Annotated in this window: 48 protein-coding genes, 5 tRNA genes and 1 pseudogene (1 of these 54 cut by a window edge); 41 read left to right on the forward strand and 13 right to left on the reverse strand. The window is 64.4% G+C overall.

Annotated features, from left to right (window positions below; genetic code table 11):
* A partial coding sequence (locus AC1DUN_RS22250) for a tetratricopeptide repeat protein (RefSeq protein WP_477715897.1) occupies positions 1–664 on the reverse strand: 664 nt, incomplete at its 3' end.
* 321 nt (positions 665–985) lie between these two features.
* Here AC1DUN_RS22250 and cysS point away from each other — a divergent pair.
* The 12 genes and pseudogenes from cysS (at position 986) to AC1DUN_RS22310 (ending at position 10,508) form a co-directional block, all read left to right on the forward strand.
* The gene (gene cysS / locus AC1DUN_RS22255) at positions 986–2,362 is read left to right on the forward strand and encodes a cysteine--tRNA ligase (RefSeq protein ID WP_477715898.1); all 1,377 of its coding nucleotides are present in this window, start codon (positions 986–988) and stop codon (positions 2,360–2,362) included.
* A 61-nt stretch (positions 2,363–2,423) separates the two neighbouring features.
* The gene (locus AC1DUN_RS22260; protein ID WP_007870432.1) at positions 2,424–3,149 is read left to right on the forward strand and encodes a DNA-3-methyladenine glycosylase family protein; all 726 of its coding nucleotides are present in this window, start codon (positions 2,424–2,426) and stop codon (positions 3,147–3,149) included.
* A gap of 10 nt (positions 3,150–3,159) precedes the next feature.
* The gene (locus AC1DUN_RS22265; RefSeq protein ID WP_007870434.1) at positions 3,160–4,137 is read left to right on the forward strand and encodes an acetyl-CoA carboxylase carboxyltransferase subunit alpha; all 978 of its coding nucleotides are present in this window, start codon (positions 3,160–3,162) and stop codon (positions 4,135–4,137) included.
* Positions 4,138–4,167: 30 nt separating this feature from the next.
* On the forward strand, positions 4,168–5,136 hold the full coding sequence (gene tilS, locus AC1DUN_RS22270; RefSeq protein WP_477715899.1) for a tRNA lysidine(34) synthetase TilS: 969 nt from the start codon (positions 4,168–4,170) through the stop codon (positions 5,134–5,136).
* A gap of 131 nt (positions 5,137–5,267) precedes the next feature.
* Positions 5,268–6,536: an aspartate kinase gene (locus tag AC1DUN_RS22275; protein ID WP_007870438.1), complete on the forward strand. Its 1,269-nt coding sequence runs from the start codon at positions 5,268–5,270 to the stop codon at positions 6,534–6,536.
* A gap of 35 nt (positions 6,537–6,571) precedes the next feature.
* Positions 6,572–6,664, forward strand: a tRNA-Ser gene (locus tag AC1DUN_RS22280).
* A gap of 397 nt (positions 6,665–7,061) precedes the next feature.
* Positions 7,062–7,658 (forward strand): hypothetical protein, encoded by a 597-nt coding sequence (locus AC1DUN_RS22285; RefSeq protein WP_477715900.1) that lies wholly within the window; start codon positions 7,062–7,064, stop codon positions 7,656–7,658.
* A 12-nt stretch (positions 7,659–7,670) separates the two neighbouring features.
* On the forward strand, positions 7,671–7,937 hold the full coding sequence (locus AC1DUN_RS22290; RefSeq protein ID WP_477715901.1) for a hypothetical protein: 267 nt from the start codon (positions 7,671–7,673) through the stop codon (positions 7,935–7,937).
* A gap of 277 nt (positions 7,938–8,214) precedes the next feature.
* Positions 8,215–8,574 (forward strand): annotated as a pseudogene (locus AC1DUN_RS22295) (recombinase family protein); the annotation flags it as partial.
* Complete coding sequence (locus AC1DUN_RS22300) at positions 8,560–8,763, forward strand: helix-turn-helix domain-containing protein (protein ID WP_477715955.1); 204 nt, start codon at positions 8,560–8,562, stop codon at positions 8,761–8,763. The pseudogene AC1DUN_RS22295 and the gene AC1DUN_RS22300, both read left to right, overlap by 15 nt.
* Positions 8,764–8,801: 38 nt before the next feature.
* A complete protein-coding gene (locus tag AC1DUN_RS22305) occupies positions 8,802–9,644 on the forward strand; it encodes a DUF3800 domain-containing protein (RefSeq protein WP_477715902.1) in 843 nt (280 codons plus the stop codon).
* A gap of 336 nt (positions 9,645–9,980) precedes the next feature.
* Positions 9,981–10,508, forward strand: a complete 528-nt coding sequence (locus tag AC1DUN_RS22310) for a hypothetical protein (RefSeq protein ID WP_477715903.1) — start codon at positions 9,981–9,983, stop codon at positions 10,506–10,508.
* A gap of 57 nt (positions 10,509–10,565) precedes the next feature.
* On the opposite strand, the gene AC1DUN_RS22315 is transcribed toward AC1DUN_RS22310, so the two are convergent.
* A complete protein-coding gene (locus AC1DUN_RS22315) occupies positions 10,566–11,966 on the reverse strand; it encodes an ATP-binding protein (protein WP_477715904.1) in 1,401 nt (466 codons plus the stop codon).
* A 382-nt stretch (positions 11,967–12,348) separates the two neighbouring features.
* A complete protein-coding gene (gene bla / locus AC1DUN_RS22320) occupies positions 12,349–13,248 on the reverse strand; it encodes a class A beta-lactamase (protein ID WP_477715905.1) in 900 nt (299 codons plus the stop codon).
* 111 nt (positions 13,249–13,359) lie between these two features.
* On the opposite strand from bla, the gene AC1DUN_RS22325 reads away from it, so the two are divergent.
* Positions 13,360–14,223 carry a LysR substrate-binding domain-containing protein gene (locus AC1DUN_RS22325; RefSeq protein WP_477715906.1) on the forward strand — a complete coding sequence of 288 codons (864 nt, stop codon included), beginning with the start codon at positions 13,360–13,362 and terminating at the stop codon, positions 14,221–14,223.
* A gap of 21 nt (positions 14,224–14,244) precedes the next feature.
* Here AC1DUN_RS22325 and AC1DUN_RS22330 read toward each other — a convergent pair whose 3' ends face one another.
* Complete coding sequence (locus AC1DUN_RS22330; RefSeq protein ID WP_074575365.1) at positions 14,245–14,640, reverse strand: response regulator; 396 nt, start codon at positions 14,638–14,640, stop codon at positions 14,245–14,247.
* A gap of 207 nt (positions 14,641–14,847) precedes the next feature.
* On the opposite strand from AC1DUN_RS22330, the gene AC1DUN_RS22335 reads away from it, so the two are divergent.
* Complete coding sequence (locus tag AC1DUN_RS22335) at positions 14,848–15,747, forward strand: LysR family transcriptional regulator (RefSeq protein ID WP_477664637.1); 900 nt, start codon at positions 14,848–14,850, stop codon at positions 15,745–15,747.
* Between the two features lie 9 nt (positions 15,748–15,756).
* Here AC1DUN_RS22335 and AC1DUN_RS22340 read toward each other — a convergent pair whose 3' ends face one another.
* Positions 15,757–16,968, reverse strand: a complete 1,212-nt coding sequence (locus tag AC1DUN_RS22340; protein WP_477715907.1) for a D-amino acid dehydrogenase — start codon at positions 16,966–16,968, stop codon at positions 15,757–15,759.
* Positions 16,969–17,225: 257 nt separating this feature from the next.
* Between AC1DUN_RS22340 and AC1DUN_RS22345 the strand changes: the two genes are divergently transcribed.
* Together AC1DUN_RS22345 and AC1DUN_RS22350 are read left to right on the forward strand one after the other, a co-directional pair.
* Complete coding sequence (locus AC1DUN_RS22345; protein WP_477715908.1) at positions 17,226–18,119, forward strand: transporter substrate-binding domain-containing protein; 894 nt, start codon at positions 17,226–17,228, stop codon at positions 18,117–18,119.
* A gap of 188 nt (positions 18,120–18,307) precedes the next feature.
* Positions 18,308–19,045, forward strand: a complete 738-nt coding sequence (locus AC1DUN_RS22350) for an aspartate/glutamate racemase family protein (RefSeq protein ID WP_477715909.1) — start codon at positions 18,308–18,310, stop codon at positions 19,043–19,045.
* A 7-nt stretch (positions 19,046–19,052) separates the two neighbouring features.
* Here the strand turns inward: AC1DUN_RS22350 and AC1DUN_RS22355 are convergent, their stop codons facing one another.
* From AC1DUN_RS22355 to AC1DUN_RS22365, 3 genes are read right to left on the reverse strand one after another with little or no spacing between them, the layout of a single operon-like run.
* Positions 19,053–19,454: an RNA-binding S4 domain-containing protein gene (locus AC1DUN_RS22355; RefSeq protein ID WP_477715910.1), complete on the reverse strand. Its 402-nt coding sequence runs from the start codon at positions 19,452–19,454 to the stop codon at positions 19,053–19,055.
* 52 nt (positions 19,455–19,506) lie between these two features.
* Entirely contained in the window at positions 19,507–20,973 is a 1,467-nt protein-coding gene (locus AC1DUN_RS22360) for a sensor histidine kinase (RefSeq protein WP_477715911.1), read from the reverse strand.
* Positions 20,970–21,674 (reverse strand): response regulator transcription factor, encoded by a 705-nt coding sequence (locus AC1DUN_RS22365; RefSeq protein WP_477715912.1) that lies wholly within the window; start codon positions 21,672–21,674, stop codon positions 20,970–20,972. Before AC1DUN_RS22365 ends, AC1DUN_RS22360 begins: the two co-directional genes overlap by 4 nt.
* 153 nt (positions 21,675–21,827) lie before the next feature.
* Here AC1DUN_RS22365 and AC1DUN_RS22370 point away from each other — a divergent pair, with 153 nt between their 5' ends.
* The 5 genes from AC1DUN_RS22370 (at position 21,828) to AC1DUN_RS22390 (ending at position 27,143) form a co-directional block, all read left to right on the forward strand.
* Complete coding sequence (locus AC1DUN_RS22370) at positions 21,828–22,787, forward strand: Bug family tripartite tricarboxylate transporter substrate binding protein (protein ID WP_413328371.1); 960 nt, start codon at positions 21,828–21,830, stop codon at positions 22,785–22,787.
* Positions 22,788–22,935: 148 nt separating this feature from the next.
* Positions 22,936–23,460, forward strand: coding sequence for a tripartite tricarboxylate transporter TctB family protein (locus tag AC1DUN_RS22375; protein ID WP_477715913.1), 525 nt, complete (start codon positions 22,936–22,938; stop codon positions 23,458–23,460).
* 1 nt (position 23,461) lies between these two features.
* The gene (locus AC1DUN_RS22380) at positions 23,462–24,964 is read left to right on the forward strand and encodes a tripartite tricarboxylate transporter permease (protein WP_477715914.1); all 1,503 of its coding nucleotides are present in this window, start codon (positions 23,462–23,464) and stop codon (positions 24,962–24,964) included.
* Positions 24,965–24,988: 24 nt separating this feature from the next.
* Positions 24,989–26,017, forward strand: a complete 1,029-nt coding sequence (locus AC1DUN_RS22385) for a tripartite tricarboxylate transporter substrate binding protein (protein WP_477715915.1) — start codon at positions 24,989–24,991, stop codon at positions 26,015–26,017.
* A gap of 151 nt (positions 26,018–26,168) precedes the next feature.
* The gene (locus AC1DUN_RS22390) at positions 26,169–27,143 is read left to right on the forward strand and encodes a Bug family tripartite tricarboxylate transporter substrate binding protein (protein ID WP_477715916.1); all 975 of its coding nucleotides are present in this window, start codon (positions 26,169–26,171) and stop codon (positions 27,141–27,143) included.
* Positions 27,144–27,164: 21 nt separating this feature from the next.
* On the opposite strand, the gene hemH is transcribed toward AC1DUN_RS22390, so the two are convergent.
* Positions 27,165–28,298: a ferrochelatase gene (gene hemH / locus AC1DUN_RS22395; RefSeq protein ID WP_477715917.1), complete on the reverse strand. Its 1,134-nt coding sequence runs from the start codon at positions 28,296–28,298 to the stop codon at positions 27,165–27,167.
* A gap of 33 nt (positions 28,299–28,331) precedes the next feature.
* Between hemH and AC1DUN_RS22400 the strand changes: the two genes are divergently transcribed.
* Together AC1DUN_RS22400 and AC1DUN_RS22405 are read left to right on the forward strand one after the other, a co-directional pair.
* A complete protein-coding gene (locus AC1DUN_RS22400; protein WP_477715918.1) occupies positions 28,332–29,027 on the forward strand; it encodes an HAD family hydrolase in 696 nt (231 codons plus the stop codon).
* A 40-nt stretch (positions 29,028–29,067) separates the two neighbouring features.
* Positions 29,068–29,700, forward strand: a complete 633-nt coding sequence (locus AC1DUN_RS22405; RefSeq protein ID WP_477715919.1) for a glutathione S-transferase family protein — start codon at positions 29,068–29,070, stop codon at positions 29,698–29,700.
* A 10-nt stretch (positions 29,701–29,710) separates the two neighbouring features.
* On the opposite strand, the gene hpnE is transcribed toward AC1DUN_RS22405, so the two are convergent.
* The 3 genes from hpnE to hpnC are packed head-to-tail and all read right to left on the reverse strand — an operon-like array spanning position 29,711 to position 32,743.
* A complete protein-coding gene (gene hpnE, locus AC1DUN_RS22410) occupies positions 29,711–30,991 on the reverse strand; it encodes a hydroxysqualene dehydroxylase HpnE (RefSeq protein ID WP_477715920.1) in 1,281 nt (426 codons plus the stop codon).
* Between the two features lie 2 nt (positions 30,992–30,993).
* Entirely contained in the window at positions 30,994–31,836 is an 843-nt protein-coding gene (gene hpnD, locus AC1DUN_RS22415; RefSeq protein WP_477715921.1) for a presqualene diphosphate synthase HpnD, read from the reverse strand.
* 43 nt (positions 31,837–31,879) lie between these two features.
* On the reverse strand, positions 31,880–32,743 hold the full coding sequence (gene hpnC / locus AC1DUN_RS22420) for a squalene synthase HpnC (RefSeq protein WP_477715922.1): 864 nt from the start codon (positions 32,741–32,743) through the stop codon (positions 31,880–31,882).
* A 123-nt stretch (positions 32,744–32,866) separates the two neighbouring features.
* On the opposite strand from hpnC, the gene AC1DUN_RS22425 reads away from it, so the two are divergent.
* The 11 genes from AC1DUN_RS22425 to AC1DUN_RS22475 all read left to right on the forward strand — a co-directional run bounded on the left by AC1DUN_RS22425 (position 32,867) and on the right by AC1DUN_RS22475 (position 44,898).
* A complete protein-coding gene (locus tag AC1DUN_RS22425) occupies positions 32,867–34,027 on the forward strand; it encodes an efflux RND transporter periplasmic adaptor subunit (RefSeq protein ID WP_477715923.1) in 1,161 nt (386 codons plus the stop codon).
* A gap of 7 nt (positions 34,028–34,034) precedes the next feature.
* Positions 34,035–37,280, forward strand: a complete 3,246-nt coding sequence (locus AC1DUN_RS22430; protein WP_477715924.1) for an efflux RND transporter permease subunit — start codon at positions 34,035–34,037, stop codon at positions 37,278–37,280.
* Between the two features lie 117 nt (positions 37,281–37,397).
* Positions 37,398–37,484 (forward strand) — tRNA-Leu (locus AC1DUN_RS22435).
* A 115-nt stretch (positions 37,485–37,599) separates the two neighbouring features.
* On the forward strand, positions 37,600–38,910 hold the full coding sequence (tig, locus tag AC1DUN_RS22440; protein ID WP_413328385.1) for a trigger factor: 1,311 nt from the start codon (positions 37,600–37,602) through the stop codon (positions 38,908–38,910).
* Between the two features lie 158 nt (positions 38,911–39,068).
* Complete coding sequence (clpP, locus tag AC1DUN_RS22445) at positions 39,069–39,725, forward strand: ATP-dependent Clp endopeptidase proteolytic subunit ClpP (protein WP_305790502.1); 657 nt, start codon at positions 39,069–39,071, stop codon at positions 39,723–39,725.
* Positions 39,726–39,875: 150 nt separating this feature from the next.
* On the forward strand, positions 39,876–41,141 hold the full coding sequence (gene clpX / locus AC1DUN_RS22450; protein ID WP_477715925.1) for an ATP-dependent Clp protease ATP-binding subunit ClpX: 1,266 nt from the start codon (positions 39,876–39,878) through the stop codon (positions 41,139–41,141).
* Positions 41,142–41,257: 116 nt separating this feature from the next.
* Positions 41,258–43,687: an endopeptidase La gene (gene lon, locus AC1DUN_RS22455; protein WP_413328387.1), complete on the forward strand. Its 2,430-nt coding sequence runs from the start codon at positions 41,258–41,260 to the stop codon at positions 43,685–43,687.
* A 70-nt stretch (positions 43,688–43,757) separates the two neighbouring features.
* Positions 43,758–43,833, forward strand: a tRNA-Gly gene (locus AC1DUN_RS22460).
* 98 nt (positions 43,834–43,931) lie between these two features.
* Positions 43,932–44,005 (forward strand) — tRNA-Cys (locus tag AC1DUN_RS22465).
* 104 nt (positions 44,006–44,109) lie between these two features.
* A tRNA-Leu gene (locus AC1DUN_RS22470) sits at positions 44,110–44,202 on the forward strand.
* 63 nt (positions 44,203–44,265) lie between these two features.
* Positions 44,266–44,898 carry a DUF6806 family protein gene (locus AC1DUN_RS22475; RefSeq protein ID WP_007870593.1) on the forward strand — a complete coding sequence of 211 codons (633 nt, stop codon included), beginning with the start codon at positions 44,266–44,268 and terminating at the stop codon, positions 44,896–44,898.
* Here the strand turns inward: AC1DUN_RS22475 and AC1DUN_RS22480 are convergent.
* Entirely contained in the window at positions 44,895–45,587 is a 693-nt protein-coding gene (locus tag AC1DUN_RS22480; protein WP_477715926.1) for a TetR family transcriptional regulator, read from the reverse strand. The genes AC1DUN_RS22475 and AC1DUN_RS22480 overlap by 4 nt on opposite strands.
* 171 nt (positions 45,588–45,758) lie before the next feature.
* Between AC1DUN_RS22480 and AC1DUN_RS22485 the strand changes: the two genes are divergently transcribed.
* From AC1DUN_RS22485 to AC1DUN_RS22515, 7 genes are all read left to right on the forward strand, one after another.
* Complete coding sequence (locus tag AC1DUN_RS22485; RefSeq protein WP_477715927.1) at positions 45,759–47,039, forward strand: efflux RND transporter periplasmic adaptor subunit; 1,281 nt, start codon at positions 45,759–45,761, stop codon at positions 47,037–47,039.
* A 12-nt stretch (positions 47,040–47,051) separates the two neighbouring features.
* Positions 47,052–50,231, forward strand: a complete 3,180-nt coding sequence (locus AC1DUN_RS22490) for an efflux RND transporter permease subunit (RefSeq protein ID WP_477664558.1) — start codon at positions 47,052–47,054, stop codon at positions 50,229–50,231.
* On the forward strand, positions 50,224–51,726 hold the full coding sequence (locus AC1DUN_RS22495) for an efflux transporter outer membrane subunit (RefSeq protein ID WP_477715928.1): 1,503 nt from the start codon (positions 50,224–50,226) through the stop codon (positions 51,724–51,726). Before AC1DUN_RS22490 ends, AC1DUN_RS22495 begins: the two co-directional genes overlap by 8 nt.
* Positions 51,727–52,067: 341 nt before the next feature.
* Entirely contained in the window at positions 52,068–53,681 is a 1,614-nt protein-coding gene (locus AC1DUN_RS22500; protein ID WP_477715929.1) for a peptide ABC transporter substrate-binding protein, read from the forward strand.
* Positions 53,682–53,847: 166 nt separating this feature from the next.
* Positions 53,848–54,768 (forward strand): oligopeptide ABC transporter permease OppB, encoded by a 921-nt coding sequence (gene oppB, locus AC1DUN_RS22505; protein WP_477664555.1) that lies wholly within the window; start codon positions 53,848–53,850, stop codon positions 54,766–54,768.
* 11 nt (positions 54,769–54,779) lie between these two features.
* Positions 54,780–55,709, forward strand: coding sequence for an ABC transporter permease subunit (locus AC1DUN_RS22510; protein WP_477715930.1), 930 nt, complete (start codon positions 54,780–54,782; stop codon positions 55,707–55,709).
* 8 nt (positions 55,710–55,717) lie between these two features.
* A protein-coding gene (locus AC1DUN_RS22515; protein ID WP_477715931.1) for an oligopeptide/dipeptide ABC transporter ATP-binding protein crosses the window boundary here: on the forward strand, positions 55,718–56,482 show its 5' portion. The gene runs 240 nt beyond the window's last position; 765 of the gene's 1,005 nt are visible here — the first part of the coding sequence; its start codon is at positions 55,718–55,720; the stop codon falls past the right edge of the window.

Consider the following 56,482-nt stretch of genomic DNA (forward strand, 5'->3'; position numbering starts at 1 on the left):
GAGCGGCCGCAGGCGCGGGTGTGGGCTTGGCGGCCGGTGCCGGGGCTGCTGCCGGCGCGGCGGCCGTGACCTGGCCGGAAGCCTGGGCGCCGGCGGCGGGCTTGGCGGCGGCTTGCGGCTGGGCCTTGGCGTCGGCCGAGAACAGGTTGCGGATCAGGGCCAGCTTGGGCGGAACGGCCGCATTGCCGCCATCCAGCTGCAGTGCCTTGCTGTAGGCCTGGCTGGCCAGGCGGGCATAGACGTCGCCCAGGTTTTCATGCGCGGTGGCGTAGCTGGGGTTGGTGCGTATGGCCATTTCCAGCGCGGCGCGGGCCTTGTCGAACTGGCTCTGGCCGGCGTACAGCACGGCCATGTTGTTGTAGGGCTCGGGCAGCTCGGGGTAGTCTTCGGTGATCTTGGTGAAGGTGGCGATGGCTTCGTTGGCCTTGCCGGTCTCGGTCTGGATCACGCCCTTGAAGAAACGCATCTGCGGGTCGCGCGGCTTGCTGGCGAGGTATTGGTCGACCTTGGCCATCGCCTCGGCGAACTGGCCGGCGCGCATCAGGCGGCTGACATCGGCGTAGTCGTCGGCATGGGCCGCGGACATCGACAGGGCGGCGGCAGCCACCAGCAGGCGCAGGACGGCTGACAGGGGTTTGCGTTTAAAAAAGTTTTGCGTGGGCATAAGAACTTCTCGCTATTGTTTTGGGTCCCCTGGGGCTGTTTGAGGGCCGTGGGTCGAAAGTTGCCATAAACAGCCCGGCTTTTCAGGTGGCCAGAGGGGCCGCTGAATGTTGTCCATCGGGCTGGATATACTGGCCGATTGTAGCTGAGGGGGTATAGTCCATGGCCGCCCGGATTCCGTACTTTTCCGTTTTGTCGCAGGTTTTTGCGCGTATGCCAACCGGCCCTTGTCCGCCCCTGGTGTCCGTGAGATAAACCTTTCTGTTCCCCCTGTCCAATTGATAGTCGGTTTTCGACCGATGTCTCCCGCCGCCCCAATTTCATGAGCCTTCGCATTTACAACACGCTGTCGCGTGCCGTGGAAGAATTTTCCCCCCTGGAGCCCGGCCATGTTCGCATGTATGTGTGCGGCATGACGATTTACGACCTGTGCCACATCGGCCATGCGCGCATGATGATGGCTTTCGACGTGGTCCAGCGCTGGTTCAAGGCCAGCGGCCTGCGCGTGACCTATGTGCGCAACATCACCGACATCGACGACAAGATCATCAAGCGGGCGGTTGAGCGCGGCATCAGCATCCGGGCGCTGACCGACGAGATGATCCAGGCCATGCACCAGGACATAGGCGCGCTGGGCATGGAGCCGCCCTCGCTGGAGCCGCGCGCCACCGAGTACGTGCCGCAGATGCTGGGCCTGATCGCCACCCTCGAGGGCAAGGGCCTGGCCTATAAGGGCTCGACCGGCGACATGAACTACGCGGTGCGCAAGTTCCCCGGCTACGGCAAGCTCTCGGGCAAGTCCCTGGACGAGCTGCGCGCCGGCGAGCGCGTGGCGGTACTGGACGGCAAGGACGACCCGCTGGACTTCGTGCTCTGGAAGAGCGCCAAGCCCACCGAGCCCGAAGACGCCAAGTGGGACAGCGACTACGGCCCGGGCCGCCCCGGCTGGCACATCGAATGCTCGGCCATGAGCTGCCAGACCCTGGGAGAGACCTTCGACCTGCACGGCGGCGGCGCCGACCTGCAGTTTCCGCACCATGAAAACGAGATCGCCCAGAGCGAGGGCGCCAGCGGCAAGCCGCTGGCCCGCTTCTGGGTGCACAACGGTTTTGTGCGGGTGGACAACGAAAAAATGTCCAAGTCGCTGGGCAATTTTTTCACCATCCGCGACGTGCTCACCCGCTACGACGCCGAGACCATCCGCTTCTTCCTGGTGCGCACGCACTACCGCAGCGCCCTGAACTACAGCGACGCCCACCTGGACGATGCCCGCAACGCCCTCAAGCGCCTGTATACCGCGCTGAATGGGGTCGCAGCGGACACCGTCGCCATCGACTGGACACAGCCCTTCGCCGCCCGCTTCAAGGCGGCCATGGACGAGGACTTCGGCACGCCCGAGGCGGTGGCCGTGCTGTTCGATCTGGCTGGGGAAGTCAACAAGACGCGCTCGCCCGCGCTGGCGGGCCTGCTCAAAAGCCTGGGCGGCTGCCTGGGCTTGCTGCAGGGCGAGCCCGGCGCCTACCTGCAGGCCGGCGCCGGCCTGGACGAGGCCAGCATCCAGGGCCTGATCGCCCAGCGCGCCGCCGCCAAGGCCGCGAAAAATTTCGCCGAGGCCGACCGCATCCGCCAGGATTTGCTGGCCCAGGGCATTGTGCTCAAGGACTCCGCTGCGGGCACGACCTGGGAGGTCCAGTCGTGAGCCTTGCCCGACCGGTCGGCCCCCGGCCGCCGCTGAACCCGCAGACCCTGCGCAAGGCGCCATGAAACAGGTCGTCAAAAGCGGCCCGGCCAGCGCCGAACTGGCCGACGTGCCGGGCCCGGTCGCCGCGGCCCCCGCCTACTGGGCCGAGGCCTGCAAGCACCTGGTCAAAAAGGACCGCGTGATGAAGCGCCTGATCCCGCAGTTCGGCGACGCCCACCTGCAGGCCCGCGGCGACGCCTTCAGCACGCTGGCGCGCAGCATCGTGGGCCAGCAGATCTCGGTCAAGGCCGCGCAAACGGTGTGGCACCGCTTCGAGGCCCTGCCCAAAAAGATGACGCCGGCCAATGTGCTCAGGCTCAAGGTCGACGACATGCGCGCCGCCGGCCTGAGCGCGCGCAAGGTCGAATACCTGGTGGATTTGGCCATCAATTTCGACGCCGGCACGGTGCACGTGAAGGACTGGCAGTCCATGGACGACGAGGCCATCATCGCCGAGCTGGTTGCCATCCGCGGCATAGGCCGCTGGACGGCCGAGATGTTTTTGATCTTTTACCTGATGCGCCCCAATGTCCTGCCGCTGGACGACATCGGCCTGATCAGCGGCATCAGCCAGAACTATTTTTCCGGCGAATCCGTCAGCCGCAGCGACGCGCGCGAGGTGGCCGCCGCCTGGGCGCCGTACTGCAGCGTCGCAACTTGGTATATTTGGCGCTCTCTGGATCCCTTGCCGGTCCTGGGTGCCCCTGGCGGCACCGAGCAAGATCTAAGTTTGAAGAAGCCCTGAGGAGCAACACATGGCGAAGAAAACCTTCCTTGATTTCGAGCAGCCGATCGCGGAACTCGAAGGAAAAATTGAAGAACTGCGCTACGTCCAGACCGAGTCGGCCGTCGATATCTCCGAAGAGATCGACCAGCTGGCCAAAAAAAGCCAGCAACTCACCAAAGACATCTACAGCGACCTGACGCCCTGGCAGATCACCAAGATCGCCCGCCACGCCGAGCGTCCCTACACGCTGGACTACATCAATGAAATCTTCACCGATTTCGTCGAGCTGCACGGCGACAGGCACTTCGCCGACGACCTGTCCATCGTCGGCGGCCTGGCCCGCTTCAACGGCACGGCCTGCATGGTGCTGGGCCACCAGAAGGGCCGCGACACCAAGGAGCGCGGCCTGCGCAACTTCGGCATGAGCAAGCCCGAGGGCTACCGCAAGGCGCTGCGCCTGATGAAGACCGCCGAGAAGTTCAAGCTGCCGGTGTTCACCTTCGTCGACACGCCCGGCGCCTATCCCGGCATAGACGCCGAGGAGCGCGGCCAGTCCGAGGCCATAGGCCGCAACATCTTCGAGATGGCGCAGCTTGAAGTGCCCATCATCACCACCATCATCGGCGAGGGCGGCTCCGGCGGCGCGCTGGCGATTTCGGTGGCCGACCAGGTGGTGATGCTGCAGTACTCGATTTATTCCGTCATCAGCCCCGAAGGCTGCGCCTCCATCCTCTGGAAAACCTCCGACAAGGCCCAGGAAGCGGCCGAAGCCCTGGGCATCACCGCGCACCGGCTCAAGGCCCTGGGCGTGATCGACAAGATCGTCAACGAGCCCGTGGGCGGCGCCCACCGCGACCACAAGCAGATGGCGGCCTTCCTCAAGCGCGCCCTCAACGACGCCTTCCGCCAGGTCAGCGACCTGAAGGTCAAGGAGTTGCTGGACCGCCGCTATGAACGCCTGCAAAGTTATGGCCGCTTTACCGACACCAAGGCCGACGCTAAATAAACTGCCGGCTGCCCGCGCGCCGGGCACGGCGTGAGCGGCCCCAACCCGGCGCTGCCGGCGCTGGCGGCGCTGGAATCCCTTGATCCCGTTTTACCTGTGGGCGTGGCCTACAGCGGCGGCGCCGACTCCACGGCGCTGCTGCTGGCCGCCGCGCAGCGCTGGCCGGGGCAGGTGACGGCGCTGCACATCCATCACGGCTTGCAGGCCGCCGCCGACGACTTCGCGCGGGTTTGTGACGACACCTGCGCGCGCCTGAAGGTGCCGCTTCAGGTGCTGCGTGTGCAGGCCGGCAACGCGGCGGGCCAGAGCCCCGAGGATGCGGCGCGGCTGGCGCGCTATGCCGCGCTGGCGCAGGCCGCTACCGAAAAAGGCCTGGGCGCGGTGCTGCTGGGCCAGCATGCCGACGACCAGGTCGAGACCCTGCTGCTGGCGCTGAGCCGCGGCGCGGGCCTGCCGGGCCTGGCCTCCATGGCCGCGCGTTTTGAGCGCGGCGGCGTGCTGTTCCTGCGGCCGCTGCTGCAAGTCCCCGCCGCGGCCCTGCGCGCCTGGCTGCTGGAGCAGCACATCCCCTTTGTCGACGACCCGACCAACAGCGACGAGCGCTACACCCGCAACCGCATACGCGCCCGCCTGCTGCCGGCCCTGGCCGAATCCTTTCCGCAGTTTCGAGAAACCTTCGCGCGCAGCGCCCAGCACGCGGCCCAGGCGCAGGCCCTGCTGGCCGAGGTGGCCCGTGAAGACCTGGCCCGTGTCGGCACGCCACCCGCCATTGCGGCCCTGCAGGCGCTGTCCGCGCCGCGCCAGGCCAATGTGCTGCGCCACTGGCTGCTGGAGTCGCATGGCGCCACACCCAGCGCCGCGCAGCTCGAGCAGCTGCTGTCGCAGATCGCCGCCTGCACCACCCGCGGCCACCGCATCCACCTCAAGGTCGCGACCGGCCATGTCACCCGGGCCGGCGCGGCCCTGCGCTACGAAGCCGCGGCGGATAAGCCGGCTTAACCAGGTAGTAGTCCTAGGTATAATTGAAGGCTTTGCTGGCGCCGCAGCACCGCTAAAAGCCTCTCAAACAGCGCTTTTTGCCGGTAACAGCCCGCAAAAAATTCGCAACAACTTCTGATTGACATCCTGCAATGGCATTGATCGTTCATAAATATGGCGGCACGTCGATGGGCTCGACCGAGCGCATCCGCAACGTGGCCAAACGCGTGGCCAAGTGGGCGCGGGCCGGCCACCAGATGGTCGTCGTCCCCAGCGCCATGAGCGGCGAAACCAACCGCCTGCTGGGCCTGGCCAAGGAACTGGCGCCCGCCAAAGCCGGCGAAGCCTACAGCCGCGAACTCGACGCCCTGGCCGCCACCGGCGAACAGGCCTCCAGCGCCCTGCTGGCCATTGCGCTGCAGGCCGAAGGCATGCAGGCCGTGAGCTACGCCGGCTGGCAGGTCACCATCAAGACCAACAACGCCTACACCAAGGCCCGCATCGAGTCCATCGACGACGAGCGCGTGCGCGCCGACCTCGACGCCGGCAAGGTCGTCATCATCACCGGCTTCCAGGGCGTGGACGAGGGCGGCAACGTCACCACGCTGGGCCGCGGCGGCTCCGACACCTCGGCGGTCGCCATCGCCGCGGCGCTCAAGGCGCATGAATGCCTGATCTATACCGACGTCGACGGCGTCTACACCACCGACCCGCGCGTGGTGCCCGAGGCGCGCCGCCTGCACACCGTGAGCTTCGAAGAGATGCTGGAGATGGCCTCCATGGGCTCCAAGGTGCTGCAAATCCGCTCGGTGGAATTCGCCGGCAAGTACAAGGTGCCGCTGCGCGTGCTGTCCAGCTTCACCGAATGGGACATCGACATCAACGAAGAAGCCAAGTCAGGCACTTTGATCAGCTTTGAGGAAGACGAAAACATGGAACAAGCCATCGTATCGGGCATCGCTTTCAACCGCGATGAAGCCAAAATCTCCGTGCTCGGCGTGCCCGACACCCCCGGCATCGCCTACCAGATCCTGGGCGCCGTGGCCGACGCCAACATCGAGGTCGACGTCATCATCCAGAACGTCAGCAAGGACGGCAAGACCGACTTCAGCTTCACCGTCCACCGCAACGACTACTCCAAGGCCGTCGACCTGCTCAAGACCCAGGTTGTCCCCAAGCTGGGCGCCCAGGAAGTCACCGGCGACGCCAAGATCTGCAAGGTCAGCATCGTCGGCATCGGCATGCGCAGCCATGTGGGCATCGCCAGCAAGATGTTCCGCGTGCTGAGCGAGGAGGGCATCAACATCCAGATGATCTCCACCAGCGAAATCAAGACCTCCGTGGTCATCGACGAGAAGTACATGGAGCTCGCCGTGCGCGCCCTGCACAAGGCTTTTGACCTGGACCAGCCGTCCACCTGAAAACGGCCGGAAAGTCGTGAGATAATCGATTTATTGGAAACGTGACCGAGTGGCCGAAGGTGCTCCCCTGCTAAGGGAGTATGGGGTGTAGAGCCTCATCGAGGGTTCGAATCCCTCCGTTTCCGCCAAAACTGCCGACTCTCTCCGCAAGGAGGAGTCGGTTTTTTTATGCCCTGCGCCATCAGCCGCCGCGCCTGACTCCAGGCAAAGGCTTGGGGGCAAAGTTCGCCGGCAGCTTAATTTCCCCGGCCTCGCAACCTCTGCGCGTGTCGTCTGGCCGTGCCGTCCGTTCTACCGTGGATAGAGCCGTGAGCAAAAAATAGGCAGAGCGAGAACAAGGCATGATGGGGCCTCACCATTTCATCGAGCTGACTTCCAACGGGTTGCGCCCGCCAGTCGCAGCTCCTGACAAACATTAGGCTGCACATGGACCCAGGGGATATTCTGCAAAGAGGGCGTACGAACGCATCTGAAGGGCGGCACGAACAGGCGCTGGCGGACTATTTATGGTTCCACAGGAACGCCTTGAAACGCGACCGGTCGTACTACGGCGTCAGACTTTCTTTTGCGCTGGGGTATTGGAAAGAGCTCTCCGACGTCTATCCACCCGCCGCTGCTGCCATGAAGGCGGTCAGGGACGAAACTGCTGCTGCATTGCTAAAGGCTGGCGGCAATACCCGTACTCTTTTTCACGATGTGGTGGCGATCGACCACGAATTGGGGCGCAGCCCGGAGACCTACAGGCTCTTCCTTTCCTTGATGAAGAAGAATCCTGATCAAGCGAAAAAATGCGCGGACCTGGCGCTTCCGAGCATCATCGAAGCCGGGGACTATCAACTCGCCAAGAAATTTTTGCCCCATCCGGAAGACTATCTGTTGTACAAAAGTGAGCGCCTGAACGAGAGCTTGGGGCGCAAGGACCTGCCGCGCAGAAGAGCGTTGGCAGAACTTGATGCATTCGTGCATATCTACTGCAAGGACGTCAAACTGCTTCTGCGTGTGTTGGAAGGCGTTGGCGAGAAGGCGTGGCGTTGCGCTGCGTTGGAGTGGGCCATAGCACTGGTCGGGCCGCGAAAGGCTCGTTCCATGGTTGCCCTTCAGTTAACACTTGACGACGTCTAAAAGGAAGAGTCTGTGGCGCTGCAGCCTGAGCTGGCAACTGATGAAGAAAGCCTCAACCCAATGAATTCGAGACTTGTCGCTGCAGTGCTCGGACTGCTTCTCTTCGGCGTTACCCTGCTAAGCTTTATCAAGCCAACTCTATGCGCGTCTGGTTGCGGCAATCTGCTTGAACCGGTCTTTCAATTCACCCACTACCTGCTCGGCCCTTGGGGCGTACGTGGGCTCCTGCTTGCACTCGCCAGTTTGATGTTCTGGATAGCAATTCGAGGCCGAGAATAGCTGGGGGCGTTCTAACCGGTATTTGCCGGTAGCGATAGCATCTGAGGTGGCTTGGAAACGTCCGTTTCCGCCAAGATAACCCCTGTGGGCTTTTTGCTTGCAGGGGTTTTTCTTTGGGCGCTGTTAACCCATCTGTTTCCGGTGGGAATGCGTCAAGCATTGCCCGGATTGTGGCTTTGGCTTGAGCCTCGTATTTATCCGTCGCATCTAACGAGTCTTTGAAGTACTCGAAGATCATTCGTAGCCTGTCTACGCTTGCTATCTCAGCTATGCGCGTGTATCTACGAAAGACCAAGAAACAGACTTGCAGCTTGATGCGCTTGCGCGTGCTGGCGTCACGCAGATTTTTGAAGAGAAGGCTAGCTCCGTGGGAGCACGACCTCAGTTGCGTCGTTGCCTCGCGGCTTTGCGTCCTGGCGATGTTTTTGTGATTTACAAGCTCGACAGAGTTGCGCGTTCGCTGCCTGACTTGCTCTCAATCCTGGCCGACATAAAGGCCGCTGGTGCGCTGGTTAAAAGCCTCACTGAGCCGCTCGATACGACCACGGCTATGGGCTCATTCGCCATTCAGATTTTGGGCGCCGTTGCTGAGCTTGAGCGGGGCATCATTCGTGAGCGGTCTATTGCGGGCCAGCGTGCGGCGCGTGACCGTGTCAATCTTCCTGGCCGTCCTCGCTCCCTGTCACCTGATGATGAGGCTGAGGCGGTGCGGCTCAATCAAACAGGCCGGCACACCATTGCCGTGTTAGCGCGGCGATATAGTGTGTCTGATTCTGTCGTTAAGCGCGCTTTGTATCGAGTAAAAAACCGGGCCATTCAAGCTTGAAGTAAGCGAAAGAGATCTCGGTCCACCGGGGGAGTTTGATGGGCGAGTATGAGGTCTACTTTGATGAGAGCGAGAGTCCAGCCGAAAAAATCATTTGCGTTGCTGGGTATGTGTTCGAGGCAAGTAAAGCTCGTGCGCTTGAGCAAAAGTGGACTGAGGTTCTTGAGCGATTCGGCGTCAGGTACTTTCATATGGTCGAATGCGCCGGAAACAGCAAAGGCTTTGCTCATCTGACGCCCCAACAATGTTCCGAAATTGGCATCCTATTGATGGATCTGCTGAAGGAACATATGGAATGCGGTTTTGCTGTGAATTTCGATACGCGATTTGCAGCCGACCTTCCTAGTGCTTTGACATCAGGCATAAGGAAGATGACGCCATATGACGTTTGCTGCAGCTTCTGCCTCCATCATGTGCGAGGTTGGATGCAGAAAAATAATATTCAGGGCAGCGTGTCTTATTTTTTCGAAGCTGGGCATGCTAGCCAGAAGCAGGCAGCTCGAATCTTGAGAGATCAGTTTTCAACACCCGAGCTGAGGGCGCTGTATAAGCACCGAAGTCATGCATTTAGGGATAAGCGCGATGCTGTTCTATTGCAGTGTGCGGATATCCTTGCGTGGCAGTGGAGGAAGTACTTATTAGACAAAGTTCGGGGTAAGACGGCTATGCGTAAGGACTTGATCAGTTTGTTGGAGAAGCCTCATTTTCAAACGGATTTCAACAGAAGAGTGATTCGGCGCTATCTGGAGGTTGTGATTCGTAATGACCCGCGTCTTGCAAAGCCATTAATTTCATATCAATTTCGGCTATCACTCAATGGCAGTGTGAGTGCGCTTCCAAGTGCATCGCGATACCCGGTAGTGCCGAAAATAGTTGGTTAAGGTAAGCTGCCGGGACCTTACAAGGAGGATTGCTATGTCTGTCAACGCTAACGCTAATGCTGTTGCTGTGCTGAAACTCGCCGGTCTGTTAGGTGGGCCTCTGTCGGAGAGTGCTCGTGTGGCTGTTATTGAAGGGTTGGGACGTGCAGGTGGTCCTAGTGCGGTGGCCGCTCTTAGCGGTCTTCTTGCGGGCCCGCTATCAGCGGTTGCTCATGAAGCATGCATTAAGGCTATTGGTGAGGCTGGTAGATTGGTGTGAAGAAACCGGCGGCAGCTTCTTTTGCAGATTGGGCATGAGGCGCCATACTGCAATCCTCAAAAGGAGGAGAGGCAGAAATGAAAAAGACCGTGATCGTCGTGGGCGTTGGCGTGGCCTTAGTGTTTGGCTTGGCGTTCGCGTGGAAGCCGCCCGCGAGTTCCAGTGACGTGGCAGGATGGGTGCAGGCTTTTGGTTCTATTGTTGCCATTGGCCTAGCGGTATGGCTGCAATACGAAGCCAAGACTGAAAAGGAGAGGCAAGCGCACAATTTGGCCATTGCCTTCGCTGGTCAAGTGCTGTTGAGCTTTGATGCGCTCCACCTGGCTTGTAAGGAAAAGAATGCGGTGGAATATGAGAACGCCAGGAAGACCTTGGCAAATTCGCTGCAGCTGGAGTTGCACGCTGCAGAGCTGAGTGCGAATATGCTCGCGCTGGTGATGGCGTTGCGTGGCATGGCTATTTCAGTCCCGGAAAATCCACCTACTGTGCTTGGGATGTTGGACTTTCTGTACCTTGGCGTGGTGACCGGGAACCTGAGTCACGACGCGAGAACAATCATGACGAAGGCGGGGCTTAGTCCTCCGCCCAAGGCTCATTCCCCCTGAGTAGCGGGTGCGGGTACCCATGCGGCAAAACACTGGTGAATCGCCGGAGCTAACGTTTCAGAATAGGTTTGGAGCCGGGGTCTTCTTCTGCCAAGCCGCCGCAGCACCCTTTTTGTTCGGGACTCGCTCGATGAGGCCCCGCTTCGCAAGTCTCAAGAACACGTCTTTCATAGAGTTTTCAGAGGTGATGCCAGTCAACTCTCGCGCAATTCCGTTCTTGATTTCAGCGTGATTCGCTAAGTAGTCCATCACAGATTCTTCCGGGGATGCCATCGGATCATGGCGGATGTCCACCAGCACAGAATTTTCCGGCTCCGTGATCACCGGTGGCTTTAGGCGCAGTTTCTGCATGGCCTTGAAGGCGGTGTTCATGCCCTCACCAACGTCTTTGTTTGGAGGGTTGGGAAATTTGTTGATCAGCCGCACCAGCATGCCGTTTCTGGCAAATTGCTCATCGAGGATGTTCTTTACCGTGACCTGACCCGGCAAGATGCCCGGACTCTCAACCTCGACGCGGTTGTCAAAGACTCGGATGTGAACATCGGATGCGATGCTGTAGTCGCGGTGCAGCACGGCATTGGTCACGATTTCGTGAAGAGTCTCAACAGGGTAGTTCACAGGCTCAAGCCCCGTCGCTCCTAACTTCTGAATACCCTCAATCATTTTCGCGGTTTCCTCGACCGCACTCTTGATCATGTGAATCATTGGGCCTTCGATAGATACAGGATTCCCGGCTAGCGTGTCTCTGCTCGGCGCTCCGGTGGTCTTGTATCGGTAGAGCTTGATCCCCGACCGCTTTGGCAGTGCGGCTTGCGGCTCTTCTGCAAATAGCAGAAGGGCAGCGACGGTTGGCTTGTTCCCGCGAATCAGGTTTTGTTTCTGAAGAAATGTCTTTGGTGCGAGGTTAGGCACTACCTGCTTCACAAATTCCTTCAAAGTTTCAGACTCTGTCACGGTGGAGAGGTTCACGTTGACGGTTTGCTTTTCGTAGCTCTCTATCCCTTTGGCTAGCCTCAACTGTTCAAGCGCCTTGCCTTTGATTTCTAGGTTCTGCGCGCCGCGACGTACGTACACCTTGTTTCCATGCGCCTTAGCTATTTGGGCGGTACGTTGTACCTGCACATGAAGGACCACGCCGTCCGAACCCGGAGCACGCAGAAATTGGTAGGAATACTCGCCTCCCAGGGGGAACAGAGCCTCCAAAGACTGGATGTGACCGTTAGCCGCCTCCTGGTCGGTAAATCCGCTCCACTGGCGCATCTTGATCCCCATGAACTCCGATTCGGCGATTCCGATATACAAGTCGCCACCGGCGGTGTTGGCGAAGGCAGAGACAGCGGCAGACAGCTTTTTCGTGGATACCTCCTTGCCCTTCAAGTCATTGAAGGTGTCCTCCTCTAGCGTTAGCAGGCGATCCCGCTCGACGCCGGTAAGTTCGTGGGCAGTTATAAAATCCATCTTTGACACCCGTTTTTTGACTATTAATGGGTGGAATATTAGCAAAAATTTAAGAAATAAGCAAAATTACACCGGTTAATCTGTAATAACCGGTGAGATATAGGTATTTTCGAAATTTTCACAACCACTTCGATCATTTACGGCCCCACTTCCACGGTGAAGAAGCGGCCTATGGATTCATCGAGTTGCGGCGTTGTTGTCGTTAAGGAAGCAAGAAAAGAGATGAGAGCACTCGGCGTAAAAAAACCGGCAGTTGCCGGTTTTCAGATGTCCTATTTGCCTTGATCGGCGGTAAGTAGCGCATCGAGGCTTCGAATCCCTCCGTTTCCGCCAGTATAAAAAGCCGCCTTCGGGCGGCTTTTTTGCGTCCGTCAAAAACTCATCACTGCACCAAAGCCGTCGCAAGCTGCCCCACCTGTGCCAGCGCGGCATCGCGCTCCGTAGCCGGCCGCTGTGTGCCGGTAAGGTAGGCCGCCACCAGCAAAGGCGCGCGCCCATCAGGCGGCCAGATCAGGCCCACGTCGTTGGTGGAACCGCGGGCCCCGCTTCCTGTCTTGTCGCCGACACGCCAGCCTGGCGGCAGCAGGGCGCGCAGGCGGCGGTCGCCGGTGGTGTTGGCTTGCAGCCATTGGACGAGCAACTGGCGCGATGCATCGGAAAGCGCCGAGCCCAGCGTGAGTTTGTGCACCGTGGCCAGCATGGCGTCCGGCGTCGTGGTGTCGCGAACGTCGCCGGGCGCCGATTCATTGAGTTCGGGCTCCGTGCGGTCCAGCCGTGTCATCTTGTCGCCCAGGCTGCGCAGGTAGGCCGTGAGCCCGGCCGGGCCGCTGAAGCTGGCCAGCATCAGGTTGGCGGCGGCGTTATCGCTGACGATGATGGACGCTTCGCACAGCGCGGCCATCGGCAGGCCTTGCGGGCCTATGTGCTGCTGTGTGGTGGGCGAGTGGGGCAGGATGTCGCCGGCCGCGATGGGGATTCTTCGGTCCAGCTGCTCCTGGCCGGTATCGACGCGGTGCAGCACCAGAGCGGCCGCCAGCAGTTTGAAGGTACTGCACATCGGAAAGCGTTCGCCGGCGCGGTAGCCGTGCTTGGCGCCGCTGCCGGTGTCGAGGATAGAAACGCCCAGCCGGCCGCCGCTGGCCTTCTCTATGGCCGCCAGGCGCTGGGTGATGGATATCGGGTCCGGCCTGCCGCCGGCACCCAATGATTTCTGGGTGTAACTGAACAGTCCGCCCGCGACCATCAGCCCGCTTAGTGCACCTGAAAACTGCCGTCTCTGCATACTTTTTCCTCTGAAGTTGTTGAACAATGCCGTGACGATAACAAGGGCCTGGCGATCCAACAAACGGCAATAATCAAGGTTATCCATAAGTAAATCTAGGGCTTAACCGCTATGCATCTTCCTCTCAATGCCCTGCGCGCCTTTGAGGTCTCGGCCCGGCACCTGAGCTTTACGCGGGCGGCTGACGAACTCAACGTCACGCAAACGGCCATCAGCCAGCATGTGAAGAACCTGGAGGAGCGCATGGGTGTGCCGCTGTTCCGCCGCCTGCCGCGCGGACTGGCCTTGACCGACGAGGGCCTGGCCTTGTTGCCGGTGCTGGCGGAATCTTTCGGCCGCATGGGCTCGGTGCTGGAACAGTTCAAGGACGGGCAATTCCGCGAAGTGCTGACGGTGGGCGCCGTCGGCACCTTCGCCGTCGGCTGGCTGATTCCGCGCCTGCGGGATTTCCAGCGTGCCCATCCCTTCATCGACTTCCGCCTCTTCACGAACAACAACCGCGTCGATCTGGCCGGCGAGGGCCTGGACTATGCGATCCGCTTTGGCGACGGCGCCTGGCACGGCACCGAGGCCGAGCCCCTGCTGGTATCGCCGCTGTCGGCCATGTGTTCGCCCGCGCTGGCCCGGGGCCTGCGTGAGCCGGCCGACCTGGCCAGGGAGCTGCTGCTGCGCTCTTACAGGGCCGATGAATGGGCGCGCTGGTTTGCGGCAGCGGGGGTTGCCTGCCCGCTGGTCAGGGGCGTGGTGTTTGATTCTTCGCTGACCATGGCCGAGGCGGCCGCACAGGGCGCCGGTGTGGCGCTGCTGCCGGTGAACATGTTCGCGCGCGAACTGCAGGGCGGGCGCCTGGTGCGGCCGTTCGCGGTGGAAATCGAAACCGGCGGCTACTGGCTGACCCGGCTCAAATCGCGGCGGGCGACGGCCGGCATGCGCATCTTCAGGGACTGGTTGCTGGCCGCGGCGGCCGCTGCGTGATTCGCGAACGCACTGACTGCTTCACCACTGCGTGGAGCCCGCGGCCCGCTCGACTTCCTCGAGCGCGTAGCGGGTGAACTCGTCGATCTCGTTGGACTTGTCGAACACCGCATCGGCCCCTATGGCCAGGCAGCGTTCGCGCACGGCCGGCGTGGCGTAGTTGGTCAGGACTATGACCTTTTGCCGCAAATCCCTCTCGCGGCAATTCATCACCACGCCCAGGCCGCTGCCCTCGAGCAAAAACAGGTCGACGATGGCGAGGTCCCAGGAGGCCTTGTTTTCGTTCAGCCACTGGACCGCTTCGCTTTCCTTGCTGGCCCAGCCCACGATGCGCGCGCGAGCCAGTTCCTCCAGTGATTCCGCGAGGCTGTCGCGGATGACGGGGCTGTCTTCAACCAGGTAGATTCTGAGGCGCATGCAGCTTGGGGTAACGGGGATTCGGGTCCGGTGGAATATGCCGAAGTTTACTGAGCGAACGCGTATTTCCGACTTGGGAAAAACGTGGACGGACGATTATGAAACAAAGCGTGAAAAAATCCCCTGGGCCGAGCGACCTTCGCGCCTTGGGGCCTGTTCGCCATAATTCGCGGTGTTCCACGCCGAAACAGATTACGGACCCCCATCATGCGCCTGCGCCACATCGAAGTCTTCAACGCCGTCATGCTGACCGGCAGCGTGAGCGGGGCCGCTCGCCTGATCAATGTCACGCAGCCGGCCGTGAGCCGCATCCTGCAGCACGCGGAGCTGCAGCTGGGCTTCGCGCTGTTCCAGCGCAGCAAAGGCCGGCTGACGCCGACCTCCGAAGCGCTGACGCTGTACCCGCACATCGAGCGCCTGTTCGCCCAGCTCGACGAAGTGCAGCGCCTGGCCGCCAACCTCAAGACCGGCGGCAGCGCGGGGGAGCTGCGCATCCTCACAGTGCTGGCGCTCAGTTATGAAATCCTGCCGCATGCCCTCAAGCTGTTTCGCGTCAAGCATGCCGACGTGGCCATCACCTTGCAGGCCCTGCATTCGCCGCAAATCGTTTCGGCTTTGGCCTTGCAGGAGGCCGACGTCGGCTTCCTCTTCAGCCCGGTCGCGCATTCGGCGCTCGCGCAGGAGCACCTGGCCGACGGCCGCATGGTGTGCGTGGCGCCCAAGGGCATGCTGGCTTCGCGCCTGGTCAAGCGCGGCAGTGTCACGCTGGCCGACCTGAGCAAGTCGCCGGTGGTCGGGCTGGACGCGCTGGACCCGGTGGGCCGCAGCCTCAACCAGGCCTGCCGCGAAGCCGGCGTGGGCCTGGAGTTCCCCATCACGGTGCAGACCTACCACTCGGCGCTGGCGCTGGCCCATCACGGGCTGGGCATCGCCGTGATAGACACCTGCACCGCGGCCTCGGCCGACCCGGCGCGTGTGGACGTGCTGGAGCTGGAGCCGCTGATCCCCGTGCCCATCAAGGCCTTGTTCCCGGCCGGCAAGCCCGGCTCGGTGGTGGTCAGGGCGTTTGTGCGCTGCTTCCAGCAGGCCTTGACGCATCGGGCCTGAGAGCGCCGGTCAGCGTGCGATCATGCGGCTGATACGCTGCGCCGAACCGAAGGCCAGGGTAAAGCCCAGCGCGCCGTGGCCGGTGTTGAAGAACAGGTTGTCCGGCCCTTTGGCGTGGCGGCCTATCACCGGCAGGCCGGTGGGTGTGGCCGGGCGCATGCCGGCCCAGGAGTGCAGGTTCTCAAAGCGGCTGCAGCCCGGGAACACCGTCTCGGTCGAAGCTTGCAGCGAGGCGATTTGCGCCGGGTCCACGGCCGTGTCGTAGCCCGAGAGTTCGGCCATGCCGGCCACGCGCAGGCGCGAGCCTATGCGGGCGAACACCACTTTGCGCGCGCTGTCGGTCACGCTGACGGAAGGCGCCGCATGGTCTCCGGGGGCGACGTCCACCGTGATGCTGTAGCCCTTGAGCGGATAGACCGGCAGGTGCAGGCCCAGGCCTTGCGCCATCAAGGCCGAGTCCGCGCCCAGCGCCATGACAAAACGCTCGGCCTCGATGTGGCCTTGCGGCGTGGCCACCGCCGCGATGGACTTGCCGCGCTGCACCAGCTGCTCGATGGGCGTGCCCAGCAGAAAGCGCACGCCCAGCCGGCGCAGCACCACCTCCAGCGCGTCGCAGGTTTTCTGGCAGTCGGCCGCGCATTCGCCGGGCGTGTAGATGGCGCCGGCGATCTGCGCATGGCGGCTTTTGAGCGCGGGTTCTATCTCCACGCAGCGGTCGGCGTTGACGGCTTCCTGGCTGCTGCCCAGTTCGCGCTGCAGCAGCATCTGGCGCCGCGCGGCCGAGAAAGCGGCCTCGTCCGAATACAGCACCAGCTTGCCGGTGGCGGAGAAATCGTTGTCGAGTTTTTCCTCGGCCATCATGGCGTCGAAGGACTGGCGGCTCAGCGCCGCCAGCGACAGCAGCTGGCCCGTGGTGTCGCGAGAGGTCTTGCTGTTGCAGGCTGCCAGGAAGCGCAGGCCCCACAGCCACTGCCGCGTGTCCAGGCGCGGGCGCAGCTTGAGCGGCGAGGAGGGCGACAGCAGCAGCTTGGGCAGCTGCCGCCAGATGGCCGGGTCGGCCAGCGGCTGGACGTAGGAGTAGCTCAGCTGGGCGCCGTTGCCGCCACTGGCGCCGCTGCCGGGGCTGGCGCGGTCCACCACCGTGACTTCATGGCCGGCGCGGCGCAAGCTGTAGGCGGTCGCGAGGCCCACGATTCCCGCACCGAGCACGCACACATGCATAAAAACCCTTGTTGTTTCTCGAATGAGCGCGACTGTACGCAAGGCGCGCGGGTTTGAACAATGCTGAATTCGCCAGGGGCCATGACCTGCGGTTATGCCTCGAGCCCCATGGCGGTGCGCTTGGGTAAACCATGAGTTTTTGTCATGGGTTTGACGCGAAAATGAATGACACGCCGGGCGCCGCAGTTCCTACACTAGCGATGCCAGTTTCACCCGGTTACCGAAACTACCAACCCATTGCCCCCGAAAGGACACGCATGAAATTCACTACCCTCATGAGCGCCGCGCTGCTGACAGCCGGCCTGGCCGCCAACGCGGGCGCGCAAACCGTGCCGACGCTGAAAAAGGTCGCCGACAGCAACAAGATCACGGTGTCCTATCGCGAGGCATCGGTGCCTTTTAGCTACCTGATCGGCTCCAAGACCTCTGTGGGTTTTTCCGCGGAACTGACCGAAGCCATCGTTGACGACGTGCGCAAGAAGCTCAAGAAGCCCAACCTCGAAGTCGCCTACATGCCCGTGACCTCGCAGAACCGTATCCCGCTGCTGGTCAACGGCACTTACGACCTCGAGTGCGGCTCGACCACCAACAACTCCGCGCGCGGCAAGGACGTGGCCTTTGCCATCAACCATTTCTACACCGGCACCCGCCTGCTGGTCAAAAAATCGTCCGGCATCAAGAACTACGCCGACCTGGCCAAAAAGACGGTGGCCAGCACCACCGGCACCACGAATGCGCAGGTGATCCGCAAGTACAGCGCCGACAAGAAGCTGGACATGCAGTTGATCCTGGGCAAGGACCATGACGACTCGCTGCTGCTCGTCGAAAGCGACCGCGCCCTGGCCTTCGCCATGGACGACATCCTGCTGTTCGGCCTGATGGCCAACTCCAAGAACCCGGCCTCGCTGGAAGTCGTCGGCGACTCGCTGCAGGTCGAGCCCTATGCATGCATGCTGCGCAAGGACGACCCTGAGTTCAAGAAGCTGGTCGACGGCACCATCACCCGCCTGATCAAGTCCGGCGAGTTCACCAAGATGTACGCCAAGTGGTTCACCTCGCCAATCCCGCCCAAGGGCGTGAACCTGAACCTGCCCATGAGCGAGGAGCTCAAGGCCAACCTCAAGGCGCTGAGCGACAAGCCGGCACTGTAAGCCCACCGGGGAGCGCCGGCGCGCCGCTCCCCGCTGATGGCTTCACGCCATTCCGCTGCCGGCCTCGGTGAGGACGGCAGTTCTTCCCCCCCCAACAACACGAAACGGCCAGGTGCCACGAGGCACAGGCGGCCGGCCTTCGCCTGGATTTCTGCTTTCCGGGCGCACCACGACTGAAAGGCAATGACATGAACAGACCCCGCGTGGTCGGCATCCTGGGCGGCATGGGGCCTGCCGCAGGCGCGGATTTCGCGCGCCTGTTTGTCCAGGCTTGCGCGGACCACATGCGCGCGCTGGACATCCCGGTGTCGGACCAGGGCTTTCCCGAGCACTGGCTGGCCCAGGTGCCGGTGCCCGACCGCAGCACGGCGCTGGAGTCGCCCGGCCCGGGTGGGCACCAGCCGCTGGACCCCATGCTGCAGGCCATGGGCAAGCTGGCGGCGCTGGGCGCCACCACGGTCGCGGTGGCCTGCAACACCGCCCACGCCTGGCACGGCCAGCTGCAGGAGCGTTTTCCGCAGCTCGAAGTGCTGCACGTGGCGCGCGAGGTGGCGCAGACGTTGGCCGCGCGCGGCGTGCGCGAAGTGGGCCTGCTGGCCACCGAAGGCACATACCGCGCCGGCCTGTACGACCAGGCGCTGCGCCAGGCCGGCCTGCAGTGCCACACACCCACGGCCGGCGAACGCGAACGCCTGATGCGCGGCATTTATGAGGGCGTCAAAATGGGCAACATGGACCTGGCGCGCGAATGCTTCACCGGCGTGGCCGAAGCGCTGGCCGCGCGCCATGGGCTTTCCACGTTGATACTGGGCTGCACCGAGATACCGCTGGCCCTCAGCGCGGTGCCCGGCATGGAAACGCTGGACCTGGTGGACCCGGCGGCGCTGCTGGCGCAGGCTTTGGCGCAGCGGGCCTACGCGGCTTGAGCGGCTCTTAGTCCGCGGAGGCGCTCCAGCGGTTATTCCAGGCCTTGTCCAGCGTGCGGCGGTCGCGCTTGGTGGGTCGGCCGTGTTCCTGGGCGCCGGCCGGGTCGCTGTTCAGGCGGCGCTGCTCGGCGGCCTCGGCCTTCAGGCGCAGGCTTTCTTCGGTTTCCTCATAAAGCTGCTGGGCCACCGGGGCCGAGCCGCGCTGGCTGCTGATGCCGCGTACCACCACGGTGCGGCTGACCTGGCCCTGGCGCAGCGACACGGTGTCGCCGGCTTTGACCTCGCGCGCGGGCTTGGCCTCGGCGCCGTTGACCTTGACCCGGCCCTTGTCGATCTCCTCGACCGCGAGCGCGCGGGTTTTGTAAAAGCGGGCCGCCCACAGCCATTTGTCGATGCGCAATTTATCCATTGGCGGCTATTTTGAACCAATCCCCAACGCCCCTGCCGGGCGCGTGGGCGCTTCAGGCCGTGGGCAGGCGGACCACCGCGTCCAGCCCCGTGACCTGGCCGTGCACGACGCGGTTTTCCAGGGTGATGCTGCCGTGCATGGTTTCGACGATCTCGCGGCAGATGGCCAGCCCCAGGCCGGAGCCGTGGCGCACGTCGCCCGCCGAAAACGGCTCATAAAGCCGCGCCGACAGCTCGGCCGACACGCCGGGCCCGCTGTCGCTGAGGGTCATCGCCACAAAGCTGGCGTCGCGCACGATGCGCACGGCCAGCGGGCCGCCGGCCGGCGTGTGCTTGATGGCGTTGTGCAGCAGGTTGCGCGTGAGCTCGCCCAGCATCCATTCATGCGACCGGACCTGGGCCGGCACGGTTTCAATCTCGAAGTCGATGTCTTTTTCGGCGATCAGCGGCGAGAGGTCCAGCGCCACCGAACGCACCACCTGCGCCAGGTCTATGGCCTGCAGGTCGGCCTGCTGGCGCAGCTGCTCCACCTTGGCCAGGGCCAGCATCTGGTTGGCCAGCACGGTGGCACGGTCCACGGTCTGGTTGATCTCGCCGAGCGCGTCGCGCGCTTCCATGTCGCCGCGCAGCGCCGACTGCACCTGCACCTTGAGCACCGCCAGCGGCGTGCGCAGCTGGTGGGCCGCATCGCGCACAAAACGTTTCTGGTTGTCCAGCAGGTGCTGCAACCGGCCCATGACCTGGTTGGTCGCCTCGATCAGCGGCAGCAGCTCGCGCGGCGCGTCGGGGGCGGCGATGGCCGTCAGGTCGCCCTCGGGGCGGGCCTTGAGTTCGGCGCTGAGCCGGCGCACCGGCCGGGTGGCGCGCTGCACCACCACCACCGCCACCAGGGCGATCACCGCCAGCAGGATGGCCTGGCGCCACAAGGTGTCAAAGAGGATCTTGCGCGCCAGCGTCTTGCGCAGCTCCAGGGTCTCGGCCACCTGCACCACGGCCATGGCCCGGCCCTTGCCGCTGGCCACGGGCTGCAGCAGCACGGCCACGCGAACCGGGTCGTCGAGGAACACGTCGTCGTAAAAATCCACCAGCGCCGAATACGGCGGGCGTATGGGGATCTCGCCGCGCCAGAAGGGCAGTTGCGCAAAGCCCGAGACCAGCTCCCCCTTGAGGCTGGAGACGCGGTAGAACAAGCGGCTCTGGTTGTCGGCCTCGAAGGCCTCCAGCGCGGCATAGGGCACGGTCACGCGCAGTTCGGACTGTTCGTCGTAGCCGGTCACGTCCAGCTGTTCGCCTATGGACTTGGCCGAAGCCAGCAGGGTGCGGTCATAGGCGGTGTTGACCGCGGCCAGCGCCTGGCGGTACAGGCTGGCGGTGTTCACGATGATCAGCAGGCCGACGGGAAGCAGGATGCCGGTCAGCAGATACCGTCTAAGGGAGATAGCCCGGCGAGCGGTGGCTTCATGTGCCGCCGGGATTTGCGGCTCCGCCCGCTCCAGCGGCTCGGGCTCCCGATCGCTCATGCATCCACTTTCAGCAGGTAGCCCAGGCCGCGCAAGGTGACCAGGGTGACACCGGTCTGGGCCAGCTTTTTGCGCAGGCGGTAGACCACCACTTCGACGGCCTCGTACTGCACGTCGGTTTCGCCGGGAAACACCAGTTCGAAGAGGCGCTCCTTGGACACGGCGTGGCCCAGTTTGCCTATCAGGGTCTGCAGCAGGGCCAGCTCGCGCGGCGTGAGCTCCAGCACCTGGTCGCGATGGTAGATGGCGCCGCTTTCCCTGTCATAGCGCAGGTGGCCGACGACCTGGGGCGCGGCGCCGGGTTCCGCGCCAGCCGCGGGGCGGCGCCGGCTCAGGGCGCGCAGCCGCGCCTCGAGTTCGTCCAGGTCAAAGGGCTTGGGCAGGTAGTCGTCGGCGCCAGTGTTCAGGCCGACGATGCGGTCGCCCACGGTGCCGCGGGCCGTGAGGATCAGCACCGGGGTCGTCAGGCCCTGGCCGCGCGCCTGCGCCAGCACCTGCAGGCCGTCCAGGCCGGGCAGGGTCAGGTCCAGCACCACCACGTCGGGCTGCGTAGCCTTCCACTGCGCCAGGGCCTGGCGGCCGTCGGTGCAGCCGAAAACCTCCATGCCGCGCCGCCCCAGGGCGCGCTGCAGCGCCGCCTGCATGGAGGCATCGTCCTCCACCAGCAGCAGTTTGACCGTGGATATCACCGTGGGCATCATGGGTTAGGGCCTGGAAACACCGTGTTAACAGGCCCTAGACATTAGCACTTTCCCCAGTCCCGCCGGACAGCCGTTTGACAGCCAGGGGGTGCATGATAGGCAGGTTATCAGCCATCCGGGCGCCCCGGGCGCCCATCCACAGGAGACATTCCCATGCGTCGCGATACCTTTCTGAAATCCCTGGCGGCCCTGGCCGCGACCGGTGCCTTGCCCCTGTCGGCCTCGGCTGCCGCCAACATCAAGATGTTGATTCCGGCCAACCCGGGCGGCGGCTGGGACACCACGGGCCGCGCCCTGGGCAAGGCCATGACCGACTCCAAGGTCGCCGACACGGTGACCTATGACAACAAGGGCGGCGCCGCCGGCGCGCTGGGCCTGGCCCAGTTCGTCAACGGCTCCAAGGGCGATCCCAATGCGCTGATGGTGATGGGCGCCGTGATGCTGGGCGGCCTGATCACCGGCAAGCCGCCGGTGAGCCTGTCGCAGGCCACGCCGATCGCGCGCCTCTCAAGCGAATACAACGTGTTCGTGCTGCCCGCCAATTCGCCCTTCAAGACCATGAAGGATGTGGTCGACCAGCTCAAGAAAGACCCCGGCAGCGTGAAGTGGGGCGGCGGCTCGCGCGGCTCCACCGAGCACATCGCGGCAGCCATGATTGCGCAGAAGGTCGGCGCCGATCCTTCCAAGATCAACTACGTCGCCTTCCGCGGCGGCGGTGAGGCCACGGCGGCCATCCTGGGCGGCAACGTCACGGTGGGCGGCAGCGGTTACAGCGAGTTCGCCGAGTACATCAAGGCCGGCAAGATGCGCGCCATCGCCGTGACCTCCGGCAAGCGCCTGCCCGGCGTGGACGTGCCCACGCTCAAGGAGCAGGGCATAGACGTGGAAATCGGCAACTGGCGCGGTGTCTACGGCGCCCCGGGCATCACGGCCGAGCAGCGCAAGGCCCTGACCGACCTGGTGCTGGCCGCGCTGAAATCGCCGGCCTGGGCCGAAGCCGTGAAGAAGAACGACTGGACGCCCGCCGTGCTGTCGGGCGATGCTTTTGCCAAGTTCGTCGACGACGACTTCGCCGCCCTGCGCGCCACCATGGTCAAGTCCGGCATGGTCTGACGCTTCACGCCTTAGCGCGTGTAAGCAAGCATGTAACAGTGCAAGGGCGCCACGCCGTCCCGGGTTCAGATTTGATGAAAATTTGACGAAAGGGCGGCGTGCCGCCAGACTGTCCACGTCCGTCCCACGTCTTTCGGGAACTATAACGATGACAACAACAACTTCGGATCCCGCGGCCGTCTGGCCGCAAACCCTGGTCGGCGCCGGCGTGCTGCTGACCGGCCTGGCGCTGGCCTTCGGCGCGATCAGCATCTCCTCCGAGGCCGGCTACGGCGGCGTCGGCCCCAACTTCCTGCCCTGGCTGGTTTCCGTCGGCCTCACGGTCTGCGGCGCCTGGATCATCTGGGAAGCGCGCAGCGGCGGCTTTCGCGAGCTGGACCCTCCCTCCGGTGCGACGCAGGCCTACTGGCCCGGTTTTGCCTGGGTCTCGGCGGGGCTGCTGCTCAATGCGGCGCTGATCACCACCATAGGCTTCATCCTGAGCTGCACGCTGTGCTACCTGCTGGCGGTGCAAGGCCTGCGCCGCGCCAGCGGCCAGACGGGCGTCAATGCGCCGCGCACCTGGGCCACCGACCTCGTGGTGGGCCTGCTGATCTCCGCGCCGGTGTTCTGGATGTTCACCAAATTCCTGGCGATCAACCTGCCGGGCCTGACGAACACGGGGTGGATCTGACATGGACATCTTCAATGCCCTGATGGCGGGTTTCGCCACGGCGATCACGCCGGTCAACCTGATCTGGTGCCTGGTGGGCTGTGCCCTGGGCACGGCCGTGGGCGTGCTGCCCGGCATAGGCCCGGCGGTGGCGGTGGCCATGCTGCTGCCCATCACCGCCAAGGTCGACATCACCGCCTCGATGATTTTTTTCTCGGGCATCTACTACGGCGCCATGTACGGCGGCTCGACGACCTCCATCCTGCTGAACACGCCCGGCGAAACCGCCAGCATGGTCACGGCCATGGAGGGCAACAAGATGGCCAAGAGCGGGCGCGCCGGCGCGGCGCTGGCCACGGCGGCGATAGGCTCGTTTGTGGCGGGCACCATCGCCACCGTCATCGTCACGCTGTTCGCCCCCTTTGTGGCGGAGTTCGCCGTCAAGCTGGGCCCGCCCGAGTATTTCCTGCTGATGCTGCTGGCCTTCACCACGGTGAGCGCCGTGCTGGGCAAAAGCACCTTGCGCGGCATGACGGCGCTGCTGGTCGGCCTGGCTGCCGGCTGCGTCGGCCTGGACCAGATCTCGGGCCAGGGCCGCTACACCGGCGGCATTCCGGAACTGCTGGACGGCATTGAAATTGTGCTGGTGGCCGTCGGCCTGTTCGCGGTGGCGGAAGTGCTGTACGCCGTGCTCTATGAGGGCAAAACGGTGGAAGACCAGAACAAGCTCAGCCGCGTGCATATGACCAAGGCCGACTGGAGGCGTTCGATTCCCGCCTGGTTGCGCGGCACCGCGATCGGCACGCCTTTCGGCTGCATTCCGGCCGGCGGCACCGAGATACCGACCTTTCTGAGCTACGCGACGGAAAAGAAACTGGCGAGCCCCGAAATCAGGGCCGAGTTCGGCGGCAAGGGCGCCATCGAAGGCGTGGCCGGTCCCGAGGCGGCCAACAACGCCACGGTGACGGCGGCGCTGATTCCGCTGCTCACGCTGGGCATCCCGACCTCGAACACCACGGCCATCCTGCTGGGCGCTTTCCAGAACTACGGCATCCAGCCCGGCCCGCAGCTGTTCACCACCTCCGCTGCGCTGGTGTGGGCGCTGATCGCCTCGCTGTACATCGGCAATGTCATGCTGCTGGTGCTCAACCTGCCCATGGTGGGCCTGTGGGTCAAGCTGCTGAAGATCCCCAAGCCGCAGCTCTATGCCGGCATCCTGATCTTCGCGACGGTGGGCGCCTACGGCATGCGCCAGAGCGCGTTTGACTTATTCCTGCTGTACGCGATTGGATTGCTGGGCGTGCTGATGCGCCGGTACGACTTCCCCACCGCGCCCGTGGTGGTCGGCATGATCCTGGGCCCTCTGGCGGAAGCGCAACTGCGCAACGCCGTGTCGATAGGCGAGGGCAGCGCCATGGTGTTCTTCCAGCGCCCCATGTCGATCACGCTGGTCGTGATCGTGGTGGCGGTCCTGGTACTTCCCCGCCTTGCCAAATACTGGACAAGGAGCAAAACTGCAAGCTGAGGTTCCAACGACAAAGGAGACGATATGCTGACCATCAAACGACGCGCCGCCCTGGGAGGACTCGCCGGGCTGGGATTGGCGACTTGGGGCGGGGCCATCCCCGCGTGGGCGCAGACGGCGGCCAAGCCGCCGGCGGCCGGCGCACAGCCCAAAGCCCGGGCGGCCAAGCTGGCCCCCAAGCTGCGCATCGTGATTCCGGCGAATGCCGGTGGTGGTTGGGACCAGACCGGGCGCGCCCTGGGCACGGCGCTGGTGGGCGCGGGCGCGACGGATGAGATCGAGTATGAAAACAAGGGCGGCAAGGGCGGCACCATAGGCCTCGCGTACTACGCCGAGAAATACAGCGGCGACGCCAACACCCTGCTGATGGGCGGCATGGTGATGGTGGGCGCGGTGGCCCTGCAAAAACCCGCCGTCGACATGACCCGCATCCGCCCCATCGCACGATTGACCAGCGACTACCTGGTGGTGGTGGTCGCCGCCAACTCGCCGGTGCGCACGATTGCCGACCTGGCCGGGCGCATGCGCGCCAATCCCAAGGACGTTCCCATCGCGGGCGGTTCCGCCGGCGGTGTGGACCACGTGTTTGCCGGTGTGTTCACCCGCGCGGCCGGCAGCAAACCCGAAGAACTGGTGTACCTGCCCTTTGCGGGCGGCGCCGAAGTCGTGCAGGCCGTGCTGGGCGGCAAGGCGACAGCCGGCATTTCGGGCTACAGCGAATTCGCCGACGAACTGGCCAGCGGCAAGCTGCGCGCCATCGGTGTGTCGTCCAAGCGCACGGTGTTCGGCATCCCTGCCATTCGCGAGCAGGGCGTGGACGTGGACATGGCCAACTGGCGCGGCGTGTTCACCGGCCAGAACGTGGCCGAGGCGCGCCAGGCGGAAATGCTGGAGGCCGTGAAGGCCGCCACCGGCCATGAGTCCTGGCAAAAAACGCTGAAGCAGAACCACTGGGAGTCTTCGCTGCTTTCAGGTCCCAGCCTCGCGAGTTTTATCGATTTCGATCTGACCACCTCGCGGGTCATGGTGCATTTGCTCAAGCTCAAGGCCTGAGCCGCGCATGCGCCCCGGGCGCGTTGCCCGGGCGCCTGCTTTCCTGCGTGTGGCATGAAAAGTGCTCCGGTGCAAGCGTTCGGGCACTGGATCAAACACCTAGCCATTGCCCTGGAAACTCCATCTACCATGGGCTTGGGAGGAAAAAGACATGCTGACCATCCAACGACGCACGGTTCTGGGCGCACTCGCCGGCCTCGGAGCGGCCGCACCGCTTTGGGCCCAGTCCGCCAAGGGCAAGCTGGCGCCCAAGCTGCGCATCGTCATTCCCGCCATGTCCCGCACCGCGCTCGATGAAGCCGGCCGCGCCCTCGGTGATGCGCTGGTGGGCCAGGGCCTGAGCGACGAGATCGAATACGAGAACAAGGAAGGCGGCAGCGGCACCGCGGGCCTGGCCTGGTTTGTGCAGAAGTACAGCGCCGACCCCAACGCCTTGTTCATGGGTGACAGCAACCTCGTCGGCGCACTGGCATTGCAAAAACCGGCTGTGGACCTCAGCAAGGTCAAGCCGATTGCGCGCCTGACCAGCGACTACCCGGTGGTCGTGGTGGCGGCCGCATCGCCGCTCAAGACCATCAACGAACTGGTGGAGCGCCTGCGCACCAATGCCAAACAGACGTCCATGGCCATAGGCGCGGTCGGCGGCGCCGACCATGTGTTCGCGGGCCTGTTGGCCAAGGCCGCCGGTGCCAGGCCGGAAGACGCGGTCTACCTGCCGTTCGCGCGCAACTTCGAGCTGGTCGATGCGGTGATGGGCGGCAAGGCGGCGGCCGGCGTTTCGAGCTACGGCACCTTCAGGGCGGAGCTGGCCAGCGGCAAGCTGCGCGCCCTAGGTGTCTCTTCCAAAAAAGCCGCTTACGGCGTCAAGTCGGTGCGCGAGCAGGGCCTGGACGTGGACCTTACCAACTGGCGCGCCGTGTTCACCGGCGCCGGCGTGCCGGCCGCGCGCCAGGCCGAGATGGTGGAGGGCGTGAAGGCTTCACTGGCCTATGAGCTCTGGAAGAAGACGCTCAAGGAAAGCTATTGGGAGCAGTCCTGGATGTCGGGGCCGGACCTCGGCAGTTTTATCGACTTCGATGTGAAGACCACGCAGCTGATGGTGCAGCTGCTCAAGCTCAAGGCCTGATTCAAGCTTGGGTCGGCCTGGCTATTTCTTCGCGCCCAGGGCCAGAGCCCGTTCGCGCGAAGCCGCCAGCGCCTTGGCCGCTTCGGGGGCATCGGCCTGTTGCACCGGCCAGCCCGCCAGGTGCTGCTGCGTGATCCCGGCCAGCCCCGCGATCCACTCATGGCTGTCATTGAGGCAGGGGATGTAGCCGAACTCCTTGCCGCCCGCCTGCAGAAAGGCCTCGCGCGCCTCCATGTTGATCTCTTCCAGTGTCTCCAGGCAGTCGCCGGTAAAACCCGGGCAGATCAGGTCGACCCGCTTGACCCCGGCCCGGGCCATGGCCACGAGGGTGGGTTCGGTATAGGGCTCAAGCCACTTGGCCTTGCCGAAGCGCGACTGGAAGGTGACTTTGTACTGCGCGGGCTCCAGGCCCAGCTGCGCGGCCAGCAGGCGCGCGGTCTTGTGGCATTCGCAGTGGTAGGGGTCGCCCAGCGCGAGCGTGCGTTCGGGCACGCCGTGAAAGCTCATGACCAGCTGCTCGGCGCGGCCCTGGGTGCGCCAGTGCTCGCGCACGCGGGCGGCCAGGGCCTTGATGTAGCCTTCGTGGTCGTGGTAATGGTTGACGAAGCGCAGCTCGGGGATGCGGCGTATGCGCGCCGCCCACTGGTAGACCGCGTCAAACACGCTGGCGGTGGTGGTGCCGCTGTACTGCGGGTAGGCCGGCAGGATGAGCACGCGTTCCACGCCGTCGGCCTTGAGCTGGCTCAGCTGCGAGGCGATGGACGGGCTGCCGTAGCGCATGGCGTAGCGCACCTCTACAGGGTGGCCGCGCACCGCCAGGTAGCCGCGCAGCATGGTGGCCTGCTTCTGCGTCCAGACCCGCAGCGGCGAGCCTTCCTTCGTCCAGATGCTGGCGTATTTGGCGGCCGATTTTTGGGGCCGCACGCGCAGGATGATGCCGTGCAGGATCAGCCACCACAGCGGCTTGGGGATTTCGACCACGCGCGGGTCGCCCAAAAACTCGGCCAGGTAGCGGCGCAGCGCCGGCGCCGTGGCTTCGTCAGGGGTTCCCAGGTTGCACAGCAGCACGGCGGTGGTGGAAGAAGCTGTCTGGCCGACAGGCGGCGCGCCGTGGGAGAAGGGCGGTTCGGGAGCGAAGCGGGGGCGAAAAAACATGGGTTATTCTCGCCTATCCCTTAGTCTTTTCCTATGCTCGACCTGACCACCATCAAAGCCATCACGCTAGACCTCGATGACACGCTGTGGCCCATATGGCCGGCCATCGAAAGAGCCGAGAAAGCACTGGACGACTGGCTCAGCCGGCATGCCCCCATGACCGCGGCGCTGTTTTCCAACCCCGCCGCGCGGCACGAAATCCGCGAGCATGTTACGCGCTCGCGCCCCGAACTCAAGTACAACCTCAGCGCCATACGCCGCGAGGCGATACGGCTGGCGCTGTACCGCTCGCGCGAGGACCCGCTGCTGGCCGAGCCGGCCTTCGATGTTTTTTTTGACGAACGCAACAAGGTCACGCTGTTCGAGGATGCGGTGCTGGCACTCGAGTTCCTGTCCGACCGCTATCCGCTGGTGGCGGTGTCCAACGGCAATGCCGACATCAGGCGCATAGGCATTGACGGCTATTTCAAGGCCAGCATCAGCGCCCAGCAGTTCGGCGTGGGCAAGCCCGACCCGCGCATCTTCCATGCGGCCGCCGGCGCCGTCGACGTGCAGCCTGGCGAGGTCTTGCATGTGGGCGACGATGCCACGCTGGACGTGCTGGGCGCGCTCAATTGCGGCATGCAGACGGTGTGGGTCAACCGCTCCGACCAGTTGTGGGCACACCCGGCCGTGCCGCACGAGACGGTGGCCACGCTGACCGAGTTGTGCGACCTGTTCCCGCGCTGACGCGATAGAGCGCTTCAGGGCTTTTTCCGAAGGAGCTTGCATGACGCTCAAGATTTACGGAACCGCGGCCTCGCGCGCGGCGCGCCCGCTGTGGCTGGTCCACGAGATGGGCCTGGCCCATGAACACATCCCGCTGCCCTTCACGGGCGGCGCCACACGCACACCGGAGTTCCTGGCCATCAACCCGAACGGCCGGATTCCCGTGGTGGACGACGACGGCGTGCTGGTCTGGGAGTCCATGGCCTGTGTGCTCTACCTGGCCGAGCGTTTCAAGGCGCCCGGCGTGCCGCTGCTGGCCGCGCAGGACCATGCCGAGCAGGCGGAGATTTTGCGCTGGAGCTTCTGGGTGGTCACCGAGTGCGAAAAAGACGCGCTGGCGTTTTTGATGCACCGCATCCTGATGCCGGCCGACCGCCGCAAGCCCCAGCTGGCCGACGACGCCGAGCGCCACCTGCTGACGCCGCTGCGCGTGCTGGACCAGCACCTGCAGGCCAGGCCCTACCTGGCCGGCGAGCGCTTCACCGCGGCCGACATCTGCGTGGCCTCGGTGCTGGCCTGGGTGCAGGGCGCGGCCGGGCTGATGGAGAAATGCCCGAAGGTGGATGAATGGCTGCAGCGCTGCCTGTCGCGGCCGGCTTACCGCACGGTGCGTGTGCTGGCCAAAAGCGCCTGAATCCGCCCGCTCAATGAAGATGCCGGGCCGCCTCCAGCCCGGAGCGCACCGCGCCTTCCAGCGTTGCGGGATAGGGCCCGGCGATGTAGTCGCCGCAGGCATACAGGCCGGGCGCGACCTCGGCGCCGGGCCGCAACAGGCCGGGCGTGCAGGCAAAAGTGGCGCGTTTTTCCACGATGGTCTGCACCGCCTGCATGCCGCCCAACCCCAAATGCCAGAGTTGCGATTTCGCCTGCGCCAGCACCTGCGCGGTCAGCGTGGCGCTGTCGCCGCTGCTGGCGCTGATCACAAAGGCCAGCAGGCCGGCCGGGCCGCCCAGCTGCCCGCGGTCAAACACGAACTGGGCCGGCTCCGCGGCATTGGACGGCAAGGCCATCATGGGCAGCGGCAGGCACGCGCCTGAAGCCCAGGCATAGACGGTCGTCAGGGCCTCGTGCTGCAGGCCGTGCGTGCGCGCCAGCCAGTCCACCGCGGCCACGCCGCTGCCTTCAACCAGGCGCGCGGCCTCCTGCGGCGGGCAGGCCAGCACCACACAGTCGAAGGCCGCGCTGGCATCGGCGCTCACGACCCAGCCCGAGCCTAGAGGCGCGATGGCCTGCACGCGCGCGCCCAGCTGCGGCGCATTGCCCTGCGCGGCCAGCCAGGACAGCGCCGCATCGGGCAGCAGGGTGCTGAGGTCGGTGCGCGGCAGCAGCAGGTTGGAGCCGCCGCTCTCCGAAAAAAGCGCGTCGTGCATCACGCGCAGGAACACCTGGCCGCTGGCGCGTTCGGCGGGCGTGTTGAGCGCCGAGACGCACAGCGGCTCAATCAGCGCGGCCATGGCGCCGGGTGCCAGGCCGCGGCACAGGTCGGCGACCGACTCGCCGGGCGCGCACTGGAATTTCTTGAGCTGCCAGCCCACCGCGAGCTTGAGCATGGAAAGCTTGTCGCCCAGTGGCCAGTCGCGCGCCAGCAGGATGCCGGCCAGCGCATCGAGCGGGGCCGGCAGCTGCGGCAGCTTCAGGCCGCCGCCATCGGGAAACTGCAATGTCAGCGGCATCCTCAGCAGCGTGGCCTCGGTGTCCACGCCCAGGTCTTTCATCAGGCGCAAGGTTTCGGCGTAAGCGCCTATCAGGATGTGCTGGCCGTTGTCCAGCGCCACCGGTTCGCCCTGCAAGGTGGCACCCACGCGGCGCGCGCGCCCGCCGGCGACGCGGGTGGTTTCAAACAAGGTGGCCTGGTAGCCCAGGCGGGTGGCTTCGACGGCAGCGGCGCAGCCGGCCCAGCCCGCGCCTATGACGGCGACTCTCATCTTTACACCACTCGTCCGAAAGCCTGCGTTTTCCAGGCCAGCCAGAATTTGCGCAGCGGCGTGAGGCTCACGCGCTGGTGCAGCACCTGGTAGCCGTCGGCGGCGATCTCGCGCAGCAGCGTGCGGTAGATGCTGGCCATCATGAGGCCGGGCTTTTGCGCGCGGCGGTCGGTTTCGGGCAGCATGGCCAGCGCTTCGTCGTAAAGCGCCAGGGCGCGCTCGGTCTGGAATTTCATGAGCGCGGTAAAGCGGTCGGAGTACTGGCGCTTCAAGATCTCGTGCGCTTTCACGTCGAACTGCTGCAGCTCGTTGACGGGCAGGTAGATGCGCCCGCGCATCGCGTCTTCACCCACGTCGCGGATGATGTTGGTGAGCTGGAAGGCCAGGCCCAGCTTGTGGGCGTAGGCGGTGGTGGCCTCGTCGGCCTGGCCGAAAATCCGCGCGGCCACCTCGCCCACGATGCCGGCCACCAGATGGCAATACTGCTTGAGCCCGGGGAAGTCGAGGTAGCGGTTTTGCTCCAGGTCCATCTGGCAGCCGTCGATCACGGCCTGCAGGTGGCGCGCCTCGATGCGGTAGGTGGCGGCCAGCGGCATCAGCGCTTTCATGACCGGGTGTGTCGGCTCGCCGGCATAGGACTTCAGGACCTCGTTTTGCCACCAGGCCAGCTTGGTGCGGGCCACGCCGGGGTCGGTGACCTCGTCGACCACGTCGTCGATCTCGCGGCAAAAGGCATAGAAGGCCGTGATGGCGGCGCGCCGCTCTTTGGGTAAAAACAGGAAGGCGTAATAAAAACTGCTGCCAGATGCGGCGGCTTTTTGCTGGACATACTGCTCAGGCGTCATGCGGCGATTGTCACATGGGATGCCGTGCGTTCACGGGGCCGGATCAGCGCATCCACAGGGCGCGCCAGCCCATCAGCAGCAAGTCCCAGGGCTTGAGCTTGGGGCGCCGCTGCAAGGTGTTAAAGCCTTGCGCTTCTATCTTGTCCAGGATGCGCAGGCCGCCTTGCACCACCAGGCGCAGCTCCCAGCCGCCGCGCCCGGGAATTATTTTGCACAGGGGCGCGCCCCTGTACATCATGGCGCGGGCGGAACGCACATGGGCCGCAATCAGCGCGAGGGTGGCCGGGTTGGCCTGCAGCGCCAGCAACTGCGCTTCATCGACGCCGTGGCGGGCCCAGGCGTCGGCCGGCAGGTAGATGCGCCCGCGCGGGATGTCCACACCCAGGTCCTGCCAGAAATTGATCAGTTGCAGGGCGGTGCAGATGTCGTCGCTCATTTGCAGCGAAGCGGCGTCCTGGATGCCGTAGAGGTGCAGCAGCAGCCGGCCCACGGGGTTGGCCGAACGCTTGCAGTAGTCCAGCAGTTCGGCTTCGTCGGCATAACGCTGCTTGACCGCGTCCTGCTCAAAGGCGCTCAGCAGGTCGGCCAGCAGGTTGACGGGCAGTTCGAACCGGGCCAGTTGGGGCCGCAATTGCGCGAAGACCGGCGCCCAGCGCGGGGAGGGCGGCAGGCCCGCGGCGGTCGCCATCAGGTCGGCGCGGTAGGCGGCCAGCTCGTCCAGCCGGGCCTGCGGCGTGGCTTCGCCCTCATCGGCGATGTCGTCGGCCGTGCGGGCAAACCAGTAAATCGCCGCGATGGGCGGGCGCAGCCGCGGCGGGCATAGCAGCGAGGCGACAGGGAAGTTTTCATAGTGCGACACCCCCTGAAGGGGAACCGGGGCGCTGGGCTGTTGGAGGCCTGGGGTCATGCGGGCGATTGTCGCTTGACAAGCCTCAGCATTTACCCTAGATTACTAACCGGTCAGTCAGTAGCGAGTTTTCCAAGCTTCTCCTGGCTGCATGCCGTCCGAGTTTTCACACCCAATCCGACCATGAATAAAACCGTTTTCTCCGTGGTGGGCGCTGCTATATTGCTGGCCGCCTGTTCCAAGCCCGCCCCACCCGAAGAGCCGGTTCGCGCCGTGAAGGTGCTCACCGTGGGGACCGACGCGTTTTCGTCCAGCCATGAATATGCGGGCGAAGTCAAAGCCCAGGTCGAGTCCAGGCTGGGCTTTCGGGTCGGCGGCAAGATCATCAAGCGCCAGGCCGAGCTCGGCCAGCGCGTCAAGGCCGGGCAGGTGCTGGCCCAGCTGGACCCGCAGGACTTCAGGCTGGCCGCCGATGCGGCCCGTGCCCAGGTGGCTGCGGCCAGCACCAACCGCGACCTGGCCGCTGCCGACTTCAAGCGCTACAAGGAGCTCAAGGAGCAGAACTTCATCAGCGGCGCCGAGCTGGAGCGCCGCGAAACCACCCTCAAGGCGGCGCAGGCGCAGCTCGAGCAGGCGCAATCGCAGTTCGCCGTGCAGGGCAACCAGGCCAATTACGCGGCCTTGGTCGCCGATGTGTCGGGTGTGGTGACCGCCATCGAGGCCGAGCCTGGCCAGGTTGTGGCGGCAGGCGCGCCGGTGGTGCGCATCGCGGCCGACGGGGTGCGCGACGTGGTGTTCTCGGTGCCCGAAGACAAGGTGGCGAGCATCAAGGCCGGCTCGGCGGTCAAGATACGCGTCTGGTCGCAAAACGCCGATCTGGCCGGCAAGGTCCGTGAAGTCGCCGCCAGCAGCGACCCGGTCACGCGCACCTATACCGTCAAGGTTTCTATCGATGCCAAGGAGCCGCCGCCGCTGGGCGCCACGGTGTACGTGGTGCCGGAATCGGGCAGCGCCGTCGGCCTGCCGGTGATCAAGCTGCCGACCACGGCGCTGCGCCAGGAAGGCAAGGCCACGGCCGTGTGGGTGGTCGACAAGGCCAGCATGACGGTCAAGCCGCAAATCATCCAGGTCGCCACAGCCGACGGCAACGACGTGGTCGTGGCCTCGGGACTGCAAGCCGGCATGCTGGTGGTGAGCGCCGGCGTGCATGTGCTGTCGCCGGGCCAGAAAGTCACTTTCTACCAGCCCAGTGTGGCCCTGGCCGGCGCCACGCCGGCGCAGACCAGCCCGAATGCCATGGCTGCCGCCGCGGCGCCCGCATCCGCTGCCTCCGGCGCGAAGTGAGGCGGCCATGACGCAAGCCCACCACGACGGCAACAGCCCTGCCGGCGAACTCGCTTCGCCCTCGACCCGCTTCAACCTTTCCAAATGGGCGCTGGACCATCCGGCGCTCACGCGCTACCTGCTGCTGGTGCTGATGATCCTGGGCTTCGCGTCCTATTTCCAGCTCGGGCAGGACGAGGATCCGCCTTTCACCTTCCGCGCCATGGTGGTGCGCACCTACTGGCCGGGCGCCACGGCGCAGCAGGTGGCCGAGCAGGTCACCGACAAGCTGGAACGCACGCTGCAGGAAGCGCCGTATGCCGACCGCATCCGCAGCTATTCCAAGCCCGGCGAGTCGCAGATCATTTTCCAGATCAAGGACTCCTCCAAACCCAGCGAGGTCGCCAACGTCTGGTATTCGGTGCGCAAAAAAATCGGCGACATGCGCGGCACCTTGCCGGGCGGTATACAGGGGCCTTTCTTCAACGACGAATTCGGCGACGTCTACGGCGTGATCTACGCGCTGGAATCCGACGGTTTCAACTATGCCGAGCTCAAGACCTTTGCCGACGACGTGCGCCAGCAACTGCTGCGCGTGCCGGATGTGAGCAAGGTCGAGCTCTTCGGCGTGCAGGACGAAAAAGTCTTTATCGAGATCTCGCAAAAGCGCCTGGCGCAGCTGGGGCTGGACCTGAACCAGGTGCTGGCCCAGCTCGGCCAGCAAAACGCCGTTGAGGCGGCCGGGGCGGTGCAGACGCCGCTGGACGTGGTGCAGGTGCGCGTGGCGGGCCAGTTCGAGGTGATAGAGCAGTTGCGCGCCATGCCGATACGCGGCAGCTCGGGCGGCCAGCTGCGGCTGGGCGACATCGCCGAGATCAAGCGCGGCTATGTGGACCCGCCTTCCGTGAAGGTGCACCACCAGGGCAAGGAAGTGATCGCGCTGGGCGTGTCCATGGCCAAGGGCGGCGACATCATCGCGCTGGGCAAGTCGCTCACGGCGCTGTCGGCCCGTATCGACAAAACCCTGCCGGCCGGCATCAAGCTGGTGAACGTGCAGAACCAGCCCAAGGCGGTGTCCACTTCGGTGAACGAGTTCGTGCGCGTGCTGATCGAGGCCGTGGTGATCGTGCTGGCGGTGAGCTTCATCAGCCTGGGCTTTCACAAACGCCCGGACAACGGGGCTGGCCCCTTGCCGATCTGGAAGCGCTATTACATCGACATGCGGCCCGGCCTGGTGGTGGGTATCACCATCCCGCTGGTGCTGAGCCTGACTTTCCTGGCCATGTGGTACTACGGCATAGGCCTGCACAAGATTTCGCTGGGCTCGCTGATCATCGCGCTGGGCCTGCTGGTGGACGACGCCATCATTGCCGTCGAGATGATGGTGCGCAAGATGGAAGAGGGCTACGACAAGGTGCGGGCCGCTACCTTTGCCTATGAGATCACCGCCATGCCCATGCTGACGGGCACGCTGATCACCGCCACGGGCTTTTTGCCCATCGGCCTGGCCAAATCCACCACCGGTGAATACACCTTCGCGATTTTCGCGGTGACGGTGATCGCGCTGGTGCTGAGCTGGATCGTGTCGGTGTACTTCGTGCCCTACCTCGGCACGCTGCTGCTCAAGGTGCCGCCGCACGTGCAGGAGGTGGCTGCCGGCAAGGACAGCCCGCACGAGATGTTCGACAGCCCGTTTTACAGCAACTTCCGTAAAACGGTGGACTGGTGCGTGGAGCACCGCTGGCTCACCATAGGCGCCACCGTGCTGATCTTCGTGCTGGGCATCGTGGGCATGGGCAAGGTGCAGCAGCAGTTCTTCCCCGACTCCAGCCGGCCCGAGATCATGGTCGACATCTGGTTCCCCGAAGGCACCTCCTTTGCCGCCAACGAGGCCACCGCCAAACGCGTGGAGCAGCGCCTGATGCGGGAAGAGGGCGTGAGTTCGGTCAGCACCTGGCTGGGCTCGGGCGTGCCGCGCTTTTACCTGCCGCTGGACCAGGTCTTTCCGCAGACCAATGTCTCGCAGATGATCGTGCTGCCCAAGGACCTGAAGGTGCGCGAGTCGCTGCGCATCAAGCTGCCGGCCCTGCTGGCCACCGAATTCCCCGAGGTGCGCGGCCGCGTCAAGCTGCTGCCCAACGGACCGCCCGTGCCCTATCCGGTGCAGTTCCGCGTGGTGGGCATAGACCCGCTGGTGCTGCGCGAGCGCGCCGACGAGGTCAAGGCCGTGATGCGCGAAAGCGGCAATACGCGCGGCGTGAACGACAACTGGAATGAATCGGTCAAGGTGCTGCGCCTGGAGGTGGACCAGGCCAAGGCGCGCGCGCTGGGCGTGACCAGCCAGTCGATCGCCCAGGCCTCGCGCACCATCCTGGCCGGCACGCCCGTGGGCCAGTTCCGCGAAGGCGACAAGCTGATCGACATCGTGCTGCGCCAGCCGCTGGACGAGCGCAACGCCATCACCGACATCGGCAACGCCTACCTGCCCACGGCGTCGGGCAAATCGATTCCGCTCACGCAAATCGCCAAGCCGGTGTTCACCTGGGAGCCGGGCGTGATGTGGCGCGAGAACCGCGACTACGCCATCACGGTGCAAAGCGACATCGTCGAAGGCCTGCAGGGCGCCACCGTCACGCAGGAACTGATGCCCAAGCTCAAGGCGCTGGAAGCGAAATGGCTGGAAAAAGGCCTGCAGGGCTACCGCATCCAGGTGGCCGGCGCGGTGGAGGAAAGCAGCAAGGGCTCGTCCTCGATTGTTGCCGGCCTGCCGGTCGCACTGTTTATCGTGCTCACCCTGCTGATGCTGCAACTGCACAGCTTCAGCCGTTCGATCCTGGCCTTTGTGACGGGCTTCATGGGCATCGCGGGCGTGGCCGGGGCGTTGCTGGTGCTGAACCGGCCCTTCGGTTTCGTCGCGCTGCTGGGCGTGATCGCGCTGTTCGGCATGATCATCCGCAACTCGGTGATCCTGATCGACCAGATCGAGCAGGACCGTGCCCGCGGCGTGCCGACCTGGAACGCGATCGTCGAGGCGGCCGTGCGCCGGCTGCGGCCCATCGTGCTAACGGCCGCCGCCGCCGTGCTGGCCATGATCCCGCTGTCGCGCAGCGTGTTCTGGGGGCCGATGGCGGTCGCCATCATGGGCGGCCTGATTGTGGCGACGGTGCTGACTTTGCTGGCCTTGCCGGCGATGTATGCAGCGTGGTTCCGGGTCAAACGGGAAGACAGGCTGCAGGCCGGGCCGCACGCGGCCGAGAAGCCATTGCCGGCCTGATTCTCTGCGGCTGGGCGCCCGGACGCAAAAACCGGGCGCGATACGGCTAAAATAGAGAGTTGACCGATTTCAAGCGGGGATTCGGAGGTTTTTCGGATTCCCGTTTTTATTTCCGGCGCGCGGGTGGCGAAATTGGTAGACGCACCAGGTTTAGGTCCTGACGCCAGCAATGGTGTGGGGGTTCGAGTCCCCCCCCGCGCACCACCCTGAGGCTTGCGGGCGGCAGTTCTTGCGTCCATGCGCTCAGTCGTTGCGGAAAACCCGCGACATGCCAGGTGAAAACCTGTTTTGACTACTTTTTGATCTTAGGAAGACCATCATGGCCGTGACTGTTGAAACCCTTGAAAAGCTCGAGCGCAAGATGACGCTCACGCTGCCCGTCAACACCATCCAGTCGGAAGTTGACACCCGCCTCAAGCGCCTGGCCCGCACGGTCAAGATGGACGGCTTCCGTCCCGGCAAGGTTCCCATGAACGTCGTGGCCCAGCGCTACGGCTACTCGGTGCACTACGAGGTCATGAACGACAAGGTCGGTGAAGCCTTCGCCGTGGCCGCCAACGAAGCCAAGCTGCGCGTTGCCGGCCAGCCCCGCATCAGCGAAAAAGAAGGCGCTCCCGAAGGCGAACTCGCGTTCGACGCGGTCTTCGAGGTCTATCCCGAAGTCAAGATCGCCGACCTGTCGAATGCCCAGGTCGAAAAAGTCAGCGCCGAAGTCAGCGACGCGGCCATCGACAAGACCCTGGACATCCTGCGCAAGCAGCGCCGCACCTTCGCCCAGCGCGCGGCCGACGCGCCCGCGCAGGATGGCGACCGCGCCACCATCGACTTTGAAGGCAAGATCGACGGCGAACCTTTTGCCGGCGGCAAGGCCGAGGACTACCAGTTCCTGATCGGCGACGGCCAGATGCTCAAGGAGTTCGAAGACGCCGTGCGCGGCATGAAAACCGGCGAAAGCAAGACCTTCCCGCTGAACTTCCCGGCCGACTACCACGGCAAGGACGTGGCCGGCAAACAGGCCGACTTCCTCGTGACCGTCAAGAAGATCGAAGCCGCCCACCTGCCTGAAGTCAATGAAGCCCTGGCCAAGTCCCTGGGCATTGCCGATGCGACGGTTGAAGGCCTGCGCGCCGACATCAAGAAAAACCTCGAGCGCGAAGTCAAGTTCCGCCTGCTGGCCCGCAACAAGAACGCCGTGATGGACGCGCTGGTCGCCAACGCCGAACTCGACCTGCCCAAGTCCAGCGTGCAGGCTGAACTGGACCGCATGGTTGAAGGCGCGCGCGCCGACCTCAAGCAGCGCGGCATCAAGGACGCCGACAAGGCACCGATTCCCGAGGAAATCTTCCGCCCGCAAGCCGAAAAGCGCGTGCGCCTGGGCCTGGTGGTGGCCGAACTGGTGCGTACCAACGAACTGCAGGCCAAGCCCGAGCAGCTCAAGGCCCACATCGAAGAGCTGGCCGCCAGCTACGAAAAACCGCAGGACGTGGTGCGCTGGTACCTGAGCGACAACCGCCGCATGGCCGAAGTCGAGGCGGTTGTGATCGAAAACAACGTCACGGACTTCGTGCTGGGCAAGGCCAAGGTCACCGAAAAAGCCATTTCCTTTGACGACCTGATGGGCCAGAACTGATTCTTCAGCGTCTTTGCTGACATTGGGGCTTGTGCTTTGCGGCGCAGGCCCCAATTTCTTTGGGCTACGGCATCGGCAGCCCGCGAGTGCGCCGCCAGCCTTCGCCGGAATTCCCGGGTGGAATTTTTGGGTACAGTACAAACATCTCTGGAGAACACATGATGGTCCGAAACAGTATTTACGGCGGCGCCCATACCGGCCCGCAAGCCGGCGCCCTGGATGCGCAAGGCCTGGGCATGGTGCCCATGGTCATCGAGCAATCCGGTCGCGGCGAGCGCTCCTACGACATTTATTCGCGCCTGCTCAAGGAACGCGTGATCTTCCTGGTGGGCCCGGTCAACGACCAGACGGCCAACCTGGTGGTGGCCCAGCTCCTGTTCCTGGAAAGCGAAAACCCGGACAAGGACATTTCCTTCTACATCAACTCGCCGGGCGGCTCCGTCACCGCCGGCATGGCGATTTACGACACCATGCAGTTCATCAAGCCCGACGTTTCCACGCTCTGCGTGGGCATGGCGGCCAGCATGGGCGCTTTCCTGCTGTCGGCCGGCGCCAAGGGCAAGCGCTTCTCGCTGCCGAATTCGCGCGTGATGATCCACCAGCCCTCGGGCGGTGCCCAGGGCCAGGCGACGGACATCGAAATCCACGCCCGCGACATCCTCAAGACGCGCGACCAGCTCAACCGCATCCTGGCGGCCAATACCGGCCAGCCGATCGAAAAGATCGAGCGCGACACCGAGCGCGACTACTTCATGTTCGCGGACGACGCCAAGGAATACGGCCTGGTCGACCAGGTCATCGCCAAGCGGCCTTAAGCGTCCCAGGGCGGTAAAACCGGCCAGCCGGCCCAGAACCTCCTCAAGTTGCTCTGCAACAACGGCGTTTTCTGTAACAGAAACGCCGTTTTTTTATTGGTTATCATTAGGTAACAGTTCCCTTCAGGCTCCTTAAAGGCATCCCCACCAATGGCCGAGAAAAAAGGCTCCTCCAGCGAAAAGACTTTGCACTGCTCTTTTTGCGGTAAAAGTCAGCACGAAGTCAAAAAACTGATCGCTGGCCCCTCGGTATTCATTTGCGACGAATGCATCGATCTCTGCAACGAGATCATTCGCGACGAACTCCCCGCCGGCGAAGATGTCCGCGAAACCCGCACCGATTTGCCCACGCCCCTGGAAATCAAGGGAACCCTGGACGGCTATGTGATCGGACAGGAACCGGCTAAGCGCACGCTGGCCGTGGCCGTCTACAACCACTACAAGCGCCTGCGCCACAAGGAAAAAGCCAAAAAAGACGACGTGGAGCTGACCAAGAGCAATATCCTGCTGATCGGTCCCACCGGCTCGGGCAAGACCCTGCTGGCCCAGACGCTGGCGCGCACCCTCAATGTGCCCTTCGTGATGGCCGACGCCACCACGCTGACCGAAGCCGGCTATGTGGGCGAGGACGTCGAAAACATCATCCAGAAGCTGCTGCAGAGCTGCAACTATGAGGTCGAGCGCGCCCAGCAGGGCATCGTCTACATCGACGAAATCGACAAAATCTCGCGCAAGTCCGACAACCCGTCCATCACGCGCGACGTGTCGGGCGAGGGCGTTCAGCAGGCGCTGCTCAAGCTGATCGAAGGCACCATGGCCTCGGTGCCGCCGCAGGGCGGCCGCAAGCACCCGAACCAGGATTTCCTGCAGGTGGACACCACCAACATCCTGTTCATCTGCGGCGGCGCCTTCGCCGGCCTGGAAAAAGTCATCGAAAGCCGCACGGAAGCCTCGGGCATGGGTTTTGGCGCGACCGTCAAGAGCAAGAAATCCCGCACCCTGACCGAAGCCTTCAAGGAAGTCGAGCCGGAAGACCTGATCAAGTTCGGACTGATCCCCGAACTGGTCGGCCGCATGCCCGTGGTCGCCACGCTGGCCGAGCTCAGCGAAGACGCCTTGGTGCAGATCCTGACCGAGCCCAAGAACGCCGTCGTCAAGCAGTTCAGCAAGCTGCTGGCCATGGAAGGGGTTGACCTCGAGATTCGCCCCTCCGCGCTCAAGGCGATTGCGCGCAAGGCCCTGGCGCGCAAGACCGGCGCGCGCGGCCTGCGCTCCATCCTGGAGCAGTCGCTGATCGACACCATGTTTGACCTGCCCAATGCCAGCAATGTGGACAAGGTTGTTGTGGACGAGTCCACAATCGAAGAAAACAAGGCCCCCCTGCTCGTGTACCGTGAAGCGGCCAAGAAAGCCTGAATCCCCCAAAGGCTGGCCGGAATGCTTGAAAAGCGCTCCCCTGCGCCCCATGTCTGGGTTGATTGTGTTTCGCCGGGCCATGCAACTGGCCGTCACGGCTAACGTTTAAGGTTTATATGTCCGGACAAACTTCATTGCCTTCCACCCCCATTGACCTTCCCCTCCTGCCTTTGCGGGACGTGGTGGTCTTTCCGCACATGGTGATCCCGCTGTTCGTGGGTCGCCCCAAGAGCATCAAGGCGCTGGAGTCGGCCATGGAAGCCGAGCGCCGCATCATGCTGGTGGCGCAAAAAGCCGCCGCCAAGGACGAGCCCTCGGTCGAGGACATGTTCGAGGTCGGTTGCGTGGCCACCATCCTGCAACTGCTCAAGCTGCCCGACGGCACCGTGAAGGTGCTGGTTGAAGGCCAGCAGCGCGCCAGTGTCAACAAGATTGAAGAAGGCGAGCAGCATTTCTCGGCCAACGTCACGCCCGTCGAAACCGTGGCCGTGATCGCCGGCGACAAGACCAGCGAAATCGAGGCCTTGCGCCGGGCCGTGATGCAGCAGTTCGACCACTACGTCAAACTGAACAAAAAAATCCCGCCCGAGATCCTCACCTCGATCTCCAGCATCGACGATGCCGGCCGCCTGGCCGACACGATCGCCGCGCACCTGCCGCTCAAGCTTGACGCGAAGCAGGTCATCCTGGACCTGGCCAACGTCAAGGCGCGGCTCGAAAACCTTTATGAGCAGCTCGAGCGCGAAGTCGACATCCTCAACGTCGACAAGAAGATCCGCGGCCGCGTGAAGCGCCAGATGGAAAAGAACCAGCGCGACTTCTACCTCAACGAACAGGTCAAGGCCATCCAGAAGGAACTGGGCGAAGGCGAAGAGGGCGCCGACATCGAAGAGATCGAGAAAAAGATCAAGTCCGCCAAGATGCCGCAGGAAGCCCGTAAAAAGGCCGAGAGCGAGCTCAAGAAACTCAAGCTCATGTCGCCCATGTCCGCCGAGGCGACCGTGGTGCGCACCTACATCGACGTGCTGACCGGCCTGCCCTGGAGCAAAAAGACCAAGATCAAGCACGACTTGGGCAATGCCGAGAACGTGCTTAACGAAGACCACTACGGGCTCGAGAAGGTCAAGGACCGCATCGTCGAATACCTCGCGGTGCAGCAGCGCGTCGACAAGCTCAAGGCGCCCATCCTGTGCCTGGTCGGGCCTCCTGGCGTGGGCAAGACCTCGCTGGGCCAGTCCATCGCCAAGGCGACGGGCCGCAAGTATGTGCGCATGGCCCTGGGCGGCATGCGCGACGAGGCGGAAATCCGCGGCCATCGCCGCACTTATATCGGTGCCTTGCCGGGCAAGGTACTGCAAAGCCTGACCAAGGCCGGCACGCGCAACCCGCTGTTCCTGCTCGACGAGATCGACAAGCTGGGCACCGACTTCCGCGGCGACCCTTCCAGCGCCTTGCTGGAAGTGCTGGACCCGGAGCAGAACCACACCTTCGGCGACCACTACGTCGAGGTCGACTTCGACCTCAGCGACGTGATGTTCGTGGCCACCTCGAACTCGATGAACATTCCTCCGGCCCTGCTGGACCGCATGGAAGTCATACGCCTGTCCGGCTATACCGAGGACGAAAAAACCAGCATCGCCATGCGCTACCTGCTGCCCAAGCAGGTCAAGAACAACGGCGTGAAGGAAGGTGAGCTCGAGGTGCAGGAGCAGGCCGTGCGCGACATCGTGCGCTACTACACGCGCGAAGCCGGCGTGCGTTCGCTGGAGCGCGAACTCTCCAAGATCTGCCGCAAGGTCATCAAGGGCATACAGCTCAAGAAGATGGAGCCCAAGGTCGTGGTCACGCCGGACAACCTCAACGAGTTCCTGGGCGTGCGCAAATACAACTACGGCCGCGCCGAGCAGCAGAACCAGGTCGGCCAGGTCGTGGGCCTGGCATGGACCGAAGTCGGCGGCGACCTGCTGACCATTGAGGCTGCCATCATGCCCGGCAAGGGCGTGATCACGCGCACCGGATCGCTCGGCGACGTCATGAAAGAGTCCGTGGAAGCCGCGCGCACGGTGGTGCGCAGCCGCGCCAAGGTGCTGGGCATCAAGGACGAGATGTTCGAAAAGCGTGACATCCACATCCACGTGCCCGACGGCGCGACGCCCAAGGACGGCCCGAGCGCCGGCGCCGCGATGACGACGGCCTTTGTGTCCGCATTGACCGGCATCCCGGTGCGCGGCGACGTGGCCATGACGGGCGAGATCACGCTGCGTGGTGAAGTCACCGCGATCGGCGGCCTGAAGGAAAAACTGCTGGCGGCCTTGCGGGGCGGCATCAAGACGGTGTTGATCCCCGAAGAAAACGCCAAGGACCTGCAGGAGATTCCCGACAACGTCAAAAGCGGCCTGGAGATCGTGCCGGTGAAATGGATAGACCAGGTGCTGCAGGTTGCGCTGGAGCGCCAGCCTGTTCCCCTGACGGACGAAGAGGCCGCCGTTGCCGCGCAGGCCGCAGCGGCTGCGCCGGCGGAAGCCGCGGGCACGGTCAAACATTGAATCTTTCGCAAAGTTTTTTTGGACAGTTTGGAAAAGCCGAAAAACTACGCTATAATTTGAGGCTGTTATCGCGGGAGTAGCTCAGTTGGTAGAGCGCAACCTTGCCAAGGTTGAGGTCGAGAGTTCGAGACTCTTCTCCCGCTCCAATTCAAAGGGCAGCACTTCAAAATGCTGTCCTTTTTCATTGGGGTTTCACGGATAGTCGGCAAGGCCATGGTGCCGAAGCCGGTGGCAGACAGAATACGGCGCGGTAACAAAGCGGTTATGTACCGGATTGCAAATCCGGCTAGCCCGGTTCGACTCCGGGCCGCGCCTCCATCGAACCCTGCAATCAGCCCCAGCCATGGGGCTTTTTTGTTTGACAATAGGCCAGAGACGCCGGGCCGGATGTTTGCACGGGGCCTTTGAAATAAAGCGTTTGAGCCTGAGTGGTGAAATAGGTAGACACAGCGGACTTAAAATCCGCCGCTTCGTGAATAGCGGGCGTACCGGTTCGATTCCGGTCTCAGGCACCACAGCACAGCGGCTCACCCATGCGCCGGGCACGCCTTCGAAAACTGGGTAAGATAAATTCCATCATGTCCCGCTACAACACACCTTTTGAGATCCACGTGCACGGCGAAGTGCCTTTGCGTGTGGAAGTTACCTTTGAGCAGCTGCAGGAGGCCCTGAAGCCGCTGTGGAAGTACACGGGCTCCAAATCCCTGGCGGCCGCCGCCGCGAGCGCCTATGAAGAAGAGCCGGGCATCCGCTTCGACGTTCATAAACACCTGCTGCAGATGTGCTGGACCGTGCCGGGTGACGAGGATTTCCGCCAGGCCCTGGACGAAATGTGCATGGGCCTGAACGACCTCGCCGAGGCGGGCGCACCCATCGAGGTGACCTTCTACGACTCCGACTTCGATGAGGAGGAGGGCGACGAGGATGAAGAAGCGCGCGACGACTTCGCGATGTACTTCGTCGGCCCGACGCCGGCCGCCATCATGCAGGTGCAGCGCGACTTGCTGGTGCAGGACATGATTGGCCTGATGGAGCGCCACTTCGACGGCTCCGAACTCGGCGAAGTCGTCGCGGCGGTCGACAGGTTGTTCGAGCAGCGTTTTGACGCCCTGGTCAACTCCATGCAGCTCGGCAAGCCGCCACGGGGACTGGGCGGGCCGCAGGGCGGCTCAGGCCACGGCGGCGGGCGCAAGCCCCGGCATCTGCACTAAGCGGGTTTGGACGTGCCGCAGGGGGCCGTGGCGCCCTGCGTTTCCCCGGGAAATCCCAGGCCGCGCAAATAAACGTCGATCGCGCACTGGCCGACCTCCAGCAGGTCAAAAGCCTGCGGGTCCAGCAGCCAGTTCTGGATCAGCCCGTCGATCAGCGCATGCAGGCCCTGCGCTCCCACCGATGCCGGCACCGGCAAGGCAAGCTTCATCTGCTCCGCGGCGATTCCCAGGCTTTGCGCTATGCGTTCCACGAAGCCGTTGCGCACCCTGAGGTGGCGAAGCCGCACGGCCTGCAGTTCCTCCACATATTCGACTTTCTGGGTCGCGACCTCGAACACCCGGCGGGTCTGCATATCGGTCACGATGTGCCGTAAAGCATTGATGGTGGACAGCCGTATCCGGTCTATGGCGTTGGGGCCGGCCCCGCCATCCGGGCCCGGGGCTTCCTGTTGTTCGGTCTCATGGTGGAAGGACTCTTCCATGGGCAGCGTGACCCGATCAATCATCGCGTTGAACAGGTCCGCCTTGTCCTTGAAATGCCAGTAGACCGCGCCGCGGGTGGCGCCGGCGCGCCTGGCGATGTCCTGCAGGCTGGTGCGCGACACCCCTTGCGCCTGAAACAGGTGCTCAGCCGCGTCCAGCAGCTTGTGGCGCGTGGCCAGAGCCTCTTCTTTTGTTCGACGGGCCATTGACTGCCTCCAAGGTGAATTTCTGGATTTTTGTTATACATTCACAAATGTATGTAAACTATAACACTCGCAAAAACCCTTATTCTTTTTGTTTTCGGCAAATGGGCTGTGCCCCAATTGCCGGCTACGTCTTTTGCTTTGCGCTTTTTTCCCAAAAATTCGAGGAATAGCATGCCCAAGTCTCGCGTTGCCCATTCGTTTGTACTCCCCCCATTCCTGAAATACCAGCCCCTTGCCGCGGCGGCCGCATTGGCCCTGCTTCTGGCCGGATGCGGCAAAGGCGCAGGCGCTCCCGGCGGGGCGCCGCCGCCCGCGGAAGTCGGTGTGGTCACTGTGACCCAGGGCGATGTCGGCCTGATCACCGAGCTGCCCGGCCGCCTGGAGGCCTCACGCGTGGCCGAAGTCCGGGCGCGCGCCGCCGGCATCCTGCAAAAGCGGCTGTTCCGCGAAGGCAGCGACGTCAAGGCAGGCCAGCAGCTGTTCAGCATTGACCCCGCGCCTTATGCGGCCGCGGCCGCCAGCGCCAAGGCCAGCCAGGCCCGCGCCGAAGCCAACCTCGCGCAGGCCAGCGCGCTGGCCGAGCGCTACAAGCCGCTGGTGGAGGCCAATGCCGTCAGCAAGCAGGAATACGCCAACGCCGTGGCCGCGCAGAAGCAGGCCGAGGCCGATGTGGCCGTGGGCAAGGCCAGCGTGCAGACCGCGAATATCAACCTCGGCTATGCCTCGGTGACGGCGCCTATCTCGGGCCGCATAGGCCGCGCGCTGGTGACTGAGGGCGCGTTGGTCGGGCAGGGCGAAGCCACGCAGCTCGCGGTGGTCCAGCAGATCAATCCCATGTACGTCAACTTCACGCAGTCGGCGCCCGAGATCATGAAGCTGCGCGCCGCGATGGACAGCGGACAGTTCAAACGCGCCAGCGGCGCCGAGGCCGCCAGCGTGCGCATCGTGCTTGAAGACGGCAGCGAATACGCGCGCCCCGGCCGCCTGCTGTTTTCCGACCTGACGGTGGACGCCACGACCGGGCAGGTGACCTTGCGCGCCGAAGTCCCCAACCCTGGCGGCCAGCTGTTGCCCGGCCTTTATGTGCGCGTGCGCCTGGAGCAGGCGCAGGTCAGCAATGCCATCACCTTGCCGCAGCAGGCCGTCACGCGCACCGCGCAGGGCGATACGGTCATGGTGGTGGGGGCCGACGGCAAGGTCAGCCCGCGCCCCATCAAGATAGGCTCGGCCCAGGGCAACCAGTGGGTGGTGCTGGACGGCCTGAAGACCGGTGAGCAGGTCATGGTCGACGGCTTCCAGAAACTGCAGCCCGGCGCCACGGTCAAGCCCGTGCCGTGGCAGGCGCCCGGCGCCAAGCCCGCCGCCGGCGCGGCTTCCGCCCCGGCGGCCCCGGCATCGGCCGCATCCGCCGCGAAACCCGCCGCTTCCGCCGCATCCGCGGCAGCGAAGTAAGGAGCCCCGCACATGGCCAAGTTTTTTATTGACCGGCCGATCTTTGCCTGGGTGATCGCACTGTTCATCCTGGTGGTGGGCGGCGTGGCGATCACGCAGCTGCCGATCGCCCAGTACCCGCCCGTGGCGCCGCCCGCCATCGTCGTCAGCACTGCCTACCCGGGCGCTTCGGCCCAGACGCTGGAGGACAGCGTGCTGTCGGTGATAGAGCGCGAAATGAACGGTTCGCCCGGCCTCATTTACATGGAATCGGTCGCGCAGGCCGACGGCACCGGCAGCATCACGCTGAGCTTTGAGCCCGGCACCAACGCCGACTTGGCGCAGGTGGACGTGCAGAACCGGCTCTCGCGCGCCTCGCCGCGCCTGCCCGCCGCGGTGACGCAGCAAGGCGTGCGTGTCGACAAGTCGCGTTCCAACTTCCTGCTGTTCACCATGCTCTCGTCCGACAACCCCGCGCATGACCCCATTGCGCTGGGCGACTATGCCTCGCGCAACATCGTGCCCGAGCTGCAGCGCGTCAAGGGCATAGGCCAGGCCCAGCTGTTCGGTAGCGAGCGCGCCATGCGCATCTGGCTGGACCCGGCCAAGCTGCAGGGCGTCAGCCTCTCGGCCAACGACGTCAACACCGCGATCCGCGCGCAGAACGCCCAGGTGTCCGCCGGCAGCATAGGCGACCGGCCCAACGTGGCGGGGCAGGGCATCGCGGCCACCGTGGTGGTCAACGGCCAGCTCGCCAATGTCGAGCAGTTCGGCAACATCGTGCTGCGCGCCAACACCGACGGCTCGTCGGTGCGCCTGAAGGACGTCGCGCGCATCGAGCTGGGCGGCCAGTCCTATGCGACCTCGGCGCGCCTGAACGGCAAGCAGGCCATCGGTATCGGCGTGCAGCTCGCGCCCAGCGGCAATGCCCTGGCTTCGGCCCAGGCCGTGCGCGCCAAGATGACCGAGCTTGAGCGCTATTTCCCGCAGGGCATGAAGTGGAGCATCCCCTACGACAGCTCGCGTTTCGTCAAGATCTCGATCTCGCAAGTGGCCGAGACCCTGTTCGAGGCTGTGGCCCTGGTGTTCCTGGTGATGTTCCTGTTCCTGCAGAACTGGCGCTACACCATCATCCCGACCATCGTTGTGCCTATCGCGCTGCTGGGCACTTTTGCCACCTTGCTGGCGCTGGGTTTTTCGATCAACGTGCTGACCATGTTCGGCATGGTGCTGGTCATCGGTATCGTGGTGGACGATGCGATTGTGGTGGTCGAGAACGTCGAGCGCATCATGACCGAGGAGGGCCTGCCGCCGCTGGAAGCCACGCGCAAGGCCATGCAGCAGATTTCGGGCGCCATCATCGGCGTGACCGTGGTGCTGATCTCGGTGTTCGTGCCGCTGGCCTTCTTCGCGGGCTCGACCGGCAACATCTACCGCCAGTTCTCGGCGGTGATGGTGTCGTCCATCGCCTTCTCGGCCTTCATGGCCCTGTCGCTCACGCCGGCGCTGTGCGCCACGCTGCTCAAGCCCGTCGAGGCCGGGCACCACCACGCCAAGACCGGCTTCTTCGGCTGGTTCAACCGCGGTTTCTCGCGCACCGCCAAGAGCTATGAAGGCGTTGTCGCGCGCATCCTCAAGCGCGCGGCGCGTTACCTCATCATCTACGTGGCCATCATTGGCGCGGTCGCGGTGGTCTACCTGCGCCTGCCGACCTCCTTCCTGCCCAACGAAGACCAGGGCAACCTGCTGGTCAACGTGCAGCTGCCGCCGGGCGCGACCTACGAGCGCACGCTGTCGGTGATGCAGACCGTTGAAGGTTTCATGCTCAAGCAGCCCGAGGTCGAAAGCATGGTCGGCGTGCTGGGCTTCAGCTTCTCCGGCCAGGGCCAGAACGCGGCGCTCGCCTTTGTGACACTCAAGGACTGGAAGGAGCGCGACGGCGACGCGCACTCGGCCAGCGCCGTGGCGGGCCGCGCCTTTGGCGCGCTCATGGGCGTGCGCGACGCCTTCATCTACCCGCTGAGCCCGCCGCCGATTCCGGAGCTGGGCACGGCCTCGGGCTTCAGCTTCCGCCTGCAGGACCGCGGCGGTGCGGGCCACCAGGCGCTCGTCAACGCGCGCAACCAGTTGCTGGGCATGGCTTCCAAGAGCCCGGTCCTCGCGCAGGTGCGCCCCGACGGCCTGGAAGACGCGCCGCAGCTGCAGATCGACATAGACCGCGACAAGGCCAACGCGCTGGGCGTCACCTTCGACTCGATCAACTCGGTGCTGTCGACCTCGCTGGGTTCAAGCTATGTGAACGACTTCCCGAACCAGGGCCGCCTGCAGCGCGTGGTGGTGCAGGCCGATGCGCCGGCGCGCATGCAGCCCGACCACCTGCTCAGGCTCAACGCCAGCAACAGCAAGGGGCAGCCCGTGCCGCTATCGGCGTTTGCCACCACGCGCTGGATCACCGGCGCGATGCAGACGGTGCGCTACAACGGCTACCCCGCGATGCGCATAGGCGGCAGCGCCGCGCCGGGCTACAGCACCGGCGCCGCCATGGCCGAGATGGAAAAACTCGCGGCCCAGCTGCCGCAGGGCTTCGGCTTTGAATGGACCGGCCAGTCGCGCGAGGAAAAGCTCGCCGGTTCCCAGGCCACGCTGCTCTACGGCTTCGCCATCCTGGCGGTGTTCCTCTGCCTGGCCGCCCTGTACGAGAGCTGGAGCATCCCGCTGGCGGTGATCCTGGTCGTGCCGCTGGGCGTGATCGGCGTGCTGCTGGCCACCTTGTTCCGCGGCTATGCGAACGACGTGTACTTCCAGGTCGGCCTGATCACCATCATTGGCCTGTCGGCGAAGAACGCGATTCTGATCATCGAGTTCGCCAAGGACCTGCAGGCCCAGGGCCGCAGCGTGATCGAGTCCGCCCTGGCGGCGGCCCACCTGCGTTTCCGCCCCATCATCATGACCTCGCTGGCCTTCGGGCTGGGCGTGGTGCCGCTGGTGATCGCCTCGGGCGCGGGCTCGGCGAGCCAGCGCGCCATCGGCACCGGCGTGATAGGCGGCATGGTCACCGGCACGGCCCTGGCCGTGATTTTTGTTCCCGTGTTCTTCGTGGTGGTGCGCGGCCTCTTCAAGGGCAGCGAACGGCAAAACAGGATGTATTCCGAGCATGCCAAGGCGGCGGGCATCACCGGAGAGGAAGGAAATGAAGGTAAGGCCCATGAGTAAATCCCCATCCAGGTTCCCGCAGCTTCTGGCGCTGGGCGCGGCGGCGCTGCTCGCCGGCTGCTCCATGATCCCGAAGTACGAGCGGCCGGCCGCCCCGGTGGCCGACCAATACCCCACCGCCTCGGGCTGGATCGCCGGGTCGGCGCAGACCACCACGGGTAGTTCCGCCACCGCCAACACGCCGGCCGCGGCCGACATCGAGTGGCAGACCTTCTTCAGCGACCCGCAGCTGCGCAAACTGATCGACGCGGCGCTGCGCAACAACCGCGACCTGCGCATCGCCGTGCTCAACATCGAGCAGGCGCGCGCGCAGTACCGGATACGGCGCGCCGACCAGTTCCCGACCATCAACGCCGGCATCACCGGTTCGCGCCAGCCCAATGCCAACGGCAACGGCAGCATCACCAGCGCCTACACCGGCGGGTTGATCATGACCTCCTACGAGCTGGACTTCTTCGGCCGCGTCGCCGCCCTCAAGGAGTCGGCGCTGGCGCAGTACCTGGCGACGGAAGAAGGGCGCAAGACTACCCAGATCAGCCTGATCGCCGCGGTGGCCAACACCTACCTGAGCCTGCTGGCCGACGAGGAACTGCTGGCGATCACGCAGCAGACGCTGGTCACGCGCGAGGAATCCTTCAAGCTCAGCAAGCTGCGTTTTGACAACGGCGTCAGCTCCGAACTGGACTTCCGCCAGGCCGAATCGCTGACCGAGGCGGCACGCGTCTCGCTGGCCCAGCAGGTGCGCCAGCGCGCGCTGGACCAGAACGCCCTGACCTTGCTGATAGGCCAGCCGCTCACCGGCGAACTGGCCGTGGCCCTGCCGGCCGGCAAGGGCCTGGCCGATGCGCCCATGATGGTCGACGTGCCCGCCGGCCTGCCTTCTGACCTGCTGACCCGGCGCCCCGACGTGCGCCAGGCCGAGCAGCAGCTGCTGTCCGCCAACGCCGACATAGGCGCGGCGCGCGCGGCCTTTTTTCCGCGCATTTCGCTCACGGCCAGCGCCGGCAGCGCCAGCTCGCATCTGAACGGCCTTTTCAAGAGCGGCTCCTACGGCTGGACCATGGCGCCGCAGCTGATCCTGCCGCTGTTTGACGCGGGCCGCAACCGCGCGGGCCTGGATTCGGCCAACGCCGGGCGCGACATCGCCATCGCCCAGTACGAAAAATCCATACAGACGGCTTTCCGCGAAGTCGCCGATGCCCTGGCCGGCCGAGCCACCCTGGGCGAGCAGCTGCGCGCCCAGCAGGCCCAGGCCAACGCCGAAGCCACGCGCTTCAAGCTGGCCGACCTGCGCTACCAGAACGGGGTGGCCAGCTACCTGGACCAGCTCGATGCCCAGCGCGCGCTGTTCACCGCGCGCCAGGCCGTGGTGCAGACCCGCCTGGCCCAGCTGCAAAGCCAGGTCACGCTCTACAAGACGCTGGGCGGCGGCTGGAAGGAGCCGCCCCCTGAAGAGGCCCTGAGCCTGAAGGCCGACACCCAGCTCAGCCGCTAAACCCGTCCGCCGTTAAATCCCGGCCGCCCGCTCCCCGTTCTGGGGGCGGGCTTTTTTTTGCCGGTTTTCCCGGCCGCGGTGCGACGCCGCCATGCACCCCATCTTTATTTGTGAGCAAGTGTGCCGAATGTATCCACGCAGGCCTTGCCCTGCGAGGTCTCTTAAGCGACACGGCATGCTAATTGCTGAAGGGTTACTCCCTACGAAGCGGCCTCGGGGGCGGCGGTATATTCGCGCCGACCGACAGGCCAAACGTCTAGCCTCCGATGGGAGGCGAGATGCTCCATCCACCACGGCGGGCCATAAGCCCGCCGGTTTTTTATTCGGGAGTGCAAACAAGCATGAACTCAAACTGGACGATGAAAACCCTGGCCGGCGCCGCGCTGCTGGCCTGTGCCGGCCTGGCCGCCGCGGCCAACGTGCCCGCCGGCGTGAAACTGCATGAGACCCAGGAACTGGTCCGCAACAACGGCTCCGAGCCCGAAACCCTGGACGCCGCGCTGGCGACGGGCGTGCCGGCCAACAACGTGATCCGCGACATGTTCGAAGGCCTGTGCGCCGCGGATAACAACGGCAAGATCGTTCCCGGCGTGGCGGAAAGCTGGAAGCAGGTCGACCCGCAAACCTGGGTCTTCAAGCTGCGCAAGAACGCCAAGTGGTCCAACGGCGACGCTGTGACCGCCGACGACTTCATCTACAGCATGCGCCGCTTCGTCGACCCGGCGACCGCTTCCAAATACGCCTCCACCTACGGCGTCTTCCTGCTCAATGCCAAAGAGATCATCGAAGGCAAGAAGCCCGTCACCGAACTGGGCGTCAAGGCCATCGACCCCTACACGCTGGAAATCAAGACGCCTTTCCCGGTCAACTTCCTGCCCGAGGTCGTGTCCAACCCCCAGCTCGCGCCCCTGCACAAGGCCACCATCGAAAAATTCGGCAAGGACTGGACCCGGCCCGCCAACATGGTGAACAACGGCGCCTTCTCGCTCAAGGACTGGCAGGTCAACAGCAAGATCATCCTGGCCAAGAACCCCGCTTACTGGGATGCGAAGAACGTCCAGCTGACCAAGGTCACCTACCTCTCGGTCGAGGACGGCAATGCCGACGTCAAGCTCTATGAGTCGGGCGAAAACGACTGGGTCTACCAGCTCCCCCCCGGCACCTACGACAAGTACAAGGCGCAGTACCCCAAGGAGATCCGCAACACCGACATGCTGGGCCTGCGCTACTACTCGCTCAACAACGCCGACCCGGCCCTCAAGGACATCCGCGTGCGCAAGGCGCTGTCCATGGCGCTGGACCGCGACATCCTGGCGCAGCGCGTCACGGCCGACGGGCAGACCCCGGCTTACGGCGTGATCGTCAAGGGCACCTCGGGCGCCGACGTGACAGCCTACGACTGGGCCAAGTGGCCCGCCGACAAGCGCATTGCCGAAGCCAAGAAGCTGCTCAATGAAGCCGCGCTGCCGCCCGGCACCAAACTCAAGTTCTCCTACAACACCAGTGATTACCACAAGAAGATGGCCATCTTCGCGGCCTCCGAGTGGAAGACCAAGCTGGGCCTGGAGGTTGAACTCGAGGCCATGGAGTTCAAGGTGCTGATCAAGAAGCGCACCGACAAGGACTACCAGATTGCCCGCAACGGCTGGATCGCCGACTACAACGACGCCACCACCTGGTTGACCCTGGTGCAGTGCGACTCCGACCAGAACTACCACAACAGCTGCAATCGCAAGGCCTCCGCGCTGATCGACGAAGGCAACCAGCAACTGGACCCGGCCAAGCGCAAGGTCCTGCTGACCCAGGCGGCGAAGATGATCATGGAAGACTACCCCATCATCCCGCTGCTGCAGTACACCGTGCCGCGACTGGTCAAGCCCTATGTGGGCGGTTACTCGACCACCAACGCGCTGGACCGCTACCGCGGCAAGGACCTGTACATCATCAAGCATTGAGGGCGGGCCGGGCCCGGCAGGCGCCGCCGCGCGCCTGCCTGTCCCTGGCCTGCTATTCACCGCTTTCCAAGATCTTTCTGACGCCATGCCGGCCGTTCAGGGCCAAGCTGTACCCGGCCCAGGCCTTCATGCGCTCATGCGTTCACACTAGCCCGGAGATATCCTCATGTGGTCATACGCCTTCAGGCGCGTCCTGGCGACCCTTCCGACCTTGCTGGCCGTGGTCACCGTCTGCTACCTCCTGCTGCACGGCACGCCCGGCGGCCCTTTCGATGAGGAGCGCAAGGTGTCCGCCGCGGTGCTGGCCAACCTGCAGGCCAAGTACCACCTCGACCTTCCGCTCTGGCAGCAGTACCTGTATTACCTCAACAGCCTGCTGCACGGCGACCTGGGCGCCTCCTTCCGTTATGCCGACTGGTCGGTCAACGAGCTGGTGGCCAAGGCGCTGCCGGTTTCCGCGGCGATAGGCGGGGGTGCCATCGTCATCTCCCTGTTTGTCGGCGTCTTCCTCGGTACCATGGCCGCCTTGCGGCAGAACAGCGCCATCGACTACGGGGTCATGCTGCTGGGCAACGCGGGCCATGTATTCCCGTCTTTTGTGATCGGCCCGGTGCTGATCCTGGTGTTCGCGGTCTGGCTCAAGGTCGCGCCGGCCGGCGGCTGGGACGATTTTTCGCCGCGCTTCATGGTGCTGCCCATGCTGCTGCTGATCTTCATCAATGTGGCCACCATAGGGCGCGTCATGCGCGGCAGCCTGATCGAGGTGCTGCACAGCAACTTCATACGCACCGCGCGCGCCAAGGGCCTGCCCACGCACACCATCATCCTGCGCCACGCCCTCAAGCCCGCGCTGCTGCCGGTGGTGTCCGTCATGGGCCCGCTGGCGATCTCCTCGATCACCTCGGCCATCGTGACCGAATCGGTGTTCTCGCTGCCGGGCATAGGCAAGCTCATCGTCAACGGCGCCGCCAACCGCGACTACACCCTGGTGCTGGGCCTGGTGGTGCTGGTGACCGTGATCGCCGTGACGCTCAACCTGCTGGTCGACCTGGCTTATGCCTTGCTTGATCCCAAGATCCGTTACTGAGGCGGGACGCCATGCTGTTCAGGAACAAAAACAAACAGGACCGGCTGGCCGCGGCGCTGGGCCATGCGCTGCAAGCAGCGCCGGCCGACATCGCGGGGCGCAGCCCCTGGGCCGACGCGCGCGTGCGTTTTCTGCGCAACAAGGCGGCGGTGTTCAGCCTGGGCCTGCTGGCCTTGATCACGCTGTGCTGCATCGCCGGCCCCTGGCTGCTGCCGCATGCCTTCGATGCCGCCGACTGGGACGCCATGAGCTTGCCGCCCACGCTCAAGAATGCGCATTTTTTCGGCACCGACGAGTCGGGCCGCGACTTGCTGGTGCGCAGCCTGGTGGGCGGCCGCGTGTCGCTACTGGTGGGTTTTCTGGCCACCCTGTCGGCCGTCACGCTGGGCATTGTCTGGGGCGCGACGGCGGGCTTTATTGGCGGCAAGGTGGATGCCTTCATGATGCGCGTCGTCGACATGATGTACGCCGTGCCCTATTTGCTGATCGCCATCCTGATGGTGACCATTTTGGGGCGCGCCTTCTACCTGGTGGTGATCACCATCACGGTGTTCTCCTGGATGGACATGGCCCGCGTGGTGCGCGGCCAGACCCTGTCGCTGCGCTCGCGCGAGTTCATCGAGGCGGCGAGGGCGCTGGGCGTGCCGACGCGGCGCATCATCTTCCAGCACATCGTTCCCAACCTGCTGGGCATCGTGGTGATCTACACCACGGTCACCGTGCCGGCCGTGATCCTGGTCGAGTCGGTGCTGTCTTTCCTGGGCTTGGGCATCCAGGAGCCGATGACAAGCTGGGGCGTGCTGATCCACGATGGTGCGTCCGTCATGGAGGTGTCGTCCTGGATGCTGCTGTTTCCGGCCGGCCTGCTGTCGCTGACCCTGTACTGCTTTAACTACATCGGGGACGGCCTGCGCGATGCGCTGGACCCCAAGGAACGCTGAGCCGCACCATGAGCCTGATCGAAGTCAACAATCTCGGCGTGCAGTTCCAGACCCAGGACGGGGTGGTCTACGCCGTCAACGGCATCAACTTTTCGCTGGACCGGGGCCAGACCCTGGGCATCGTCGGCGAAAGCGGCTCCGGCAAAAGCCAGAGCGTGCTGGCCATGATGGGCCTGCTGGCCAGCAACGGCAAAGCCACCGGCCAGGCCCTGTACCAGGGCCGCGACCTGCTGGCCATGAAACCGGCCGATCTCAACAAGATACGCGGCAACCGCGTGGCCATGATTTTCCAGGACCCGATGACCTCGCTCAACCCTTACCTCACGGTGGAGCGGCAGATGACCGAGGTGCTGCAGTTCCACAAGGGCCTGGACCGCAAGGCGGCGCGCGCCCGTTCGGTGCAGCTGCTTGATGCCGTCAAGATCCCTGATGCGGCGGGCCGCATCACCCTGTACCCGCATGAGTTTTCGGGCGGCATGCGCCAGCGCGTGATGATTGCCATGGCCTTGCTGTGCGAGCCCGAAGTGCTGATCGCCGACGAGCCCACGACCGCGCTGGACGTCACGGTGCAGGCGCAGATCATCGCCTTGCTGCGCGAGCTGCAGCGCGATTTCGGCACCGCCATCATCATGATCACGCACGACCTGGGCGTGGTGGCCGGGCTGTGCGACGAGGTGATGGTGCTTTACGGCGGGCGCGTGATGGAGCAGGGCAGCGCCGACAGCGTGTTTTATCGCGCCTCCCATCCCTATACCGTGGGCCTGCTGGGCGCC

Source organism: Polaromonas sp. P4_F6 (genome assembly GCF_056401275.1).

Bases quoted from the DNA above. Each gene is read 5' to 3' on its own strand.
- AC1DUN_RS22390 (WP_477715916.1), top strand. From the start codon at position 26,169: ATGCTGACCATCCAACGACGCACGGTTCTGGGCGCACTCGCCGGCCTC.
- hpnC (WP_477715922.1), bottom strand. From the start codon at position 32,743: ATGACCCCAGGCCTCCAACAGCCCAGCGCCCCGGTTCCCCTTCAGGGG.
- AC1DUN_RS22405 (WP_477715919.1), top strand. From the start codon at position 29,068: ATGACGCTCAAGATTTACGGAACCGCGGCCTCGCGCGCGGCGCGCCCG.
- AC1DUN_RS22305 (WP_477715902.1), top strand. From the start codon at position 8,802: ATGGGCGAGTATGAGGTCTACTTTGATGAGAGCGAGAGTCCAGCCGAA.
- AC1DUN_RS22510 (WP_477715930.1), top strand. From the start codon at position 54,780: ATGCTGTTCAGGAACAAAAACAAACAGGACCGGCTGGCCGCGGCGCTG.
- AC1DUN_RS22480 (WP_477715926.1), bottom strand. From the start codon at position 45,587: ATGGCCCGTCGAACAAAAGAAGAGGCTCTGGCCACGCGCCACAAGCTG.
- oppB (WP_477664555.1), top strand. From the start codon at position 53,848: ATGTGGTCATACGCCTTCAGGCGCGTCCTGGCGACCCTTCCGACCTTG.
- bla (WP_477715905.1), bottom strand. From the start codon at position 13,248: ATGCAGAGACGGCAGTTTTCAGGTGCACTAAGCGGGCTGATGGTCGCG.
- AC1DUN_RS22330 (WP_074575365.1), bottom strand. From the start codon at position 14,640: ATGCGCCTCAGAATCTACCTGGTTGAAGACAGCCCCGTCATCCGCGAC.
- AC1DUN_RS22375 (WP_477715913.1), top strand. From the start codon at position 22,936: ATGACAACAACAACTTCGGATCCCGCGGCCGTCTGGCCGCAAACCCTG.
- AC1DUN_RS22315 (WP_477715904.1), bottom strand. From the start codon at position 11,966: ATGGATTTTATAACTGCCCACGAACTTACCGGCGTCGAGCGGGATCGC.
- AC1DUN_RS22355 (WP_477715910.1), bottom strand. From the start codon at position 19,454: ATGGATAAATTGCGCATCGACAAATGGCTGTGGGCGGCCCGCTTTTAC.
- AC1DUN_RS22500 (WP_477715929.1), top strand. From the start codon at position 52,068: ATGAACTCAAACTGGACGATGAAAACCCTGGCCGGCGCCGCGCTGCTG.
- AC1DUN_RS22275 (WP_007870438.1), top strand. From the start codon at position 5,268: ATGGCATTGATCGTTCATAAATATGGCGGCACGTCGATGGGCTCGACC.
- AC1DUN_RS22265 (WP_007870434.1), top strand. From the start codon at position 3,160: ATGGCGAAGAAAACCTTCCTTGATTTCGAGCAGCCGATCGCGGAACTC.
- AC1DUN_RS22310 (WP_477715903.1), top strand. From the start codon at position 9,981: ATGAAAAAGACCGTGATCGTCGTGGGCGTTGGCGTGGCCTTAGTGTTT.
- AC1DUN_RS22335 (WP_477664637.1), top strand. From the start codon at position 14,848: ATGCGCCTGCGCCACATCGAAGTCTTCAACGCCGTCATGCTGACCGGC.
- hpnE (WP_477715920.1), bottom strand. From the start codon at position 30,991: ATGAGAGTCGCCGTCATAGGCGCGGGCTGGGCCGGCTGCGCCGCTGCC.
- AC1DUN_RS22360 (WP_477715911.1), bottom strand. From the start codon at position 20,973: ATGAGCGATCGGGAGCCCGAGCCGCTGGAGCGGGCGGAGCCGCAAATC.
- clpX (WP_477715925.1), top strand. From the start codon at position 39,876: ATGGCCGAGAAAAAAGGCTCCTCCAGCGAAAAGACTTTGCACTGCTCT.
- AC1DUN_RS22350 (WP_477715909.1), top strand. From the start codon at position 18,308: ATGAACAGACCCCGCGTGGTCGGCATCCTGGGCGGCATGGGGCCTGCC.
- AC1DUN_RS22385 (WP_477715915.1), top strand. From the start codon at position 24,989: ATGCTGACCATCAAACGACGCGCCGCCCTGGGAGGACTCGCCGGGCTG.
- AC1DUN_RS22370 (WP_413328371.1), top strand. From the start codon at position 21,828: ATGCGTCGCGATACCTTTCTGAAATCCCTGGCGGCCCTGGCCGCGACC.
- hpnD (WP_477715921.1), bottom strand. From the start codon at position 31,836: ATGACGCCTGAGCAGTATGTCCAGCAAAAAGCCGCCGCATCTGGCAGC.
- AC1DUN_RS22325 (WP_477715906.1), top strand. From the start codon at position 13,360: ATGCATCTTCCTCTCAATGCCCTGCGCGCCTTTGAGGTCTCGGCCCGG.
- AC1DUN_RS22495 (WP_477715928.1), top strand. From the start codon at position 50,224: ATGAGTAAATCCCCATCCAGGTTCCCGCAGCTTCTGGCGCTGGGCGCG.
- AC1DUN_RS22485 (WP_477715927.1), top strand. From the start codon at position 45,759: ATGCCCAAGTCTCGCGTTGCCCATTCGTTTGTACTCCCCCCATTCCTG.
- AC1DUN_RS22365 (WP_477715912.1), bottom strand. From the start codon at position 21,674: ATGATGCCCACGGTGATATCCACGGTCAAACTGCTGCTGGTGGAGGAC.
- AC1DUN_RS22400 (WP_477715918.1), top strand. From the start codon at position 28,332: ATGCTCGACCTGACCACCATCAAAGCCATCACGCTAGACCTCGATGAC.
- AC1DUN_RS22490 (WP_477664558.1), top strand. From the start codon at position 47,052: ATGGCCAAGTTTTTTATTGACCGGCCGATCTTTGCCTGGGTGATCGCA.
- clpP (WP_305790502.1), top strand. From the start codon at position 39,069: ATGATGGTCCGAAACAGTATTTACGGCGGCGCCCATACCGGCCCGCAA.
- AC1DUN_RS22475 (WP_007870593.1), top strand. From the start codon at position 44,266: ATGTCCCGCTACAACACACCTTTTGAGATCCACGTGCACGGCGAAGTG.
- AC1DUN_RS22430 (WP_477715924.1), top strand. From the start codon at position 34,035: ATGACGCAAGCCCACCACGACGGCAACAGCCCTGCCGGCGAACTCGCT.
- AC1DUN_RS22260 (WP_007870432.1), top strand. From the start codon at position 2,424: ATGAAACAGGTCGTCAAAAGCGGCCCGGCCAGCGCCGAACTGGCCGAC.
- AC1DUN_RS22425 (WP_477715923.1), top strand. From the start codon at position 32,867: ATGAATAAAACCGTTTTCTCCGTGGTGGGCGCTGCTATATTGCTGGCC.
- cysS (WP_477715898.1), top strand. From the start codon at position 986: ATGAGCCTTCGCATTTACAACACGCTGTCGCGTGCCGTGGAAGAATTT.
- hemH (WP_477715917.1), bottom strand. From the start codon at position 28,298: ATGTTTTTTCGCCCCCGCTTCGCTCCCGAACCGCCCTTCTCCCACGGC.
- lon (WP_413328387.1), top strand. From the start codon at position 41,258: ATGTCCGGACAAACTTCATTGCCTTCCACCCCCATTGACCTTCCCCTC.
- AC1DUN_RS22345 (WP_477715908.1), top strand. From the start codon at position 17,226: ATGAAATTCACTACCCTCATGAGCGCCGCGCTGCTGACAGCCGGCCTG.
- AC1DUN_RS22380 (WP_477715914.1), top strand. From the start codon at position 23,462: ATGGACATCTTCAATGCCCTGATGGCGGGTTTCGCCACGGCGATCACG.
- tig (WP_413328385.1), top strand. From the start codon at position 37,600: ATGGCCGTGACTGTTGAAACCCTTGAAAAGCTCGAGCGCAAGATGACG.
- AC1DUN_RS22340 (WP_477715907.1), bottom strand. From the start codon at position 16,968: ATGCATGTGTGCGTGCTCGGTGCGGGAATCGTGGGCCTCGCGACCGCC.